The organism is Vibrio sp. GLN_1, assembly GCF_043106015.1.
In the GTDB taxonomy this organism is placed as follows: domain Bacteria; phylum Pseudomonadota; class Gammaproteobacteria; order Enterobacterales; family Vibrionaceae; genus Vibrio; species Vibrio parahaemolyticus.
The window spans coordinates 1-57671 of the sequence record NZ_JBICMD010000007.1; the positions used below are offsets into that span (position 1 = coordinate 1).

The 57671-nt window shown below is 46.3% G+C and carries 44 protein-coding genes and 1 pseudogene; 20 read left to right on the forward strand and 25 right to left on the reverse strand.

The annotated features are described in order from the left end of the window. Positions 1-324, forward strand: a pseudogene (locus tag ACF8OV_RS02715) (hypothetical protein); the annotation flags it as partial. Positions 325-328: 4 nt separating this feature from the next. After that, complete coding sequence (locus tag ACF8OV_RS02720) at positions 329-1975, forward strand: BatD family protein (RefSeq protein ID WP_317676241.1); 1647 nt, start codon at positions 329-331, stop codon at positions 1973-1975. Between the two features lie 70 nt (positions 1976-2045). On the opposite strand, the gene ACF8OV_RS02725 is transcribed toward ACF8OV_RS02720, so the two are convergent. The 5 genes from ACF8OV_RS02725 to ACF8OV_RS02745 form a co-directional block, all read right to left on the reverse strand. After that, complete coding sequence (locus ACF8OV_RS02725) at positions 2046-4124, reverse strand: GGDEF domain-containing protein (protein WP_317676257.1); 2079 nt, start codon at positions 4122-4124, stop codon at positions 2046-2048. Between the two features lie 378 nt (positions 4125-4502). Then, a complete protein-coding gene (gene pstB / locus ACF8OV_RS02730) occupies positions 4503-5252 on the reverse strand; it encodes a phosphate ABC transporter ATP-binding protein PstB (RefSeq protein WP_005462960.1) in 750 nt (249 codons plus the stop codon). A 61-nt stretch (positions 5253-5313) separates the two neighbouring features. Next, positions 5314-6177, reverse strand: coding sequence for a phosphate ABC transporter permease PstA (pstA, locus tag ACF8OV_RS02735; RefSeq protein WP_005478161.1), 864 nt, complete (start codon positions 6175-6177; stop codon positions 5314-5316). 22 nt (positions 6178-6199) lie between these two features. Further along, entirely contained in the window at positions 6200-7132 is a 933-nt protein-coding gene (pstC, locus tag ACF8OV_RS02740) for a phosphate ABC transporter permease subunit PstC (protein ID WP_005462956.1), read from the reverse strand. A gap of 99 nt (positions 7133-7231) precedes the next feature. Further along, positions 7232-8053 (reverse strand): phosphate ABC transporter substrate-binding protein, encoded by an 822-nt coding sequence (locus ACF8OV_RS02745; protein WP_025541912.1) that lies wholly within the window; start codon positions 8051-8053, stop codon positions 7232-7234. Between the two features lie 331 nt (positions 8054-8384). Here ACF8OV_RS02745 and ACF8OV_RS02750 point away from each other — a divergent pair, with 331 nt between their 5' ends. Continuing rightward, the gene (locus ACF8OV_RS02750; RefSeq protein WP_203503385.1) at positions 8385-10028 is read left to right on the forward strand and encodes a methyl-accepting chemotaxis protein; all 1644 of its coding nucleotides are present in this window, start codon (positions 8385-8387) and stop codon (positions 10026-10028) included. 105 nt (positions 10029-10133) lie between these two features. Here ACF8OV_RS02750 and ACF8OV_RS02755 read toward each other — a convergent pair whose 3' ends face one another. The 6 genes from ACF8OV_RS02755 to ACF8OV_RS02780 all read right to left on the reverse strand — a co-directional run bounded on the left by ACF8OV_RS02755 (position 10134) and on the right by ACF8OV_RS02780 (position 20277). Beyond that, the gene (locus tag ACF8OV_RS02755; RefSeq protein WP_005462950.1) at positions 10134-10700 is read right to left on the reverse strand and encodes a DUF1566 domain-containing protein; all 567 of its coding nucleotides are present in this window, start codon (positions 10698-10700) and stop codon (positions 10134-10136) included. 1 nt (position 10701) lies between these two features. Continuing rightward, positions 10702-12144, reverse strand: a complete 1443-nt coding sequence (locus ACF8OV_RS02760; protein WP_015313560.1) for a DUF1566 domain-containing protein — start codon at positions 12142-12144, stop codon at positions 10702-10704. A 5-nt stretch (positions 12145-12149) separates the two neighbouring features. Further along, positions 12150-14456 carry a proprotein convertase P-domain-containing protein gene (locus ACF8OV_RS02765; RefSeq protein ID WP_203503399.1) on the reverse strand — a complete coding sequence of 769 codons (2307 nt, stop codon included), beginning with the start codon at positions 14454-14456 and terminating at the stop codon, positions 12150-12152. Positions 14457-14468: 12 nt separating this feature from the next. Further along, positions 14469-16607, reverse strand: a complete 2139-nt coding sequence (locus ACF8OV_RS02770) for a TonB-dependent hemoglobin/transferrin/lactoferrin family receptor (protein ID WP_203503402.1) — start codon at positions 16605-16607, stop codon at positions 14469-14471. Continuing rightward, complete coding sequence (locus ACF8OV_RS02775; RefSeq protein WP_203503405.1) at positions 16608-18608, reverse strand: prolyl oligopeptidase family serine peptidase; 2001 nt, start codon at positions 18606-18608, stop codon at positions 16608-16610. A 322-nt stretch (positions 18609-18930) separates the two neighbouring features. Continuing rightward, complete coding sequence (locus ACF8OV_RS02780; protein ID WP_005499754.1) at positions 18931-20277, reverse strand: DEAD/DEAH box helicase; 1347 nt, start codon at positions 20275-20277, stop codon at positions 18931-18933. Between the two features lie 552 nt (positions 20278-20829). Between ACF8OV_RS02780 and ACF8OV_RS02785 the strand changes: the two genes are divergently transcribed. After that, positions 20830-21084 carry an Lpp/OprI family alanine-zipper lipoprotein gene (locus ACF8OV_RS02785; protein ID WP_005462467.1) on the forward strand — a complete coding sequence of 85 codons (255 nt, stop codon included), beginning with the start codon at positions 20830-20832 and terminating at the stop codon, positions 21082-21084. Between the two features lie 26 nt (positions 21085-21110). On the opposite strand, the gene ACF8OV_RS02790 is transcribed toward ACF8OV_RS02785, so the two are convergent. The 4 genes from ACF8OV_RS02790 to ACF8OV_RS02805 are packed head-to-tail and all read right to left on the reverse strand — an operon-like array spanning position 21111 to position 25221. Continuing rightward, a complete protein-coding gene (locus ACF8OV_RS02790; protein WP_005462944.1) occupies positions 21111-22037 on the reverse strand; it encodes a L,D-transpeptidase family protein in 927 nt (308 codons plus the stop codon). A 6-nt stretch (positions 22038-22043) separates the two neighbouring features. After that, positions 22044-23459 carry a deoxyribodipyrimidine photo-lyase gene (gene phrB, locus ACF8OV_RS02795; protein ID WP_203503408.1) on the reverse strand — a complete coding sequence of 472 codons (1416 nt, stop codon included), beginning with the start codon at positions 23457-23459 and terminating at the stop codon, positions 22044-22046. 9 nt (positions 23460-23468) lie between these two features. Next, positions 23469-24281 (reverse strand): MerR family transcriptional regulator, encoded by an 813-nt coding sequence (locus ACF8OV_RS02800; protein WP_140258215.1) that lies wholly within the window; start codon positions 24279-24281, stop codon positions 23469-23471. Continuing rightward, positions 24271-25221 (reverse strand): DUF523 and DUF1722 domain-containing protein, encoded by a 951-nt coding sequence (locus ACF8OV_RS02805; RefSeq protein WP_203503412.1) that lies wholly within the window; start codon positions 25219-25221, stop codon positions 24271-24273. Before ACF8OV_RS02805 ends, ACF8OV_RS02800 begins: the two co-directional genes overlap by 11 nt. A 398-nt stretch (positions 25222-25619) precedes the next feature. Between ACF8OV_RS02805 and deoD the strand changes: the two genes are divergently transcribed. The 9 genes from deoD to ACF8OV_RS02850 all read left to right on the forward strand — a co-directional run bounded on the left by deoD (position 25620) and on the right by ACF8OV_RS02850 (position 36308). Continuing rightward, positions 25620-26330, forward strand: coding sequence for a purine-nucleoside phosphorylase (gene deoD / locus ACF8OV_RS02810; RefSeq protein WP_005462930.1), 711 nt, complete (start codon positions 25620-25622; stop codon positions 26328-26330). Between the two features lie 68 nt (positions 26331-26398). Next, a complete protein-coding gene (locus ACF8OV_RS02815) occupies positions 26399-27868 on the forward strand; it encodes a lactate dehydrogenase (RefSeq protein ID WP_023584554.1) in 1470 nt (489 codons plus the stop codon). Positions 27869-28031: 163 nt separating this feature from the next. Next, complete coding sequence (locus tag ACF8OV_RS02820; protein WP_203503415.1) at positions 28032-29516, forward strand: hypothetical protein; 1485 nt, start codon at positions 28032-28034, stop codon at positions 29514-29516. Then, positions 29500-31083, forward strand: a complete 1584-nt coding sequence (locus tag ACF8OV_RS02825) for a GGDEF domain-containing protein (protein WP_005485863.1) — start codon at positions 29500-29502, stop codon at positions 31081-31083. The genes ACF8OV_RS02820 and ACF8OV_RS02825 overlap by 17 nt, the downstream gene beginning before the upstream one ends. A gap of 246 nt (positions 31084-31329) precedes the next feature. Further along, a complete protein-coding gene (locus ACF8OV_RS02830) occupies positions 31330-31710 on the forward strand; it encodes a DUF3302 domain-containing protein (protein ID WP_203503419.1) in 381 nt (126 codons plus the stop codon). Further along, positions 31710-32840, forward strand: a complete 1131-nt coding sequence (locus ACF8OV_RS02835) for an HlyD family secretion protein (RefSeq protein ID WP_005478401.1) — start codon at positions 31710-31712, stop codon at positions 32838-32840. The genes ACF8OV_RS02830 and ACF8OV_RS02835 overlap by 1 nt, the downstream gene beginning before the upstream one ends. A gap of 337 nt (positions 32841-33177) precedes the next feature. Then, positions 33178-33726: an ECF-type riboflavin transporter substrate-binding protein gene (locus ACF8OV_RS02840; RefSeq protein WP_005375133.1), complete on the forward strand. Its 549-nt coding sequence runs from the start codon at positions 33178-33180 to the stop codon at positions 33724-33726. A gap of 6 nt (positions 33727-33732) precedes the next feature. Further along, positions 33733-35472 (forward strand): ABC transporter ATP-binding protein, encoded by a 1740-nt coding sequence (locus ACF8OV_RS02845; RefSeq protein ID WP_203503421.1) that lies wholly within the window; start codon positions 33733-33735, stop codon positions 35470-35472. Then, positions 35469-36308: an energy-coupling factor transporter transmembrane protein EcfT gene (locus tag ACF8OV_RS02850; RefSeq protein WP_005394899.1), complete on the forward strand. Its 840-nt coding sequence runs from the start codon at positions 35469-35471 to the stop codon at positions 36306-36308. Before ACF8OV_RS02845 ends, ACF8OV_RS02850 begins: the two co-directional genes overlap by 4 nt. An 82-nt stretch (positions 36309-36390) precedes the next feature. Here ACF8OV_RS02850 and ACF8OV_RS02855 read toward each other — a convergent pair whose 3' ends face one another. From ACF8OV_RS02855 to napG, 3 genes are all read right to left on the reverse strand, one after another. Beyond that, complete coding sequence (locus ACF8OV_RS02855) at positions 36391-37572, reverse strand: MFS transporter (RefSeq protein WP_005499771.1); 1182 nt, start codon at positions 37570-37572, stop codon at positions 36391-36393. 203 nt (positions 37573-37775) lie between these two features. Further along, positions 37776-38630 (reverse strand): quinol dehydrogenase ferredoxin subunit NapH, encoded by an 855-nt coding sequence (napH, locus tag ACF8OV_RS02860; protein WP_203503432.1) that lies wholly within the window; start codon positions 38628-38630, stop codon positions 37776-37778. Beyond that, entirely contained in the window at positions 38630-39400 is a 771-nt protein-coding gene (gene napG / locus ACF8OV_RS02865; RefSeq protein WP_005462912.1) for a ferredoxin-type protein NapG, read from the reverse strand. Before napG ends, napH begins: the two co-directional genes overlap by 1 nt. 395 nt (positions 39401-39795) lie before the next feature. Here napG and ACF8OV_RS02870 point away from each other — a divergent pair, with 395 nt between their 5' ends. Then, positions 39796-40296: a GNAT family N-acetyltransferase gene (locus tag ACF8OV_RS02870; RefSeq protein ID WP_131169673.1), complete on the forward strand. Its 501-nt coding sequence runs from the start codon at positions 39796-39798 to the stop codon at positions 40294-40296. Positions 40297-40342: 46 nt separating this feature from the next. On the opposite strand, the gene ACF8OV_RS02875 is transcribed toward ACF8OV_RS02870, so the two are convergent. After that, positions 40343-41317: a phosphotransferase gene (locus tag ACF8OV_RS02875; RefSeq protein ID WP_203503440.1), complete on the reverse strand. Its 975-nt coding sequence runs from the start codon at positions 41315-41317 to the stop codon at positions 40343-40345. Positions 41318-41319: 2 nt separating this feature from the next. Then, entirely contained in the window at positions 41320-41595 is a 276-nt protein-coding gene (locus ACF8OV_RS02880) for a GNAT family N-acetyltransferase (protein ID WP_025622352.1), read from the reverse strand. Between the two features lie 150 nt (positions 41596-41745). Between ACF8OV_RS02880 and ACF8OV_RS02885 the strand changes: the two genes are divergently transcribed. Continuing rightward, entirely contained in the window at positions 41746-42480 is a 735-nt protein-coding gene (locus ACF8OV_RS02885; protein ID WP_005478273.1) for a flagellar brake protein, read from the forward strand. A 123-nt stretch (positions 42481-42603) separates the two neighbouring features. Here the strand turns inward: ACF8OV_RS02885 and ACF8OV_RS02890 are convergent, their stop codons facing one another. Next, positions 42604-44232, reverse strand: a complete 1629-nt coding sequence (locus ACF8OV_RS02890) for a methyl-accepting chemotaxis protein (protein WP_005478090.1) — start codon at positions 44230-44232, stop codon at positions 42604-42606. Between the two features lie 234 nt (positions 44233-44466). Next, a complete protein-coding gene (locus tag ACF8OV_RS02895; RefSeq protein ID WP_005462897.1) occupies positions 44467-46827 on the reverse strand; it encodes a Lon protease family protein in 2361 nt (786 codons plus the stop codon). A gap of 187 nt (positions 46828-47014) precedes the next feature. Here ACF8OV_RS02895 and ACF8OV_RS02900 point away from each other — a divergent pair, with 187 nt between their 5' ends. Together ACF8OV_RS02900 and ACF8OV_RS02905 are read left to right on the forward strand one after the other, a co-directional pair. Then, a complete protein-coding gene (locus ACF8OV_RS02900; protein WP_005499782.1) occupies positions 47015-47512 on the forward strand; it encodes a hypothetical protein in 498 nt (165 codons plus the stop codon). 89 nt (positions 47513-47601) lie between these two features. Next, entirely contained in the window at positions 47602-49233 is a 1632-nt protein-coding gene (locus tag ACF8OV_RS02905) for an ABC transporter ATP-binding protein (RefSeq protein WP_203503443.1), read from the forward strand. A gap of 236 nt (positions 49234-49469) precedes the next feature. Here ACF8OV_RS02905 and ACF8OV_RS02910 read toward each other — a convergent pair whose 3' ends face one another. Further along, entirely contained in the window at positions 49470-51503 is a 2034-nt protein-coding gene (locus ACF8OV_RS02910) for a prolyl oligopeptidase family serine peptidase (protein ID WP_317676238.1), read from the reverse strand. Positions 51504-51618: 115 nt separating this feature from the next. Further along, positions 51619-52518, reverse strand: coding sequence for a LysR family transcriptional regulator (locus tag ACF8OV_RS02915; protein WP_005499789.1), 900 nt, complete (start codon positions 52516-52518; stop codon positions 51619-51621). Between the two features lie 162 nt (positions 52519-52680). On the opposite strand from ACF8OV_RS02915, the gene ACF8OV_RS02920 reads away from it, so the two are divergent. Then, on the forward strand, positions 52681-54372 hold the full coding sequence (locus ACF8OV_RS02920; protein WP_203503457.1) for an L-lactate permease: 1692 nt from the start codon (positions 52681-52683) through the stop codon (positions 54370-54372). A 314-nt stretch (positions 54373-54686) separates the two neighbouring features. Next, positions 54687-55826 (forward strand): FMN-dependent L-lactate dehydrogenase LldD, encoded by a 1140-nt coding sequence (gene lldD, locus ACF8OV_RS02925; RefSeq protein WP_203503467.1) that lies wholly within the window; start codon positions 54687-54689, stop codon positions 55824-55826. 93 nt (positions 55827-55919) lie between these two features. Here lldD and ACF8OV_RS02930 read toward each other — a convergent pair whose 3' ends face one another. Further along, positions 55920-56267 carry a helix-turn-helix transcriptional regulator gene (locus tag ACF8OV_RS02930; RefSeq protein ID WP_005462888.1) on the reverse strand — a complete coding sequence of 116 codons (348 nt, stop codon included), beginning with the start codon at positions 56265-56267 and terminating at the stop codon, positions 55920-55922. A 259-nt stretch (positions 56268-56526) separates the two neighbouring features. Between ACF8OV_RS02930 and ACF8OV_RS02935 the strand changes: the two genes are divergently transcribed. Further along, the gene (locus ACF8OV_RS02935) at positions 56527-57624 is read left to right on the forward strand and encodes a mechanosensitive ion channel family protein (protein ID WP_005462887.1); all 1098 of its coding nucleotides are present in this window, start codon (positions 56527-56529) and stop codon (positions 57622-57624) included. The last annotated feature ends 47 nt before the right edge of the window (positions 57625-57671 follow it).

A 57671-nucleotide genomic window follows, 5' to 3' on the forward strand; every position in this document is an offset into this window, starting at 1 on the left:
AAGTCTCAGAATAGTACTAAACAAGATCAAGGACAGCAGTCACAAAATCAGCAAGACGCTGAAAATAAAAAAGAAAAACAAGAATCCGAACACAAAGCTAAGCAGCAAAAGGCCGAGACGGAAGTAGAAAAGCAAGGTGAGCAAAAAAAAGGTGAACCTATGCAAGCGCAAGCCCAACCAGAAAAAACACCTCAGGATGCTCCTGAATTCCGCCGCCTAGAAGCTGTCGAAAGTGCTCGAGATCCAAGCTTTTTGATTCGTGCACAAATGCAGTTGCAAGCTCAACAAAAACAACGTCCACAACAATCTCAGAAGGAGTGGTAAGCCCGTGATGAAAAAAGGCGTACATCTGGTATTTATTCTTGTGGCCAGCCTGTTATCTAGTTTCTCGGTGATGGCACAAAGCCTCCAGGCAAGTGTCAACAAAACTGAAGTGGCTAAAAATGAAGTCATCAACCTACGGATAATGGCAGACTCAGAAGTTGCGTCCGACGCCATCGACTTCAGCGTATTGGAAAAAGACTTCTTCCTAGGACAGCCTCGCTACGGGCGTTCGAGTAACAACATCAATGGTCGAAAATATCAGCGCACAGAATGGAGCATTTCTATAGCGCCAATGAAAGAAGGGATAATTACGATCCCGAGTTTTTCGGCCGATGGCATGAAAACCGAGCCAATTCAGCTAAAAGTCACGGCGAACAAATCGGCACCCGATCTGGATGATTTGTTCAGCTTCAATATGAGTGTCGATAACCATACGCTATATCCGCAGCAATCTGCGAATTTACGCATGCAACTGATCATCAAGGCCGACACTCGCCGTTTAGACAACCCACAAGTTGTGCCACCACGTATTGAAGGCATGAATCTTGAACCTGTTGGTGAAATGCAACAAGGGCAGCGAGTCATTTCTGGGCTTGAAGTGACAGTGGTGGAGCAATCTTTCCGCTTAACCGCAGAACAACCGGGAACATTCACGCTCCTTGGCCCACAACTGACTGGATCTTATATCTATGGCGATAGTCTGACGGGCTCAACCAAGATCATGCCGATCAGCACAAAAGTGGAGCAAATGCCAATAACGGTAAAAGCCATACCTAGTGAGTTTAAAGGCAGTTGGTTACCCGCATCGGCATTGCAAATGACTCAGAGCTGGCAAGACGATCAAGGCAATACGCTATCCGCCAATACGGTAAATAACGTGAAACAAGGTTCGTCTATTACTCGTACCATTCAAATCAAAGCTCGCGGTACACAAGCCGAATACTTACCGCGTATTACTATGGATTACCCAAACTCCTTACGCGTTTACCCTGAACAGCCTCAATTCGACACAGCAAGAGATGGCACGGTAATCATGACGGTAAAACAAGTGCTGATCCCAACAGAAGCTGGCGAATTCACGCTGCCAGGCTACGCACTGAATTGGTGGGACAGTAAAAGCGATGAAGCAAAGCAGGCAAACTTGTCTGAACTGAAACTGAATGTGGAACAAAGCGATGCAGGCTTGATTACCTTACCTGAAACCGCGCTTCCTATACCAACCGTTTCAAATGCAGCTCCCGCCCGACAAAATGGCGTCGATAAACTCTGGCAAACGCTCACTTTTGTTTTTGCAGGCTTGTGGATTCTTACTTCCGCAATTGCATTTGTAATTTGGAAAAAGCGTCCTGTTGCTTCCACAGAACCATTGTCGGCATCAGAAAGACCACTTTGCGTTGAAGCGTTGAAACGCATCATTAATGAAGGCGACGAAGCGAAAATCGAACGCTCAGTAAACGAGTACTTGAGTACCCATCGTGACCGACTAAATCCCGAAGATGTTCAAGCGGTCAAACTCGAACTCGATGCCATGAACAGAGCACGTTTTAGTCCAAATCAACAGCCATGGAGTCACAAAGCCCTGTTGGAGAAAGTGCAAAAACTGGCCAAGGCCAAACGTGACAAATCTAGCCACCAGCTAGAAAAACTATAAATAAGAATGGCAGCGCTCTAAACGCTGCCATTTTTGGTTTCTGATGTTCAGGAAGTACGTAAAAACAAACTCACGCTACAATTTGATCTTTTTGAGGGTCTTTTAACTCATATCGCTTCACGCAATTTCTCCCACTGCTTTTCGCCTGATAGAGCGCCTTGTCGGACAACTGATACAAGTGGTCGAAATTGAAGTCTTTGCCTTTGGTTTTGTAGCAGGAGTACCCCACCGAAACCGTCAGCAATTCACCTTCTGGGTTATGTTGATGCTTGATGCCTTCATCTTCAATGCATTGACGGGTGCATTCCGCTCTCAAACGAACCTCTTCTTGGTTCGAGCCGATCATCAATAACACAAACTCTTCACCCCCAATACGACAAAAGACCTCGTCTTCATCTTTGGTATGGTGTTCAAGAATGTTCCCAATCCGCATCAGTGCAATGTCCCCTTCAAGATGGCCATAGTGATTGTTAAACAAACCAAAATGGTCGATATCAATCAGAATCAGACCAAATGACATCGCCTCTTCGCAATCCAATGCGCAGTATTTTTGCATCACATGCTCCAGCATACGGCGATTGCCAAGGCGCGTAAGTGGATCGAGTTTAGACAGTACTTCGAGCTGGCGATTCGCCTCTTCTAGCTCTTTGGTTCGGTTCTGCACTTCTAACTCAAGGTTTTCATTTAACTCTCGAATCGCCTCTTGAGCTTGAGTGCGTTGCAGCACCTCGGCCAAACTGGAAGAGAACATACGAATCACTTCGCGCAGTTGAGAGGTTAACGGCGCGCGAGTGAGCAGGTTATCGACGGCAATAAAAGCGATGGGGCCACTGCTGTTTGAGGTGAGAACCGTCATTGCCGCCCAACCAAAACCGACGATATTACAGTCGTGGTAAATGGGAACGGATTCTTCGAATGCGACTTCACTCGGTACGGCGCGAGCCAAATTGATCAGAGAAAAGTTTTGCGTCTCACCAAAGAAATAGGACTCATCGACGACATTCCCTTGAATGTCAGTGCCCCAAGTGCCCTGCATGTATGAGCAGTTTTCATCGGTCAAAAATACCGCCATACGATCAATACCGAGGTTTTTAATCGCGAAAGTCACTGCCGATTTACACACATCACTAACGGTTGTACAGCGTGATAGCTCAACCATGCTTGAGTGCAACATACGCACATTTTGCTCTTGGCGCTTACGGATATAAATTTGCGAGAAAAGAGAACCAAACGAGTCCAACATCTGTTTTTGATACGCCGTTATCGGCTTGCGATGAATAAAGTTATCGAGTGCAAACCAACCGAAGGGCTCATTGCCGTCACGCAAGATTAACATCGCGTTCCATCCCTGCCCGACCACTTTGCCCGCCGTGTATATTGGCGCATCTTCGATGATCACTAAATTACTCTCAAGGCTCGACAGCGCAGCGATGTATTCCTCACTCAGTTGATGTAGATCGTATTGCGTGTGGAATTCATCGATCGTAACGCCAGACTCATCTGTGCCGTATGTACCGCTGAAACTGCGCTTTTTCATGTCCAGTAGCATCAGTGTGGTGCGGTCAAAGCCCAATCGTTCACGCAGGGCTTCGACGGCTTTGTAATACAAATCTTTTAAGGAATCAGGGTTGGAGATCTCGAGTGCGACTTGCTGAACTAACTTCATGTTTTCGATAAAACGTTCGCGCTGGCTAATTTCATCGACGTATTGAGCTTCACGGATGTCTCGATGTCGCATCTCTTGTGATGCATTTTTCTCGGCTCGAATGCATTGCCAACGCGCAGCCGCGAGCTGCATTGCGTCGTAGCTTTCTTCGTAAATATTGTGTGCGGTGCGAGCTTGGACAGATTGGATAAGTAAATAGGTGCGTTTTATTGGCGTGTTGTCGAGCATCATTATGTAGCTGTCGCCACCTAAATCTTGGGTGTGATTCCAGTTACAAGTGTTAATCGCCAGAGGAATAATGCTTTCGGATGTATCAAATTGGCAGGCCCAGTCCCAGAAAATCTCAGGGTACTTTTGAATAGGGTAAAGCTCTCCGCGAGAAAAACTCACAGAACAACGAGGATTGGTTAAAGGGTCTTCAAAAATGGCGATCGCGTGGGGGGAAAAGAGGTTCTCTAATTGATCGAATATTGCTTCGGCCAGCAGCCGGTGGTCCCTCGTTGAAGACACTTTTCTCGTAAAACTTTTTAAATTCACCCTACCAACCTAATTTACTTTTTTATCCTCGATAAAAAACTACGCAGGTGGTGATATGCAATCAATATAATCAATTTTGAGCTGTTAAGTAATTCGCAAAATTTTCGGACTAAGTTTCACATTCGAGAACTCTTCAGCACTTTTAGCACCATGTTTCACGAGAATTACATGTTGCATAAAAGTGGCCAATGTCGCTTAATTTTTAATAATTATTTATGCAGATAGATTTTATAAATCAGTATCTTAAAAAGAAAAAGGCCCCTCATAAAGAGGGGCAAAGTTACCATCGCTTATAGTTATCTGGTTATTTCAAAAATGCGGTTATTAACCGAAGTCGCCGTTTACGTAGCCTTGCGTACGGTCGTCTTGAGGGTTGCTGAAGATCACTTGAGTATCGTTGTGCTCAACCAGTTCACCCATTAGGAAGAACGCGGTGCGGTCAGAGATACGACGCGCCTGTTGCATTGAGTGAGTCACGATTACGATGGTGTAGTTCTTCTTCAGTTCTTCCATCAATTCTTCAATTTTGTGGGTTGCAATCGGGTCAAGTGCCGACGTCGGTTCATCCATCAGGATTACGTCCGGTTCCATCGCGATAGTACGCGCGATACACAAACGCTGTTGCTGACCACCAGACAGACCAAAAGCATGCGATTTCAGACGATCTTTCACTTCATCCCAAAGTGCTGCGCCGCGTAGCGAACGCTCTACCACTTCATCAATGGTCTTTTTGTCTTTGATACCTTGAGCGCGCAAGCCGTAAGCCACGTTTTCGTAGATGCTCATTGGGAATGGGTTTGGCTTTTGGAATACCATGCCGACTTTGATGCGAAGGTCCGCAACGTCAATGTTGCCGTAGATGTCTTCGCCATCCATTGCGAGCTTACCCGTAATTTTTACGCCTTCGATAAGGTCATTCATGCGGTTCAAACAGCGTAGAAGCGTTGATTTACCACAACCTGATGGGCCGATAAGAGCCGTCACTTGACGAACAGGAATAGGCAGGTTGATCGATTTCAGTGCTTGGTTTTCACCGTAGAATAGGTCTAGGTTTTCAATATCAAACTTGTTCATTGTCTTAATCTCTTAAATCTTGAATTCGTGTCTTTTAACGTGCGCTTCTGTTTTGGTTTTGTTAGTAAGTTGCTGTGTTAAAACGTCTTGCAATCAGTTTAGTCACCATGTTGATCAAAAGAACAACGACGATCAGCACTGTTGCCGTACCGTAAGCCTGATTCCATTCTTCAATGGTAAACAGCTCGGTAGTCAGTTTGTAAAGGTGAACGGTTAACGTACGGCCTGAATCCAATAGAGAATCCGGAATACGAGCAACCATACCTGCTGTCAGGAATACTGGAGCAGACTCACCAATGACACGACCAATACTTAGAATGACCGAGGTTAAGATACCTGGCATCGCGCTCGGAAGAATCAAACGCCAGATAGTGTAAATTTTTGAAGCGCCAAGGCCGTATGAACCTTCACGATACGTTTGTGGCACTGCCATCAATGCTTCTTCCGTGGTACGGATGATAACTGGCAGGATTAGGATACTTAGCGTCAGTGCACCCGATAGAATCGAGAAACCAAGACCAAGAATTGCCACGAAGAAAGTCATACCAAACAGACCGAAGATGATCGACGGGATACCTGCTAGGGATTCTGTACAGAATCGAATCACTTTCACCAAGCGGCTGCCGACTTTTGCGTATTCAGTCAGGTAAATCGCCGTCATGATACCCAATGGTGCCGCTACCGCGATGGATGCAATAACCATGTAAATGGTCGACACAATCATCGGGAAGATACCGTGCTCATCGCCGGTACGAGTGTAATTGTCAGTAATGAAGTTCCAATCTACGTGTTGTAGACCGTTTGATAGGATGTACCAGATAATCCAGAACAGAAAACCTACCGTTAGTGCAGCCGAAATCCAAACGAAAGCGTTAAAGACGTTATCTTTGAACTGGCGTGCTTTTTTCAGTTTTGCGCGATCCATAATAGTCACCTTTAACGAGCGATTACTTCGCTTTTTCTCGGTTTAGGTAAAGAAGTACAGCGTTCAACGACATGATGAAGACCAGCAGTACCACACCTGTTGCGTACAGTGCGTTCGCGTGAACACCACTTGCGTAAGACATTTCAATCGCGATGTTCGCGGTCAGCGTACGTGCTGAGTCGAGAATGCCTTCTGGCATTGCCGGTGCGTTACCCATCACCATGATGATTGCCATTGTCTCACCCAACGCACGACCGATACCAAGAATCACACCAGTCATGATGCCTGAACGAGCCGCAGGAACGAGCAGTTTGAAGATTGTGTAGATTTTTGAAGCGCCAAGAGCCAAAGAGCCTTCTTTGTAAGCACGAGGAACCGCTCGAATAGACGTTTCAGATACCGTGATTACGGTCGGTAGAATCATCACACCAAGAACAATAATACCCGCCAAGATGGTGTTACCCGCTGGCACATTGAAGATGTCTTGAATCAAAGGAACGATGATAACGAGGCCGAAGAAGCCATACACCACCGAAGGGATACCCGCTAGCAACTCAACCGCAGGACGAATAACATCAGCCAAACGCTTAGGTGCGATTTCAGCGATGAAGATTGCGGTAAGCACACCAACAGGAACGCCAACCATCACCGCACCCGCAGTAGAGACTACAGAAGCGACAATCATTGTTGCTACGCCGTAAAGCGCAGGTGGAAGCCAGTTTTGGCCAAGAACGATGCCCGATACTCCAGCTTCTTGGAAGGCAGGAATACTCTCTCGAACAATAAAGTAAGCAATTACTGCTAACGACACAATGCCGATAACAGCACTGGTTAGGAACAAGCCGTGGAAGATACGCTCTTTCCAGTCTACACGACGTTTCTCGCGTAGGCCTGGCTTGCTGATAGCTTTAGCGTCAGTATTCATAAGCTTTTCACTATTTGTTGCGATGGTCATTTAAAAATCTCACGGTTCTGGGTATTGCCAATGAACGCTATGGATAGAAAAGGCTCAGCCCTAAACGGTGGGCTGAGCAAACTTAAGAGTCCCGATAAATTAGTGAACTGAGATGTAACCGTTTTGGTCAACTAGCTTTTGCGCATCTTCAGTTAGCATCCAATCTAGGAATTTTTGCGTTTCTGCAGATGGCTTGCCTTCTTTGTAAAGCACAAGGAATGGGCGAGCTACTTTGTAAGAACCGTTTTTAACGTTAGCGACTGTTGCATCAACACCGTCGATTGCTAGAGCGTTAACTGTGTTGTCTACTGTACCTAGTGAGATGTAGCCGATTGCGTATGGGTTAGACGCAACCATTGTTTTAAGTGCGCCGTTACCGTTAGCAACTTGAGCACGTTGAGAGATTGCTGAAACTTTCTTGCCAGAAATTTTCATTTTCAGCGCCATGATGTCTTCAAATGCACCACGAGTACCAGAAGCGGTATCACGAGTGATTGCTACGATTGGCTTGTCTTCGCCACCCACTTCTTTCCAGTTTGATACTTCGCCTTTGTAGATTGCTGTCACTTGCTCAGCAGTTAGACCTGCTAGCTTGTTTTGTGGGTTAACAACAACCGCGATACCGTCACGAGCAACCACTTCTTCAACAAGTGTTGGCTCTTTTTCTGATTCCTTCAGGTTACGAGAAGACATACCTAAGTCTGCTGAACCGTTTTTCGCCGCTTTAACGCCAGCTGAAGAGCCAGGGCCTTGAACCTCGATAAATACGTTCGGGTTCGTCTTCATGTATGTTTCAGAGAAAACTTCCATCAGTGGAGTTACGCTGCTAGAACCCACTGCAGAGATAGTTTCTTTAGCAGAAACAGAAGTCACTGCCATTGCGCCTAGAAGTGCGATTGCACCGATTACTGTCTTTTTCATCACAATTTCCTTAAAGTGGCTTTATTGCCGTTGTGTTTCACTTGAACGGTGCCCACTTTAGAATCCGAATATGACAGTTGTGTTTCACTTAGTTGAACCCTCTATGACACGTTGTCATTTCTGTATATTAATTCCGCAACATTTCAGGTTGTGTTATTTCCTCGCCTACTTCCGCGCCTTTCTACTTCTATACAAAATGCCAAGTCCTTCAATTTTGCTACATTTCATAACAATTCGGCATTAGTAAGTAATTGATTTGAAAAATGTATTCATTAGAATTCTTAAGGTTATTAATAATAATGATAATAATCAAAACTATAGAGGGTCAATCATGCGTCAATTTCTTAGTACGCTTTCTATTAAACTTCAGGTCTTTTTACCTGTTCTATTCACCGTTGTATTACTCGTCATTGGATTGAGCGTCGGAATCGGCAAGCTCGATCAAGCATTCAATAAGGTTTCCACTTCCACCAACAAGCTGATCATTCATAAAGAGGAACTCAGCGCCATCGTAGACAACACCTACGCCATGCGCATCAAAGCCATTTACAGTCTATTTAGAGCCGAAGATGTCCAAACTCTCAACCAAGAACTGTCTGATAGACAAAACAAAAACTGCGATTTTCTCAATTCCATCGATAGCCTCCCAGGCGTTCAAACCGAAGTGAATGCCATGCGCAAAGCCATGGATCACTATGTTGATTTCACGCGCGTCACCATGACACCTCTGCTCACCACCAAACACTCTTCTGGCTACACCACATCCGATTTCAATCAAAAGTACGAATCTGCGATGGCAGAATATCGATTGGCTGGCGAAGCAATGATCAACGCCATCGACAACCTGTCTAAGCAATTGAATCAAATCGTCACTGATGAAGTGGAAGCGAATGGCGAACAGCATTCAGCCACGCTCACTTACAGCGCGGTCTCGCTTGCGGTGATCTTGAGTGCCGCTTCGCTTATTAGTTGGATACTAGCCAGCTATATCGTTGCACCGATTCGTAACCTTCAAGGAACCATGCAAGAAGTCGCGAAGGGAAATCTATTGGTTAAAGCCGAAGCCATCGGAAAAAACGAAGTGTCGCAGCTGGCTCAGGATGTAAACCAAACCATCGACAAACTGCGTGAAACAGTGAGTGCATTAGTTCGCATTAGTGAAGATGTGGCATCAGCATCGACCGAGTTAGCGACCGTTATGACTCAAAGCAGCGTCAATTCGGATCAAGAAAAACAAGAAGTTGAGCAAGTGGCTTCGGCGATCAACCAGCTAGAATCTACCGCAGCTGAGGTGTCGACCAATGCACAAGAAGCCGATAGCGCATCAAATCAAGCACGCATGCTGACCTCACAAAGCCTGAGCATGTTTGAAGAAAGCACTCGCGCAAGCGAAAAAATGGCGGAGCAACTCAACGAAGCCGCTGCCGTCGTGACGTCGCTAAAAGATCAATCAGAACATATTGGTCGCGTGATCGAAGTGATTGAAGGCATTTCTGAGCAAACCAATCTGCTTGCACTGAATGCAGCAATCGAGGCTGCACGTGCGGGCGAAAGTGGCCGAGGCTTCGCGGTAGTGGCCGATGAAGTCCGTATGCTAGCGGCGCGAACTCAGGAGTCGACAAAAGAGATCCAGACCATCATTGAAGAGCTTCAACAGCAATCTGGTCACGCGAATGAAAGCATGCACTCTAGCTTAGCCATGCTGTCAGACAACCAAGCTCTGGCACAAGAAGTTAGCCAATCACTTGCTAATATCAGTAACGCTATCGCCGAGCTGAACTCAATCAACACTCAAGTGGCGACCGCATCAGAAGAGCAGAAACAGGTCACGGCTGATATCAATAACAACTTAACAAACATCTATGAGCTGGTGAGCCAGAACGTAACTGGTATTACGCAATCCGCCGCTGCCGCTCAAGAGCTTTCTGGCCTAGCGGAAAACCAGCAGCAACAGTTAAGACAGTTCCAAGTGTAATCACTCATTGTGGTGTAAACACATGCGAAACACTGAATGAAATACGAAAAAAGCTCCGCAAATGCGGAGCTTTTTAACGTCATTGTCTTAACAGCCACTTGTCGATTAATCTTCGTCTGTGACAAGCAACACTGAAAACTGGTTCGCCTCAGGAGAATAGCCAATAACATCTCCATTCACACTTTCGAACGTCATGATTTGCCTAGCGTCGGTGCCGGGCGTGTTGCTCCAGATATAACTACCTAAATCACCAGTTTCAAGCGAGTATGCGCTTTCAAACGCCGTACCATTCATCGAAGGATGGAAACACGCTCGCTCTGTGAGTGTAACTAACTCTTTAATATTCGGTAATCGCCACTGTTTTTTATCTGCAAAATTGTGTAGCACATGGTTGCCCGAGGCATTCCGAATTTGCTCCGCAGTAAGCAGCGCGTTTTGCCATGTTACTTTTTGAGCTTCCCCAGAACACGCTTTTTGAGCCATATCCCATGTCATACCAACTGGGCAGCGCATCCAAGTGAGTCCTGTTTTTAAATCTGTTACAACACCTAGATCAGAGTATAAGTAGCGAGAATTCGGCGCTGACTTCACAAAATCCAAAGAGCATTCCTGAGCGGCCATCGACGCGTAAGAAACAAGTACAAGAGATAATGCGGTAATAAGTTTTTTCATCTTACTCTCCTTTCTCAGCAACTAGACGAATTGGAAATTGGTATGAATCATCAGCTGTTGGATCTTTTTTATCGGAATAAATCTCAATCGAGCTAGATTGTCCACGGTCGGCACCTCGAACCGTTACCAACGGCATTCTTAAGTACTCGGGCGTTTTTACCTTGTCATTTTCAGTAAAGGTAAACGCCTGGAACCAAACCGAACCGTATTCCAAATAAGGACTACCTAACGTTTGCTGTGGGAAGAACTTAACATTCATTCCATAAACGACGCCACTTGCATCTTTCTCTGTTTCACCGAAGTCGAGAACATCATAAAACTCCTGATAATCCGGTAAGCGCCAATTTGTGATACCACACAGTGACTTCTGGTTGATGTGCTCAATGTATTGCTTAGTTGAGCAAATATCATCTCTTGCGTTGACACAACCAACCTGTTCCAAGTCTTTAGAAAATGGCTTAAAGTCTTCTGATTCGTAAACAAACAGACGATCTTTAAACTGAAGCGAATTTTCGTCAGCACTTTTGTTTTCCCAAACCAAACCCGTGCGCTCATCTAATGTACAAGCCCAAGTGGTTGCATCCACCTTTAGCTTCTCGCCCGTTGCACTTAACTTAACAAACTTGAAGCCATTACCTGTCGCCGCCTGCTTCTCTAATTTGTCAAAACCAAATTCAGCATCTTGTCCTGGGAAAAGTTCTTGAGGCGTCGCTGTGTTCGAATGTCCTTTAGCGACCGTATAATACAAAACGGTACCCGTATCATTACCTACCGAGCCAAGCGCAGATAAAGAAGACAACTTAGCCGCTAACTCAGAGACCTCCACATCACTCAACAAGTACGCCGCGAGAGATTTGTCGTTATAGCTGAGTGTTTGCGCCATCGTCGCCATGCCAAGTGTGATGTGTTCTGGCTTCATTTTGCTTAGCAACCCGACCGTGTTTTGCTCGATGTATTCCAACTCAGACGCATTGGGATCCGACATCACGGTGCCAGACAGTTTCACGTTAGCATGTGCAAGCCAATCTTTTAGAACTTGTTCTGCTTGGCTGACGGTTTTACCATCAATAACCAGCGCTGCGATTAATGTGGTAACGCCATTAATGTCGTTACCTTTGCTCAAACCACGTCCCGGCGTCATCATGTTCAGTGTGAGCTCGTCGCCTTGGTCAACCTGAGCCAAAATTGGACTGGTTAAAATGTTCTTGTTTGTCGAGGTAATCGAGAACTCACCTGCGTTATTACTTTTTGTGCTCGGCTCAGTCGCATCACACACAAAGTTCTGGTTGAGGTCGATGCACACTGGTGTATCTAACAACGTACCTTTCGCAGAAATGGTTCCCGCTACGTTGTAACTTGGCGCCGTTGCGTCACCACCACCAGAACCGCCACCACAACCAACAAGGGCCAGTGAGACTGCAATGAGAGAATATTGAAACTTCATAGGTCTTATCTTCTTTTTGATGAATCGTTATTACGAGAGCGAACCACTCTCAACATTGAAAGCACAAGCAAGCCAAAGAGCGCCCAAGGTGAGCCACTCCCACCCGAGCCATTGCCGTTGCTTTTCGAAGTGGTATCAGCACCGCACTGATACTGGTTAAAGTGACTCACACCCCACGCTTTTAGTGCGCCCGAGTTGCCGACCACCCGATCGGAGACTTCTAGTCGCCACGTTCCCCAACTAGGCTCTCCAACCAATGCTTGCAGCTGTGGATCGTGCTGAACCGTGAAATAGCCCGTAAACCCACCCGATTGACTCGGCTGATGGTTAAACAGCACTACAGACTGGCCTTGTGGCGACGTCAACGTGATGTGTAAATCCGCTAAATTCGCGTGTTCGATATCGAGATAAACGGCAAATGAGTCATCAATTTTCTGCGTTTTGTCTGATAGTGTTTGAACAAAAATTTTGTTTCCTTGCACTTCTTGACCGCGCGAGTTAATACTCGCATCGGTGAGCGCATCCTCGATAGTCTTGGGCTTATTCAGAAGTAGAGGAACACCGTTCACTAGCGCCGTCACGTTTTGCCAAGATTGCGCCTTAAGCCCTTCAGCAAACTGATAATCCAACGAAACTTTAGATTCAAACGGTGCACCACACGTCAGCCCCGTTGGTAAGTTGGCACTGAATGAGGCCGTGTTTGCCAGTTCCACATCGACCGCTTTCGATGTGTCATTGTTCAGTGACCAATTGCCCTTTACGCTTGCAGATCGGCCAGTGTGAGAAAGCGTCAACTCGACCATTTCCCCAGCTTTAATGTAACGAGATTGATATCTGGCGTTAAAAGGAACTTTGAGTAAGTTATGTTGTGCGAAGCTGTCTTTCAGAATTTGTGCGTACTCTTTTTCAGGGAAAAGCATTGTCGCGGCAAATACGGTGGACTCCGCCAAATCATGCATTTTTACACCACGACCCACGCCGTACATGCCTTCAAGCACAATCGAGTCAAAGTCACGGAAAACACGATCCGAACCATCTCCATAACGAGCAACGGACGCTTTTAAGGCTTGGAACAAAGGTGTCGACCACAACTCGTCGCCCAATTCACCACCAACGCTTTCATGCGCTCGGTATTCCGCTCCTTCAAAGTAACGAGCACGTTGGTTCCAGAGACTGCGTGTTGCGCGGCGAACGCCAAACATGCCATCCCAGTTGAACACGGTATCAATCTCAAATTCCTGACCACGGCGAGCCGCATCTAAATACTGTGTTCGGAAGCTCGCGCTGCCCGCCCAGTAATCACCGACACCTTCTCCAATCGCGCCAGTGTGGCCATACGCCCAGTCGGGAACGATTTGATAGTGAATCCCGTGTCCTAGCTCGTGCAAAATCACATCTGCATCCGCAGCATCCGGAGATACTCCGCCAACGCCTAACATCAGCGCACGCGAACCTGTGTAGTAAGAAGAGTTGTCTAGCGCTAAACCTCGTCCATCAAAACGAAGCGGCTCTTCAAACAAGTCATAGCTCAAGCTCGATAAGTACTGCAGTGAGTTGTCAAGATGATAAAACGCCATCAACTGCAAAAAGGCATTGTCGCCAAGCTGAGCACTTTGCATCGCTTTTACATCAGCAAAAGATTGAACACCTTCAGGCGGCAAAATACTGCTTGTATCGCGTACGGGCTCCGCACCTACCGAAGGTGTAGGCAGTAATGCAAGTACATCCACCTGTTTAACGCGCTCGTTGGCTAGGTAGAACTTGCCGTCAGACTGCAAAACTTGAATCTGCTTCTCAACATATTGAAGTGGCTGCGGATAATCCTCTAACGAATTCCAAGCGGAATCAGGCGCAGCTTGTTGCTGCATCGTACGTAAATCAGGATCAAACACTGAGACGGGAACCGTCACTAACTCACCGGAGCTCAACGCTGGCGGCTCGGTCACTTCCAATCGAACAGGCAATTCCAGTTCTGCGGCTGGCATCGCCTGACCATTACGAATAACCGTATCTTCAAGGCTTTTGAAAATACGCTCGATTTGGTGGTCTTGGTTAGTCGACAACACAATAGTGCGTTGCGGTTGATACTGACCATCGACCCACACATCAAAGTTATAATGATCTCCAAGCTTAGAACGGGTTTGATAGCGAAACTTAAGTTCGCCAGCGCTAGCGTAATTGGCTTGTAAGTAGCGTAGCGCTTCGGCTTGGTTCGTGACCGTAATAGCCGCGCTAGGGTAATCCCACTGCGCTGCGTTCGTCACTTGAACGCCTGCCAACGCAAGAGAAAGCGCTAAAAGTTTGAGTTTCATGCTGAGCTCCTACTAAAAGATGTACTTCGCGTTAACCGTAAAGTAACGACCTGGTTCCGTTGAGTAGCGTTTGCTCTCATCAGCTATGCCAGCAACGTCTTGGTAACGAATGTATTCTTTGTCGAACAGGTTGATGATGGTCGCACTCAAACGGAAATCTTTGGTGATTTGGTAACTTGCTCCCAAATCGAGCGTGTTCCATGCTTCTGTTTTTGCGCATTCAGTCTTTTGTCCGAGCGACGTTTGGCAACTCGGCACACGATCCATCGAACCAGCCCAATTCCACGTCGCGAACGCATTAAAGTCTTGTTGCTGGTAGTTCAGCCCAACATTGCCCTCAAAAGGCGTGATGCTACGAACGTATTCGCCCTCAGCGTCCTTTCCGTCCACATAACCAAGCTTGGTACTTAGCTTCCAAGACGATGTGAAAGCATACGCGGCAGAAAGCTCCGCGCCGTAGGTTTCAACGCCGTGTAAGTTTTGGTATTGCTTGACGTAGTTGCCGAAGTTATCTTGACCCGTGGTAACAACATCAATGAAGTTTTGGAACTTGTTGTAAAACGCAGAAACGTAAAGTTGCGCGCGGCCATTATCGAATTTGTTACCGATTTCAAACGAGTCCGAAGTTTCAGCCTCTAGATCCATATTTGGTGCAATAACAAAAGGCGTCAGCGGCACAAAGTCGTGGCTTACGAAGCCATACGCCTTATCGTATTCTGGCGCTCGATAGCCGTGATCGTAAGAGAGGTAAACTCGGTTGTTTTCGAACACTTCACGAGAAATCGACAAACTTGGTGAAATTTCAGAACTGTCGATATCTTTCAATGGATATCCACCGATATCATTCTGGCCATCAGGTGAAAGTCGGTGCGCATCGAAACGCAAACCGCCAGTCAATGTCCATTTTTCCAGCTCAATCATGTCACGGAAATAAAGCCCAATGTTGTAAGCACGTGCAGCCGCAAAGGGTTGCTTTTGCGATGCGTTGGAACCCGTCCAATCGAGGACTTTCTGATTATCTTCCCGTTGGTAGTAATCTGATGCTATCTCAACGCCATACGCTAACTTGTGCTCAGCCGATGAGGCGTGAAGCGTCTGTTTGAAATCCGCTCTCAAACCGACGGTGCTATCGGTAAATGTTTTGTGCTCAAGTTCGCGGCGCTTGATCAACAGACCATTGGCGTCGGTAGAGTTCATTAAGCGATTGGTGTCTGTGACCACTTCGGTATGACGCCAATAAACTTTGGTATCCAACTCTTCAAACCATGCTGGATCAAGCGGCGTTAGCTCTGCACCTAAATATGCACTGTATTCTTCTGTCGATTCATCTTCTGCAAAGTCTTCGATATGCCACTTGCCATCTTTTTGTATGGATGACGAACCTTCAAGGCGTTGTTGGTCTTGTCGATAGAGTTCGGCACGCGCTTTGATCATCACTTCATCATTGAAGAAATGATGGATGGCGTATGACGCGCTGTAACCATCCAAATCGCGGTTGTACAAATCTTGGCTGAAGTTACGCGTCTCTTCACCTTGCCAATAAGCCGCGTTGACCAAGCTTTCCGTATCGCCAGAACGAAATGCCAAATTGCTCGCGCCTTTGTATTTATTGCTTATCCCCGTATAAGTGCCCGTGGCGTCAACATAAAAGTCACGATATTCTAAAAACTCGCCCGGCTGTTTGGATTTTAGAATCACAGCACCACCAATGGCACCAGAGCCCAAGACTGAGGAACTTGCCCCTTTCACTACTTCTAATGATTCAAGATTAGATAGATCGAACGTGTCGCGGCCCACTTTGTCATTGTTGTCATTCGCCCCAAAACCGTCTGCAGAGCGAATGCCGTCACGAATGATCATAATGCGATTACCCGTCATGCCCCGAATCGTGATGTTTTGTGGACGACCAGCACCACCCGACACACTTACCCCAGGCTCGTGACGCAGCGCATCATAAAGCTCTGTTTCGCCCTTTTGTTCAATCTCTTCGCTGGTGACAACCGCAACACTGCCTGCTACTTCAGACACAGGTTGTTCAATCCGATTCGCCGTCACCACAACCTCTTCCATAGAGAAAACGTCAGATTTGGCGTGCACTTGGCTGGCAGCTAGTACCGAAAGTACTGCCGCTGACACTGGGGTAAGCTTCATTTACTGCTCCGCTTTAGATGTATTAATCAGTGATAAAAGAAAGGCGTATTCTTTTGCTTGTTGTTCTTGCGCTTGTCGCGGGTCCATTTGGTGACCCGAGTTAAAATCGGTCTGTAACAAGTACGGCCCGGTGTGCTCACTTAGCTCAGAAACCTTGGCGAGATACTTGGCACCTTCCCAGTAAGGCACGCGCTGGTCGATCAAACCGACTTGAACCAGCATCGGTGGGTAAGCGTCTTTGTGAATGTTGAGAATTGGATCGTACGCCTTCATTAGTGCCAGTTGTTCAGGTTTGGTTGGGTTACCCCATTCGCCATACTGCTGTGTGGTCAGCGGAAGTGAGGTATCCGACATGCTGGCTACCACATCAACAAAAGGCACTTTAAGCACGACACCTGAAAACAACTTAGGATCTCGATTAACCGCTCCCGCGACCAACGTGCCACCAGCACTAGAGCCAATGGCGAAAACCTCTCTATTACCGCGTTCAAACGTTTTCAGCGTCTTAGCGGCCGCGACAAAGTCGCCAATAGAATTGGCTTTGCGCACACCACGGCCTTGCTCGTGCCACTCATCACCAAAGTGCCCACCACCACGAACATGGGCGATAGCGTAAATCACGCCTTGGTCGAGCAAGCTTATGACTTGAGGCATAAAGTACGGTTTCATCGTAAAACCGTATGCGCCATAGCCATAAATCATCACGGGTGATTGAGCGTGTAATTTGTCTTTGCGATACGCTAAAGAGACGGGAACAGAAACACCATCGTGCTTAATGAAAATTCGTTTTGAAACGTAATGTTGGCTATCAAAATCTTGGTAAGTATCTTGAGAGTACAAAGATTTAGTCAGCGTTTTTACATCGAACTCTTCCCATTGAGGAGGCGTGGTCATCGACATGCTTCGGATACGAATCTTGTTGGATTCAAAATCGCCTAACGTGCTCAACCAAGCGACATTGCCATCGTGTTCCAATGGCAGTATCACTTTTTCCTGACCTTGATAAGAATACACCGTCAACGTCGACACATTGTTTGGCTTACTAAGTGCCACAACTCCTGCATCATAAAGGTAGAACTGCTCAAGCGGCTCACTAGGGTTGGTAAAGCGTTGCCATGTTGCGCTAAGCGGCGTGAGTTCGGCTTGGTAAAGCGCGAACTTTCCTTCAAGATTACTGTTGAGGTAAACATGCCCTTTCGCGACATCTGCGTAATATTCCACGCCCACTTCTGGCACTCGCAATGAATCGGTGACTGTGCCCGTTTCTAGATCGACAAGCTTCTGCTCTGTTGTTGACTCGTTGTTGCTTTGCAGTACGGCGTAACGACTATCTGCCGCGCGATAAAAAGAGAGTAACCAATCTGATTTGTACTCATTCCATACTACTGTTTTAGCCAAAGACTCCGTGGAAATACGTAGGATCTGATGAGGTCGCTGGGTACGCTTGTCCTTTGCTACAAGGTACGCCATTTTTCCATTTTTTGATAACAGTGCACCACTATCGACGTGTGTTGCCAGTTCCGAAGATTGGCCTGAGAGTAAATCAACGACCACGGCTCGATATTGCTCGCTGCCGTCGATATCCTCAGTAAAAAGCAGTTTATCACCACTCACTTGCCACTGACCAAGTTGATAGTATTGATGCGCCGATTGTCGCTCAGCGAAATCAAAAACCGCGTTTTCTGGTGCATGCTGACTCGCACGTGATAACAACACGTAGCGACCGTCACGACGCGTTAACGTCCACTCTCGTCCATTCACAATCGACCATGGCTGCTCGCCTTTGTCTGCCACCATCGTTTCCCACTGTGCCAGCAGATCTTGTGTCAGTGCCTGATAACTTTTTTGATACTGTTCGGTTTTGCGGTTTTGCTGCGTCAAGTAGGTAAGAACTCGCTCATCTTTACGAGCGTCATCTCGCAGCCAGTTAAAATCATCAGCGGCAGTAGCGCCAAAACTAGAGGTAACTATGAGCCCTAAAAAAACATGAGTAAATTTCATATAGAGAGCGAATTCATTTATAGGATTAATGGAATCCGCGTATTCTGCCCTTAAATAAAAATGATATCAATTATCATTTTCATAATTAAATAATATTTTTATCTAACCTGATTGAAAAAACGTTTGCTTTAACCAGTGTAAACACAATCAACATCTTGCTAAATTAGCAATCTGTGCTGTTTATATGAAATCAGACAAATATAAGCATTGGGAGAAACGGTTAGTAAGAAAAGACAAGGGTTGGCTAAGTGACGGGCATAAAAAATCCGAGTGCGAACACTCGGATTTTATATGCATTAGAATCAGTTTAGAACTGAGGCGATCATGACTCTTCAGAGCTTGGTGCCGCAGGCTTTTTCTTAGGGATGAACACGTCATCACCCACCGATACGTTTTTGTAGAAGCTCTTGTCGCGTTTAGCTGGTTGCTTCGCCACTTTCTTCGCTTGAGGACGCGCTTTTTTCGTCGTCGCTTTCTTATTACGGAAATCTTTCTTAGGTGGTTTCAGACCTTTAAATTTACCTTTCAAATCTTCAAACACTGAGAATGCAAGATCTTGCTGTAGGTAAGTTTCGATACGCTTGAAGCTATCCCAGTCTTTTGGACCAACCAGAGAAATCGCATCACCTTTGTTGCCCGCACGGCCAGTACGACCAACACGGTGCACGTATTCTTCTGTATGCTTTGGCATATCGAAATTGATGACGTGAGTCACTGTTGCAATATCCAAACCACGAGAAGCGACATCAGTCGTTACCAGAATCTTAAACACCGCACGCTCAAACTGGCTCATGATGGTGTTACGTTGCGTCTGGTTCAAGTTACCACTCAGTGCAACGGCCTTCAGTTTTTTCTCGTTCAGCTTCGCGGTTAGACGTTCGGTATCGTCACGCGTTGCCGTAAAGATGATCACTTGACGGTATTCCGCTTCAGAAAGTACGCGTTCCAGAATCGCTTCTTTGTGATCAAGGTGATCACACAAGTAGAATTTTTGCGTGATATCTTTGTGTTCTTCGTTAGATACGCCAACTGCGATACGTTTTGGCGCATTCAGCATTTCAGAAGCAATATCATTCACTTCTGCGTGGTCCAGCGTTGCTGAGAACATCAACGTTTGACGACGACGGTGCTTCGCCGCGTTATGGATACGACGTAGCTCAGGCGCAAAGCCCAAGTCCAACATACGGTCTGCTTCATCAAGAATCAGCGTTTCCAAACCGTCAAGGTACAGAGAGCGGTGCTCTAGGTGGTCAGCCAAACGTCCTGGTGTCGCCACGATGAATTTTGGGTAACGACGCAGTGCTTTTACTTGATCGTTAAAGTTCTCACCACCAAGAATCAACGCTGCATCGTAAGATAGACCAGCCAGCATAGAGCGAAGTTCGCCATACACTTGTTTAGCCAACTCACGCGTTGGAGCCAGAATCACAGCACGAGGATCTTTCGCTGAAAACGATTTTGTCTTCAGTGACTTGTGAAGCATTGGCAATACAAACGCCAAAGTCTTACCTGAACCCGTTTTCGAAGATGCCAATAAATCCTTGCCTGCAATCGCAACAGGAATAGCCTGTTTTTGAATATCAGTCGGTTTTTTAAAATCGTAGTGTTTTAGGTTCTTCAACAATCGGTTGTCTAGGCCTAGATCTTTAAATTGCAAAGTATTCTCCAATAAATCAGTCAGCGTCTGAGCGCTCTGTAATGTCGTTTCCGCTCTAACGCAGCAAAAAAATAAAGCTCGGTATAATACCGCAAATCATAGGAGTATAGATAGAGATCACACAAACTAATTCCCACGGATGAAAACAAAACATCATTTGCAACCCAGTGAAGAAGAAGCGTCGGCTGTAACTGGCGAAAACCTTGGCTAGAATTCGAGAAAAAACACGCCCATAAAAGTGTCGAATTCACTTCGTAGAACTAAGCCGATTGCAGTTATTTAGGGGTAGAAACTTTCATTTGTGTCAATATCGTCTAAATTATTGATATCAGGAACGTGGCAAAAATACCTGCTATGTGGACTGTTGTGGGAGCAATCGAAAGGATGAGTAATTACTTTTGTTAGGCTCAGGTAAAAGTTAACGTCAGGTACTCCATGAAATTCTTGGATTTTTTTGACTTTTGCTACATCATGTACTGATAAAATGTAACCACATTTAACCTCGCTACTGTATAAAAAAAGAGTTATAGGGCGAGACTTTCACTATAAGCAAGGAGTTCTTATATGAACAAAACGTTGATCGCAGCTGCAGCAACTTCAGTACTTCTACTAGCAGGTTGTGCTTCATCTGATGACGCAGCAACAGCAAACGCAGCTAAACTAGATGAACTAAGCAACCAAGTTAGCCAACTAAGCCAAGACGTACAATCTCTTCAATCTGACGTTCAAAAATCAGGTGACGCAGCAATGGCTGCTCAAGAAGAAGCAGCACGTGCTAACGAGCGTATCGATAACATCGCTCAGTCTTACACTAAGTAAGATGTTGTTCCGCGCTTTAACGCCCGTTAAGGCGCGGTTATTTCTACTGGGACCCCATTCTGAGCGGCAATAACGGCTTTCGCTTTCACATTCGTCAGTCCAAATTCATTTAGCCACCAGCCCAATTCTTTCGGAACTTGTAAATGATCTTTCTCGCCATTGCTGCGAGTTAACGGTTCATGCGCTTCCACAAACACACTACGATCCGGCTCTAGTGACACTTTCACTGGCTGATTGATGATGTTTACTTTTTCACCACGACGAACTTTGTCGAACAACCATTCGATATCACTTGGGTCCATACGAATGCAACCAGCACTCACGCGCATTCCGATGCCGAAATCTTTGTTGGTACCGTGAATAAGGTACTCACCATTTCCGTAAGCTAGACGAAGTGCAAACAACCCAAGCGGGTTGTCGGGGCCTGCTGGCACAACCGCAGGTAAATCCACCCCTTTCGCTCTGTATTCTGCACGAATAGACGCAGGTGGCGTCCATGTTGGGTTCGGACGTTTTTGGCTGATGCTGGTTGTCATCACTGGTGTATCTCGCCCAATTCGCCCAATACCAACAGGGAAAACATGCACCACATCTTCGCCCTCTGGGAAGTAGTACAAACGCAGCTCAGCCAAGTTAATCACGATGCCTTGGTGAGGAACTTCAGGAAGAATAAGTTGAGATGGAATAGTAAGCACGCGCCCTTCTTGAGGAAGAAATGGATCAACGCCTTTGTTCGCTGCCATCAACGCTAGCATGCCCACGTCGTAATGCTTGGCGATGTTTGCCATGGTCTCGCCTTCTTGCACGACGTGGTTTTCGAGGCGACCAATCAAACGGCTGCCGTCCTCTGGTAACTCGTACATTTTGGCGAATGACAATCCACTCACTAATGATAACGAGACAGATAACAGGGTTCGTTTTGCAAAACTCATTGATCGCTTTTTGCTAAGCATTTCACTCTATTCCTTGGCACTTTTAAAGAGCCGTAAGGTTATCTCTCTTTCAACCTTGTGATCAACCATCGGCTTGTGATATTCCAGTAAAGAAAATCCCTCCCAAGTCCATGGTTTATGGACGAACTTATTCGGCACACTCTTAATTTCTGGCACCCAATGACGCACGAACTGACCGTCGGAATCGAACTTCTCGCCTTGGCTTATTGGATTGAAGATACGGAAGTATGGTTGGCCATCACATCCAGTCGATGCCGACCACTGCCACCCACCATTATTTGCCGCAAAGTCGCCGTCGACGAGCTTGCTCATAAAGTATTCTTCGCCCCAGCGCCAGTCGATATGTAAATCCTTGGTAAGAAAGCTTGCGACAATCATACGAAGTCGGTTGTGCATCCAGCCAGTTTGATTGAGCTGACGCATTGCCGCATCAACAATTGGATATCCAGTCGTCCCCGTTTTCCAACATTCAAAAGCTTGCTCATCGTAAGACCATTGAATTTTGTCTTCCCAGTCGATGAATCCGCGACCTTTGACAAGTTTAGGTTCAAACACCAATAAGTGCTGGTAGAACTCACGCCAAATGATCTCGCTCAGCCATATTGCTTTGCCTTCTGACAAATCCGGTTGTGGATTCTCAGCATACAACCTCGCGATGCACTGTCTTGGCGACAATGCTCCGATGGCAAGATAAGGCGAGAGCTGACTCGTACCATCGATAGCGGGGAAATCTCGCTTCATCTGGTAACCGTCACTACGCTCGCGTGCAAACGTCCTCAATTGCTTGAGAATGTCGTTGGTCGATGCACACCAAGCTTCGCTCGATTCCCTCGGATAAGAGAACGTAAAATCGTCATCAAAACCGTCTTGTTTTACCGCTTCTAACTGCTCACTAGGCAGTTCATTTTGTCTCTGAGGCTTGGATACCGTTGGCAAGGAAAACTTTTGCAACCATGCTCGTTTGAATGGCGTAAATACTTTGAAATACTCGCCTTGCTTGTTGAGTACGGTCGTTGGCGCATGAACGCATTTGTCGTGAAAGGCGTGAAACTCTACCCCACGATTATCCAGTGCTTGAGATACCTTTCTATCCAACTCAACTTCATTCACTTCATAATTGATGTTGACCATTACCGCCGTTGCGTTGAGCTTATCCGCCCAATCGCAAATGACTTTTGTACAGTCATCAAAACGCGGAACTTCTTTATATAGAAGAGGAATGTTTAACTCTGTGAGCTCTTGATGAACATGCTCAAGACGCCTGGCGATTAAATCCGCCTGCATCGGCGCCATGTGGTGCTCTTGCCACTGTTCTGGCGTTGCAACAAAACAAGCAACAACAGGTTGCCCTGTATCAAGTGCCGCCTTTAACGCCGTGTGGTCTAACGTGCGTAAATCACGCCTAAACCAAACCAGAATCATGTGGTCTCCTTACTGAATCTGTGTTTGTGCAAGATGAAGTTTCTCAATAACTTCCGAACACTGCACTTGCTCAGGATACCGCGCTAACAGCGCTTTGAATGCTTCCACTTGCTTGGCAGGTAGCGCCCTATTCGAGAACACATAAACACGCTGGTAGCGTTCAATCACGTCGTGACCCACCAAGCCAGAAACGTCGTCCACCTTGTCGATTAAGGTGATGTGGTAACCTTGCTCACACAACTTCGCCGCCTGAATCCAGCTTTCCGCATCTCGACTTTGTTCAAAGCTGATCAACAGACATTTCCCCTTAGTAGATGCTTTGTTTTCAGAATCGATCACCAATGCCAAACGCGTGATTAAACAGGTTTGGAACAATCCCATCTGCAAAGAGCGCAGCGAGCCCTTAACCAAATCCAATGCTTCAAACACAGGATTGATAAACTGATCTACGACTAAGTTGAGCGGGTACTCTTTCAATACCGATGACAGGACGCTTTCCGTTTTGCCACGATTGAGTTGCGACAAGGCAGACAGTACGGTTTCCACCTCTTCAAGCGAATGGTTTTCTGCACTGATTTCTACATCCGATTGGCCGAGCAATCCTTTCACTTTGCCGATCGCAATACCTTTGGATAGCCAACCTTGAATTTCACGAATCGTATCGAGATCTTGCTGACAATATAAGCGATGTCCTTTTTCCGTTCTTTGCGGTTGGATTAGGTTATAGCGCCTTTGCCAAGCTCTCAGCGTCACAGGCTTAACGCCCGTAATTTCTGCAACATCTCGAATTGCGTATAGTTTTTCTTCTGAACTACAAACCATAGCGTAATCTCATCTCCTGCGGGTGTGGCTCTAAAAACTTCTGTTTTTGCAGATATTCATCTGGATAAGCATTTAGATAGTGTTTAATTAATGTTAGTGGCGCGAGCAATGGCAGCGTGCCAGTGCGATAGTCTTGAATCACGGTCGCGAGTTCTTCTTTTTCATCTTTGTTTAGAGAGCGTTTGAAATACCCTTGAAGATGCATCAACACATTCGTGTTGTTTTTGCGACTGGCACGGTTCGATAGCGCCGTCATCAGACCTAATCGATATTCTCGGTAAAACTCGTCAATCTCATAGCTGGCAACATCTGCGACTAAGCGCCCCAAAGATCGATACGACTCTGGATGGTGCGCCATAAGCGTTAGCTTATAACGAGAATGGAAATCGATGATCTTACCGCGTGTCGGCTCACCTGCCATCGATTCATAAAAATCGTTGAGACAGTAAATGCGAGTAATGAAGTTCTCTTTAAGAACGGGATCATTTAGGCGTCCATCTTCTTCGACAGGTAACCACGGCATTTTTTCCATCAACGTTTTCGTGTAAAGACCAATCCCTTCTTTTGCAGCGTTGTTTTTGCTGTACACTTTTACGCGTTCCATACCGCATGTTGGCGATTTGGCACAAACGATGTAACCACACAATTGCTCATTTTGAAGCTCGTCCACTTTATTTGCGGAATAAGTCAGCATGTTATCTGTGTGATCATTGTCGGGATTTTTCGTTTCAACCAACGCGATGCGTTCTTCATTACTGATTAAACGAATCGTCGGGCGTGGCACCGGCATGCCGACCCCCACTTCGGGGCATACAGAAACAAAGTCAAAATAACTGCTAAGCTCTTTAGTCACAAAGTTACTGACTTTATGACCAGAGTCGAAACGCACGCGTTCACCTAACACGCAAGAACTGATACCTACTTTGATTGAAGATTCCATAGCAACGTCATCCCTATACAAAAAGTTTAGTTGTATAACTTATAGCAAGCCACCCTAAATTGTACAAGAAAATTAGTTGTACAATTTAATCGTTTTACTTACTCCTCCGCGATTTCGATCAGCTCGATTTAAAAAATATTTATCTTTTTCTTTGGCTATTTTGTGTGCGCAATCAACAAATCGCTCAAAAGCAAATCGATTGCCTTTTTGCTTTCAACAGATTTAGTTATCAATAGCTTGGTTAGTTTCGAAAAGGGTGGTTTTTGTGACTAACCTCTCAAGGGATCACTGTACGTCCCGATATTATTGCCTCAACGAAAACGAACAAGTTCAACAGAATTGGTAATAGCATCCTATAATAGATGCGTTTTATCAGAACAAAACTTTGGAGAGCACTTATGGCAACCCCACACATCAACGCACAACCAGGTGATTTCGCTGAAACAGTTCTAATGCCAGGCGACCCTTTGCGTGCTAAATACATTGCAGAAACTTTCCTTGAAGATGTGAAGCAAGTTTGTGACGTTCGCAACATGTTCGGCTTTACTGGCACTTACAAAGGTAAAAAAGTGTCTGTAATGGGTCACGGTATGGGTATCCCTTCATGCTGTATCTACGTACACGAGCTAATCGCTGAATACGGCGTGAAAAACGTTATCCGTGTAGGTAGCTGTGGCGCGGTACGTGACGACGTTAACCTAATGGACGTTGTTATCGGTATGGGTGCTTCTACAGACTCAAAAGTTAACCGTATCCGTTTCAACAACCACGATTTCGCTGCAATCGCTGACTTCAGCCTTCTAGAAGAAGCGGTTAAGCAAGCTCGCGCTCAAGAAGTGCCAGTGAAAGTAGGTAACGTATTCTCTGCAGACCTGTTCTACACACCAGAAGCAGACATCTTCGAGAAGATGGAAAAACTAGGTATCCTAGGTGTAGACATGGAAGCGGCAGGTATCTACGGCGTAGCTGCAGACCTAGGCGCGAAAGCTCTAACTATCCTAACGGTTTCTGACCACATCATCCGTGGCGAAAAACTAAGCTCAGAAGAGCGCCAAAAGTCGTTCAACGACATGATGAAAGTTGCTCTTGAAACAGCAATCAACATCTAAGAAGTTATTAAGTAATAATTTGCAGCCAGTGCCTGACTGGCTGCCCGAATTATCCCGAGGGGGCGATTGTGTCTAACGGCGAACTGCCAAAAGACGCAGATGGGTTACAACTCAACTTTTGTAAAACATTGGCGTGTGACAACTTTGGATTGAGTGATGCAAAGCGTTACGTTCTGCAACATGCGAACCCTAAGCGTCCGGCGATGGTATGCCGTGAATGTGGAGCTTTCCCCCCCTTACTTAACAACCGCGATGTCGTGAACGAGCTTCATCGCCTCCGACACGTCCACAGTGACGGGTTACCTGCTTGTCGCAACGACGCGTGTGACAACTTCGGACTCTCTGTCCACACTCATAAACACCTCTATCACGCTTTCGGTTACAGTGGCGACCGTCAACGTTACCGTTGTAAAGCGTGCCAAAGCACTTTTGTCGATAAATGGTCTGGCGCCAATAAAAAGCTGCAGTTTCAAGAAAACCTGATGGGCCTTTTGTTCACCGGTTATTCCGTGCGCGAAATTTGCCGCAAACTCAGCATCAACCCAAAAACGTTTTATGATCACGTTGACCACATCGCCAGTCGTTGTCGTCGTAAGCTCGCGACCATTGATGCTCGTTGGGTTAATCACGCCAGTCACTACGAGTTGGCTTCCAGCTACATTGCCTTGCAGCCACACAGCAATAATGGAGTGTACTGGATTGTGTCTGGTGAAGCGCACTCGGGCTACATTCTTTGCCAACACGTGAACTACTCTTCGGATGAAGAACCTATCGCGACGCTGGATCACAACCCGTACGACGAAGTTTCACGTTTTGTCTCTCAAGAGTACACAGCGGAAGCAAGTGAGCCACCAGCGGAACCTTCTAATCACCTTAGAGAGCGTATTGACCAAAAATACCAAACGATTTTGGCTCGTGGTAACGTCGAAGATCCGCTCGGTAACTTATCGGTATTTCATTACCCATCGAAAGGCGCGTTAGTTCGTCCTCCTTACACCTCGTACGCGCACTATTTGCATGTACTTGATATGTGTTGCCCTAACAAGCGGGTTTCGATTTACATGCCACAAGATCCCCTGCTCCGCTCTGCAGCGTTGAGCGTTTGTTTGTCTCGTATTCAAGAGAAAAACGTCGATCTGATGTATGTAGAAGAAGACGCTGGCTGGGACATGACCTCTCCGTTTGGCAAAGTGGATATTGCCTACATGAGTTGGTGGCGCGATCGCTGGGCGATCTCCAGTCAAGGCGAAAGCCACAAAGGCATTTGCTACCTTGCTGGCGATAAAAATGAACCAGAAAAGTGGTTTAACGTTGCAACAACTCGCCATGTGCAGTTCTATCAAAATCGCTTCCAGCTGTTGTTCGAAAGTTTCATTAACGAGCCACGTCGCAAATTGCGACCTGCCGGAATTTTACCTCTTTTAGATATATTCAGAGCTTGGCATAATTTGTGCTATCAGGACAAACAAGGTCTTACTGCCGCACAAAGGCTAGAAGTCACTGACGCACCTCTAACCATTAAGCAGCTCCTATCGTAACTATTTAACTCATTTAGATGTGGTAATTAGGGGCAGTGACGGTATACATTACGGCACCTGATATTTTATGATGTGGCTTTCATGCTGCACTCGTAATGAAGTACGCATCTAACCACTTATTATTTAGGTGTAAATTCCAGTTCGATAGTCATGGATGTGAACGTTGGATAAAACCCAAATTCAGCTAGAAGATGAGCTTAACTCCCTCAAAGGGCAAGTGAAAACGCACCCTGAACGCACTCTTCGCTTCGCCGAGCAGTGCCGCATTCGCGCGGAACAAATACTGTTTATTGACGGAGAAATCAAAGCGTTACTCGTCATGGCACACAGTTGTTGGTGTTTGATGGAATATCGCCAAGGGCTGAAATTCATCAAAGACGCCTACAATAAGCAAATCCAACTGGACACCGACGATCACCTTCCAGAAATTCTGCATATCTTCGCCCTTCAATACTGGGGACAAGCCAAATATTACTCGGCGCAGCAATATTGGATTAATGCCTTGGAGCAATCGGCTTTGGTCGATGACATTGAGATTCAGATTGAATCCCTGATTGGTCTTGGCAATGTTTGGCGCATCACCAACGAACACAAACTTGCCGCATCGACTCATGAGCTTGCAGTTAAAGTGGCAAACAACGTCCGAATTGCATGGTTAGAAGGTAAAGCTCGCATTCTGCTGGCTTGGGACTACTACCTCCTCAACAACTTTATTGAGATGCTAACGGTACTTGATGGCGCAACAGAAGTGCTCAAAGACCATGAAGACAGCACTTGGCAAGCCGAAATTTGGGACTTTAAAGGCCTGGCACTCCTTGGCTTAGAACGCCTAGACGCTGCGGAAGAAGCAACCCAAAAAGCGCACAAGCTGGCCATTGAGCACGATCTAACGTGGATGAAAGCACACTCTTTCATCAGTCGAGCAAGACTAGAGCTACTGCGTAAAAACACGGACAGCGCAGCCGAGTTGTTGCTTGCCGCAGAAGAATCCGCGCTTAATTTCGATAACGGCGAACTGCTAAGTCAGATCTGTTTTCAGCAATCTCGCGTTGCTGAAGAGCAAGGCGATTTCGAAGCGGCATTTAATGCGTTTAAAAAATACCGCAAACATGCACTGAAAATGCTCAAAGAGCAGACCAATCGTGTCAGCATGGATAAAGCACGCGGCTCAAAACGCCAACTCGAACAACGTGCTCGCAAGCTCATCAATCGTATTCGCTCTCAACATGAATACGATCCCGAAAAGCAGTTTTCTAACGTCGTTTCCGAAACGTACTGGTGGGAACAACTGGTTCTATTTAAGACTGAGCTTAAGCGCTCTAACCATGCCGTGATCATGATTCGTCACTCCAATCCTGCGTTTCTCGATGCGTGTACTGAACTGGTTCACTCATTAACGACGCCAAGCGATCTCATTTCACGCCTATCTAGCGATCGACTCGCTATGCTGATTGCCGAAAAAGATCAAGCCGCAGAAGAGCTCTACCGAACCGTGCATGCCATGTTAGACATTTATCCATGGGAACGACGTGGCCTCAAAGGGCCAAAACCGACATTGTATTTACAAGACATCCTGACTTTCCCATTTACTTTAGAGCAGTTGGAAGAAAGCTATATTGAGGTAATGAAGAATGGAACTACTGCTTAGCAAAGTCACTGACGCAGGCATCGATCCTTCTTCTGTTTCTGGGGAAGAAGCCATCACGCTTTGGGAACATATCGGTCGACACATTGCGTCCACCAGCCGTGAAAAAGCACACTGCTTAGTTATCAGCGCAGAATACCGCCGCGAAATCAAACAGCTTTGTGACAGTATCGAAGAGCTTAGACAAGCATTAGAGCTGCTCTCATTACCTGAGGATGTCGAAGATATACTGTCGGTCAAAGCAAGTTTAAGCGAACGGTTGGTTGAAGTTGGTGATTACAACTCTGCCCTCACCGAGTACATCGCCTCCACCAACATCGCAGTGGAATACGGTTTTATCGACGAATACGTTTTAGCGATCATTGGTATGGGCAACTTATGTGATGCTTATGGCGATCACAACCGTGCTCTACGTTACTACCAAAAGATCGACGCGATTGATCACGCCATCAGCAGTCGCTCACTTCGTTTGCGTTACAAACTGTATATGCTCGCCTGTTACATCAGTCTAAAACGCGTGGCCGAAGCCAGCGAATTATTGGGTGAATGTGAAGAGCTCAGCATCCTAGTAAGCGACAAAAACCTCGCCGCTCAAACGCATTTGTATCGCGCTAAATTGCATCGTCTGCAAGAAGAGTATTCCGAAGCGCTGCTTTCCATATCCAGCATTAAGTACACCACCGGAAGTGCGACCACCTATTGGCTCTCAACCATGGTCAAAATTGAAACGGCCTATTGCTTGAATGGTGTTGGCCACACTTCGTTGGCTAATTTGCTGTTGGAGTCCATTGGGAAGCGAATTAAAAAGCATTCTTCGCCCATTCTGGCGAAACGTTTTTACAACGCAATGAGCAAAGTCAGTGCGTCACAAGGGCAGTTTCAGCAAGCTTTAAGCTGTGAGAAACGCGCTTTTCGTATTGAATCAGACTTAATAAAACACATCCCAATCAGCGAATTGGGCGCGGCTCAACTGCGTCGATTGTCTCGCTTTGAATTGCAGTTAAAGCTCATTCTGTCTGAGATTGAAAATAAAGAGCTTAAAGAGACGACCAAACAACACAAAAATACCGTAGCTCAGTTGCAGCAAGACGTATTTACCGATCCCCTTACCTCGTTGCACAACCGCCGCTGGTTAGAGGTAAAACTGAAAGACATGTTGCTGCACGACACTCCATTCGCATTGATGGTCATCGACATCGATCACTTCAAATCCATCAATGACGAACTGAGCCATTTGGTGGGTGACAAAGCGATCAAAAGTGTGTCACAGGAGCTGGCAGCCTACTTCAAATTTAAAGGTGCATCGTGCGTGCGATTTGGTGGTGAAGAGTTCCTTGTAATTCTTGAGAACAGCCAATTGGAACGCGCAGAAATGCACGCTGAAAACTACCGCGAGCGTATTTTTAAATATGCATGGCGAGACATTCTTGGCGAACGCGGCCTAACCGTTTCCATCGGTATTACACTCCATCGCGAAGGGGAAAACACTCAGCGCACCTTCTACCGCGCCGATAAAGCCTTGTATCGTGCCAAAGCCAATGGCCGAAACCAAGTCTGTACCGAACTTTAAGCCACGCCCCAGTTGAAATCTGGGGGCTTTATCATGCTTTTTATCAGCCCTACCCGAATCTATTCACTTTTTGTTTAAATCTGTACTCAATCTCGCCAAACTTGCCTACAACTATCAGTACGTACTGATATCGCATAAACATAATTCGCACATAAAAAGCGCTTGATTCATCTATAGTTAAGACAAATACTTAAACCGTTAATTTACGTAAGTTTTTCCAATTCGCAACAAGCACAGGTAAGTAAGATGTTTCTAGACTATTTTGCACTTGGGTTACTCATCTTCGTTGCTTTAGTTATCTTCTACGGAATCATTGTTATCCATGACATCCCGTATGAAATTGCTAAAGAGCGTGAACACCCGCACCAAGACGCAATTCACTACGCAGGTTGGGTCAGCCTGTTCACACTGCACGCACTTTGGCCATTCCTTTGGATATGGGCAACATTGTGGCGCAAAGAGCGTGGTTGGGGTTTCAAACAACTTGAGCAAGAAACACACGACATTCATCACCGTCTTGAAGAACTCATCGACGAAGTCAACGATCTCAAAAACGAAGTATCGATGTTGAAACAAAAAAAGATTCAGCAAAAGCCTTTGACTGAACAAAGTAAAGAGGACGAATAATGGATTTATTGCTGATTCTGACTTACGCAGCTCTTTGTATCGCCATTTTTAAAATCTTCAATATTCCTCTAAACAAATGGACGGTCCCGACAGCTGTACTTGGTGGCGTAGTGTTGGTGGGCACACTTGTGCTGCTTATGAACTACAACCACCCATTTACTCAGTTAGGTAACCAAGTGTTCCCAACTACGCCTATCGTCTCTGGTGTACGTGGCCGCGTTGTGGAAGTACCAGTTCAAGCGAACCAACCGCTCAAAACCGGCGATATTCTTTTCAAAATCGACCCTGTGCCTTTTGAGGCGGAGGTCGCTCGCCTTGAAGCGAAAGTAAAAGAAGCAAGCCAAGGCGCGTTGGGTTTAGAGTCTGATCTAAGAGAAGCAGAAGCTGCGGTTTTAAAAGCACAAGCTGATAGAGATAAAGCGCAAAGAGAGTTTAGCCGATATCAAAGAGGCTTTGATCGCGGCGCGTTTACTGAACAAGATTTAGATACTCGACGCCAAGCGTATAAAGCGGCAGAAGCCATGCTAGACGTTGCGATTTTGCAACAAGAACAAGCGCAAATCGCTCTGGACTCTGAAATTGGTGGTGAAAACACTCAAGTCGCGCAACTTCTTGCAGAGCTGCGTAAAGCAGAGTTTAACCTAGAACAAACTATCGTTCGTGCGCCAACCGATGGTTACGTTACGCAATTGGCTTTGCGTCCTGGTGTGATGGCTGTGCCGTTACCGCTTGCTCCTGCAATGACCTTCGTGCATACCGAAGACATTACGTACACCGCTGCGTTCAGACAAAACTCGCTACAACGTTTGAAGCCGGGCTTTGAAGCTGAATTTATGTTCCGCGCAATTCCGGGCAAAGTGTTCCGTGGCGAAGTCATTGACGTGATTCCGGCCATTGGTGAAAGTCAAATTCAAGCCAGAGGTGCTCTACTAGGTACCGATGCCTTGCGCACGAGCGGACGTGTATTTGCGAAGCTAAAAATCACGGACGATTTGAGCGAATACCACCTGCCAATGGGTACTGCGGTTGAAGTCGCAGTTTACTCAGACAGCTTTACTCACGTATCAGTAATGCGCAAAGTGCTTATTCGCATGAAGAGCTGGCAGAACTATTTGTACCTAGACCATTAATGAACTGCTAGCTCATTCATTTATCGATGAAAATAGCATCATAAAGTGTAATCGGGGGCTGACAATCAGCCTCCGATTTCACTCTAGCCATCCAGACAGATAGCATTCCCACTTTTATCAATATTCTGTATAATGCGCGCCTTATTTTTAATGCTTGCTAAAAAACAAAGCCAGTCAAAGGGATACGTGAATCAAATCACACATTTCCTGAAGAAAAATAGAGCAAACAATAAGCAGCTTGGTTGTTTTGGATATATGTTACACAATCAAATAACCAATGCTTTCCAACAATATAAATGAACGTTCTTTAAAATCGACAATTGAACTGAGGTTATCTATGAATCTTTCTGCTAAAACCGTTGTGGTTATTGCAATTGGTGCTGCTCTTTACGGCATCGGTGGCTTACCTATGTTTGGCATCCCTGTGTTTGCGAACACAACGCTAAAACCAGCAATGGCAGTATTAGCATTGTTCTCAGTACTATTTGGCCCACTTGTTGGCTTTTTGGTTGGTTTTATTGGCCACTGGGTCACCGACCTATTTGCAGGTTGGGGCGTATGGCTCACTTGGGTACTTGGTTCAGGTATTGTTGGTTTGATTATCGGTCTATTCCCTTCTCTAACGCGCTACCGTTTGGAGAAAGGTGATTTCAATATGAAAGACTTCGCGTTATTCGTGGTACTTGCACTATTAGGCAACGTATTTGGTTACGGTTGCTCTGCATTCCTCGACACGATTTTGTACGCAGAACCGTTCACTAAAGTGTTTACCCAGCTTTCTATTATCGCGATCGGTAACACCATTCTTATTGCTATTGTTGGCTTCTTCATTCTTAAGTCTGTCGCTAAACGTAACAAGCAAAGCCGTAACTTAACAGAGGCTTAATGTCGAATGACAATCGAATTTTCTAACTTCTCTTTTAGATATGAGTCGCTGGACAAACCGACGCTAAAAAATATCAATCTAAGGATAGAGAAAGGAGAGAAAATCGTCATTATTGGTCCAAGTGGTAGTGGTAAATCTACCCTTGGGCAATGTCTTAACGGACTGATCCCACACGCAATTAAAGGGGAAACCAGTGGAACATTGACCATCAATGGTCAAGACACCTCCCCTTTCGACATGCACCAATACACAGAGCAAGTTGGCACCGTACTGCAAGATACGGACAGCCAATTTGTCGGCTTGAGCATTGGCGAAGACATCGCATTTGCGCTGGAAAACCAGCTAACTTCTAACATCGACATGTACCCATTGGTCAAAGCCACGGCCAAAATGGTCGACTTGGAACAGATGTTAGATCGCTCTCCCCACGATTTATCTGGCGGGCAGAAACAGCGTGTTTCTTTGGCAGGCATTCTCGTCGATGACGTCGATATCCTTTTGTTTGATGAACCACTAGCTGCGCTTGACCCTAAAACGGGTAAAAAAACCATCGAGATCATCGATGATCTACACCGCGAAACGGGCAAAAGCATCGTAATCATTGAGCATCGTCTTGAGGACGTTCTGCATCGCTCAGTTGACCGTATTATCTTGATGGAAAGCGGCGAAATCATTGCCGATACGACGCCAGATGAAATTTTAGCGTCGCCTCTGCTAGAAGATTACGGCATCCGCGAACCGCTTTATATTTCGGCTCTGAAAGAAGCAGGCTGCGCGATTGAGGGCGATGCAAAACCTTCTAGCTTAACTACCTTACCGTTGGAGCAATATAAACCAGCAGTACAAGCATGGTTTGATGGTTCAACAGCACAACCACCTAAAACGCTAGCCGAGACTTTGCTCGAAGTCCGTGGCCTCACCTATTCTTACGACGGTGAGAAAAACGCGCTAGAAGACGTGAGTTTTGACATCAAGCGTGGCGAGTTTGTCTCTGTACTTGGCAAAAATGGCTCGGGTAAATCGACCATCACCAAACTGATTATGGGCGTTATTGAAGCGGATAGCGGCTCAATGAGCATGAATGGTCAAGATCTAAACGAACTGACCATCTTCGAGCGCAGCCAGAAAGTGGGCGTGGTGATGCAAAACCCAAATCACATGATTTCCCATCACATGATTTTCGACGAGGTGGCCTTCGGCCTCCGTAATCGTGGCATTAAAGAGAAACAAATCGAAGCTAAAGTACTTGAAGTCCTTGAGCTGTGCGGTTTGAGCAAATACCGTCACTGGCCAATCGAAGCATTGAGCTACGGCCAGAAAAAGCGCGTAACCATTGCGTCAATTTTGGTCTTGGAACCAGAGCTTCTGATCCTTGATGAACCGACGGCAGGTCAGGACTACCGGAACTACACATCTATGCTGAGTTTCATCGAAAAGCTCAATCGCGAGTTGGGCGTAACCGTGATGGTCATCTCTCATGACATGCATTTAGTGCTGGAATACACTACGCGCTCTATCGTGATTGCAGACAGTAAATTAGTCGCGGATGCACCAATGACGCAGGTATTCAGCAGTCCAGAGTTACTAGACCAAGCGAACCTCACCACAACAAGTCTGTTTGAGTTGGCTACGAAAGTTGGCATCGAAGACACCAATGGCTTTATGCAGCATTTTATCAATGTAGAAAAAGCGCACCGCCAACAAAAAAGCAGCGAAGTAAACCAACCAGAGAAAGCAGTGGCATGAAAGACAATAAGATGAAGTTTGGTATCAACTACATCGATACCCAATCGCCACTTCATAAGTTGAATGGCATTACTAAGTTCTTACTTTTCATTGCTTGGGTGACGGTGGTGTTGACCACATTTGACTTGCGAATCATCGCGCTGTTGATCGTGCTTGGTTTAGGCTTATTGAAAATGACCAAAGTGCCATTTCATGTCTACAAACCGCTTTTACTGGGTACAGGCACGGTATTGCTGATCAATGCCCTGTTTATGTTCGCGTTAGCGCCGCAACAAGGTACTGAGTTCATGGGCTCATCAACGGTTTTACTCTCGTTACCCGGTAATTACTCGCTCACTCAAGAGACGTTGTTTTACTTAGTAACAGTGACATTGAAATACTTCAGCATGTTCCCAATCGCGTTGGTGTTTGTATTTACCACTCACCCGACGGAGTTTTCAGCCAGCTTGAACCGCTTAGGTGTGCCTTACAAAATCGCCTATGCCGTGAGCTTAACGCTGCGCTACTTGCCGGAAGTGAAAAAGGACTTTGTTAACATCATGCACGCGCAACAAGCACGCGGAGTAGAACTGAGTAAGAAGGCTCCGTTGTTCACTCGTATGAAGAACGTGGCGAAGATTCTTGGCCCTCTGATTTTCTCTAGTTTGGACAGAGCCGACCAAATCTCCAACGCGATGACGCTACGTGGGTTTGGTCGTCACTCATCTCGCACTTGGTACAGCCTCAAACCACTGACCAAAGCCGATATGATCTGCATGGCGGGGATTGCGGTGATAGTGATTGCTGCGATCAGCAAGCGTGTTATGGACACACAACTGTTCTGGTATCCGTTTTAACGCGAGATAATCATAAAAATGGGATGCCGATGCATCCCATTTTTCTATCCAGATTATGGCTTAGTCTTTTGAGTAGTGAGCACTAACTCCACCTCAACAATCGCGTTTCGTTCCCCTCTTCCGGCTTCGCTGGAATATTGAGTGACAACAACAAGCTAACGGCGGCCATACCCGCTCCGATGTAGAAAACGCTAGAAGGCGACACCAACCAAATCATCCCGAATGTAACGGGAATTACCACCGCTGCGATGTGGTTGATGGTAAACGCAACGCCAGCGGTCGACGCCATATCGGCCGGATCAGCAATCTTCTGGAAGTACGTTTTAATCGCCAAGGCAAGCGCAAAGAACAAGTGGTCGACAACATACAGCGCTGCAGCCCATTCCGCCGTTTGCACCAGACCATATCCCACAAAGACGAAAATCAAACCGACGTATTCAAACGTTAATGCCTTACGCTCACCGACAACACCGATAAAACGGCCAATGCGCTTGGCAAATAAAAAGTTAAACAGGTAGTTGATCAAAAACAGTAAGGTAATGTCTGCGGCAGAGTAGCCAAACTTCTCTACCATCAGGAAGCCCGCAAATACAGTGAAAATCTGTCGACGCGCACCACTCATAAAAGTGAGCGCGTAATACAACCAGTAGCGTTTACGCAGTACGAGTTTCTTATTTTGTGGCACTGCTGTTTTGAACTGAGGAAACGCCAGTGCCATCACGATGATCAACACAAAGCCAACGCCACCCGCCAGCAAATACACGGTTTTGAAATCAAATTTAAGCTGCTCTAGCAAAATCCAAATCGCGCCGTAGGTAAACAGCGAAGCCAGCGCGCCGACCGAGATAAACTTGCCTAGCATTTCTGGCGCTTCTTCTTTCGATAGCCATTGCAAAGACAGGGACTGCTTCAATGTTTCAAAGTAGTGAAAACCAGTGGACATCAACAAGGTCGTAAAAAGTAAACCGTACAAAGTGGGAAAGTAACCTGTTAATGCTGTACCAAGCGTTAGCATCGCTAAAGACACCAACATGAATCGTTGTTCGCGGATAAACAACAACACAAACACGGCGGTAAAGGCTAAAAAGCCCGGTATCTCACGCACGCTTTGTAATAAGCCAATGTCCGCCCCATCAAAGTTCGCTTTTTCAATAACAAAGTTATTCAGCAACGCCATCCAGGTAGAAAAGGCAATGGGCACAATAATCGAGATCAACAGAAGGAAATTTTGCGGCGTTCTCCAGCCGTGAGAAGAGGTATTCATGATGCATCCTTTAGATATGAAGTCATCATCATAGCTTTAAATGTAACAAATTCGCAATATCATTATTATTTATGGTCACATACGCACTGTTGCGATTCTAAGTGCACTGAGGATATGACCAATACAGAAAACATCGCGCCCAATGATGAAAGTGAGCGCGATGTGTAAAAGGCAAGAAAAAGGTTGATGAGTGACTTATCGACTTAGTCGATGTTTTTCACATTAAGGCGATTTTTGAATTCAAACACATGTTCTGGACAAACATCCAAGCAACGGCCACAGCTTATGCAGTTTTTATCCATAACTCGACGATCTCCCTCTTTCAAAGGCTGCCGAAGTACTTCTGGTTCTGGGCAAACGTAAAAGCAATCCATGCATTTCGTGCAATCCTCGCGGCGAACAGCGGTAACGCGCAACAGGCTTTTTCGGCCTATCACGCCATAGGTAGCACCCAGTGGACATAAGTGCCCACACCACCCATGCTCAACTAAGAGTAAATCCAGTACGAACACCAGTGCGATCAGCACCCAACCTGCGCCCATACCAAACACCAATCCGCGATGCAGTGCCGCCACTGGATCTAACCATGTCCAAAGAATCGCGCCAGACAGCGCACTGCCCAACATCAAAACAGGGATCAGCCAATAGCGAATAGCCGGAGACCAACGATAGCTCGCTTTAATGTTGAACTTTCGGCGCAGCCACGCCGCTAAGTCCGTCACGATGTTCAACGGGCATACCCAAGCACAAAATGCGCGCGGTGCTAAAATCGCGTAGAACACCACGACAATCACTACGCCTAACAACACATTAAACTCCGGGATATGCCCTGTCGCCAAAGCTTGAAGCACTATTAACGGGTCACTTAAAGGGACCGTATCGAGCAACATACTCGATGAGAGGTTACCGGTTAGAACCCCTAATGTCGGCCCAGCCATAAACAGCGCAATGATGGTGAGCTGACATAGCCGACGTAAAACCAGAAACCGATGCGCGCGCCACCAACCAAGCTTTTCAATCGCCTCTTTGCCAGCATTTTGAGCTAAGTTCTTTGCCATTACTTACCTCCTTTTAGCGATTCAAGCGCACCTTCCGGTACAGGCGTCTCACTGGGGAGGATATTTTCGAGTGGTTTGTCGATCTCTTTCCAACCAAAATTGTAATGGCTGCCCACTTTGCCTTTCGCCAGATCCGTCGGGACGACTTTAATAGCAGCGACATCCAACACGCACGCTTGTTCGCACTTACCGCACCCAGTACACACTTCGGAGTTCACTGTAGGGATAAGTTTGGCGTGATAGCCAGTTCGGTCGTTATGAACCATCTCTAATGTGATGGCTTCATCAATCAGCGGGCAAACGCGATAGCAAACGTCGCATCGTAGCCCTTGCCAGTTAAGGCAAGTTTCATGGTCAATAAGAACCGCTGTACCCATTCGAGCATCATCAATATCGGTTAACGTCGGATCCAGCGCCCCACTCGGGCAAGCCACCACACAAGGAATGTCTTCGCACATTTCGCAGGGAATATCGCGCGCAGTAAAGTAAGGAGAACCAGTGGCTACAGGAGAAAGTAATGTCGCGAGTTTCAATGTGTCGTAAGGGCATGCTTGAACGCACAAGCCACATCGAATACAGGCTGATTCGAAATCGCCTTCTGGCAAAGCACCGGGTGGGCGAATAGGCACACCTTTGGTTTCTCGAGCTTGGCTTTGCAGCGATTGTAAGCCCAACACACACGCCGCTGCGCCAACGCCTGCCGCAGTTCGGACAGTATCACGCAAAAATCGGCGCCGACTTTGCGATGTTTTAGACTGAGAGGATTTCATGCTATTTCCTCAACGAAACTCCTTTATCAAGTTAAGCATAAATAGCGCTAAACGTACCTCTTCCCCATACCTCATAAGAGGTAACTCCACCCTCAATTGATTCAGGTCAACTGATGTACAGTGCCGCCGTCACAGTTTGAATAATTCCATTTATTTCCTCCAACATGAAATTCACCACGATACTCTGCCGTGCACGCCATTTTCAGTACAATAATTCAACACCTTTGCAATCTATTCGCTAAATTCGAAGATAAATGACTACTAAAATTTAGAAAAACATCCCTATAACAACCTAATTTAAAAGGTGTTTATCTCTCAAACATCAAAAAATACTATCCAAAATAAAGAACTGTGGTTAGATTGAAAATTAATACTAAAAAGCGAAGGAGAGAAGCATGGAAATTATCGTACGTCCAACGACCGTTGAAGACGCAGCGGCACTCGTAGAAATCTATTCACAACCAAAAGCACAACGTGAAACCCTGCAACTCCCAAAACCTTCGCTCGCAATGTGGGTAGAACGATTGTCAAATATGCCCGCTGGCGTTTACAGCTACGTCGCTGAAATCGACGGTAAAGTAGTGGGTAACATTGGCTTTCATCACTCGCAGCGCCCAAGAACGGCGCACACGGCCGCGTTTGGTATTGGCGTTCACGACCAGTTTCACGGCCTAGGCGTGGGAAGTAAGTTGATTGAAACCATCATCGAGTTGGCGGATAACTGGTTGAATGTAAGACGCATTCAGTTAGAAGTGAATGCCGACAACGAGGCCGCGATTGGCCTGTACAAAAAGCATGGTTTTGAAATTGAAGGAGAGGCTATTGATGCCTCATTCCGAGATGGTGAGTTCATCAATACCTATTACATGGCACGTATCAGACCAAGTACAAAATAAAGAAAAGCCTCCTACTAGTTGGAGGCTTTTCTTTTTAAACTTCGACTCACCTTCGTAAGTAAGCCAACGCTCTGTGAGTCAATGCTTCTGTGTAGGGATTGATCTTCCAGTGGTCAGGACTCCAACCTTTCACAAAGCGCTGAAAGTCAGCCCATGCAACCGCAAACAAAGGACGCCATTCACGCTCGACTTCATCGGGGTCGAGATTCGGCTGATAAACCATTAACGCCTGTTGCAACTGAGCGAAATACGTATCCAAGACCCAAACTTCCAGCTCTGCACAACGCTCTGGCTTGACGGCGCTACTCATAAACAGTGCCACATCTTTCATCGCACAGCCATGTCCGACGTATTGAAAGTCGACCGCAGCAACGCTCAATTCATCTTGCGCAAAACAGAAGTTCGCCAATTTGGCATCACCGTGTACAAGCGTCTTGAACTTGGCTTGCGAAAGCGTTTGATCAATCAATTGAGCGGCATTTTTTAGCTCACTGTCTTGCAATGCCTCAAGCTCATCGGGTCTGGTTGCCAAGTGCCAATACGTGCCGGTATGCCACAGCTTATCCGAGCAAACACCGATGTAGCGCGCATGAAAATTCGCCAACCAAGTAAGGCAGGCTCGTAGATGTTCTAGCTTTGCATCGGTGATGATTTTTGGAAACCCCGCCTCGGCGAGATCTTCCATCACAATGAGCCATTCATTCTCCGACTGGAACGTTTTTAAGCCTTGTGGTACCCGACAGTACGAGTCCATGACTCCGGAAAAATGCGCGTACCAACTGACTTCAACCTGATAAGAGTGCAGCTTTCTTTGGTGAGAACGGTCTGTATTCCAGCCTCTAGGGTGTTCAGAAGGTTTAGGCAATTTGACGTGTTTTACAATGACAGAGCGTTTAGCGAATATCAGCCGAACCAATTCTCCGTAACCGCCCCAAAGTGACTGGATTACTTCACTCGACAGCAATGCACCGAGATCAAGATCCTGGCTGATATTTTGATACAAAAGGTGGTGGTCATTCATACTCAAGCAAGAAGATGCAACCAAGCTTGGTTACGGTTGATGTAATGCGCCACATACGGGCAAACCGGTTCTATTTTATAACCCAGAGCTTCAATTTCTGGGAGTACCGCTTCCATCATTACTTTGCCATAACCTTTGCCTCGCAGCTCTTCTGGTACGACCGTCGATGTTATGTGCATCACATCATTTTTCAACTCGTAGACCACTTTTGCTTTGAAGTCTTGCTCTAAATCAACCCAAAAGAGGCCACTTTCAGTGTCGTGAATCACTTTATGCATATCTTCTTCTCTAATTTTGTTACGGATTTATTGAATCAAACTATATCACTGAATAAAATCATTACCACGCAAAGACACCCAGTCGTTTAGTGCTAAATTTCATAGCAGTCACCTCTTCTCAAATCAGGTACGACAATAAGAATGAGAAATATGATAACCAGTGCCAGAGACGGCAATCTACCTCTGCAGAGTAAGAGAGCACCAGAACGTCAGGCCACCACATTAAACAGCACCGATGCAATGGCGATGGTCGAGCACGGTAGTGAAGTCACTCTTAATGTGACCACGCCTGTTGGAACGAAGTTCATCACCACCAGTACGTTTGTCGGCTGCCACTCTAACAATACGGCATTGATCGAAGTTCCGAATATTTCCGATGAAGATTTGAAATTCTATTTTCAAGAAGGCTTTTGGATAAACGTAAAAGCGTATTCTCATCGTGGCGAAGGCGCAGTCATCCCTTTTAGGGCTCAGCTTCAACATCGCTTGGGCGACCCTTATCCCATTTTAGTGCTTAGCCTTCCCAATACAATGCAGGTATTCCAACTTCGTAAAGAAGTGCGTTATGAGGTGAATTTGAAAGCGCGAGTCCGCTTGGATGAATATCGAAGTGAGTGTGAGATCAGAGACCTGTCTCGCAGCGGCTGTCGTTTTGTGACATCGCCAATGAGCCGACCTTTACAAGTTGGCGACCGTATCACTCTAGACCTCACCATGCCGAGTGATGGTCGCATGTTAGCGCCACTGAATGGTCGTATTTGCAACCTTCAAAAATCGACTCACTATGCCCGCTACGGAATGGAGTTTGATGAGGTAGGCAAAACTAACGCCAAGAGTCTGCTGAGCCATCTCAAATTCGACGGCACCAAGCTGAAGTTGAAATAAATTCGAACGGCCTAGAGCCATGAAGTTGCTAGAGCACGTATTCGTTCTTGAAAAACGAGCATTAAAAAGGCACCCGAGGGTGCCTTTTTGCTGAGACCATATTTAAAAACGTAAAGCAAAAGCTTACAGCTTAAAGAAGCTCAACTGTTCTTTTTGCTTTTCAGCCAGTAGTGATAGCTCGCTACTTGCGCTTGCGCTTTGGCTGATGCCCGCTACATTTTGGTTCACAAGTTCAGACATGTTAACCACGTTGCGGTTGATGTCTTGAGTGACTTGAGATTGCTCTTCCGCAGCTGTCGCTACTTGCGTGTTTGAATCGTTGATGTTCGCAACAGATTCCGTAATACCGATCAACGCATCGTTCGCTTGCTGAGTCAGCTCGTTGTTACGAGTTAACATTTCTAGGCTAACCTGCATGCTGTCGTTAGCAAGGCCAGATTGCGCTTGTAGCTCTTCAATGATTGTTGAGATTTCTTGCGTTGAATCTTGAGTACGTGCCGCTAGCATACGAACTTCATCCGCTACTACAGCAAAACCACGACCAGATTCACCAGCACGTGCAGCTTCAATCGCTGCGTTCAACGCCAACAAGTTCGTTTGTTCAGATACACCGCGAATCACTTCGATAACATCGTTGATCTGTACTGATTGCTCTTTTAGACGCAGTACAACTTGCGCGGCATCGTTCAATGCCTGAGACATTTGCGCGCTTGCGTCTGCACTTTCTTGGAAGATAGCCAAACCAGATTGCGCTAGACCGTCCGCTTCGCGTGCTGTCGCATCAGCAGAGGTCGCATTGTCACTTACGTTGTTTGCCGTGCTTGCTAGCTCATTTACCGCAGAAGCAACTTGCTCGATTTCTGCCAATTCTTGTTGTGCGTTCGCTTCTGCTTGCGTCATTACTGCAGCAAGTTCTGTTGATGCAGACGCCACTTCTTCACTGATTCGAGTTAACTGATCAACGATGCTGTAAAGTTGAGACGCGGTTTGGTTAACGTCTTTGCTTAGCTGAGCAATCTCGTTGTCGCCTTCGACATCCGCGCGAACAGAAAGGTTACCAGCCGCCAGTTCACGCATCACACGTTGCAGCTTTTGGATTGGTGTAACAATCATTCCAGATAGGAACCAAGCACCAATTAGAGAGAACACAAATACCGCAAGAACCGTCAGCATCGCATTAGTTTGAACACGCTCGTTTTGTGCGTTACTTTTTGCCGTTGATTCAACCGCTTGATCGTTCACGTGTTTAGACAAAGTGTTGATGCCTTGCACCATTTCGTTACCAACACGGCGGTACTCAGAAATAAATGCACGGTATTCGTTGTCTGATTTAAGACCTTGATCGTATTGGTTGAAAAACGCTACAGAGCGCTGTGAGTACTGCACATACGCTTCAATCGCTTTACGCACTTCAATCGCATCTTCACGAAACAGGTTGCGCGCTTCGATTGCACTTAGATCCGCTTCAACTTGTTTCAAGCCTGCTTTTAGCTCATTTAGGAACGTTTCACGACGAGAAGCATCGTAAATTGCGTAAACCGCGCTGATGCGCAATGGGTAAATTTGATCGTCGATACGCGCCAAAGTGTCTTTATGGAAAACCAAAGACTCTTGGTTAGAAGCAATAACGTCTTGCTCCGCTTGAAGATTGTTTTTAGTAATCCACAGAGCAATAAACAAAACAATAGCGGTAAATAATACCGGAACCAAAATTTGGGTTCGTACTGACAAGTTTTTCAGTGATAGCTGCATGACTGGACCTCAGTTATATGCGTGATGCCTACTTGCTTCCATGCGACGGGATTGTTCCCGGACGAATAAACAAGTGGCGAATATTAGAGGTCGATCACACTTTTGTCTAGTACAAAAAGTCCCCATTTTCAATCTGTTATTGACAATATCCCGACACTAGTGTCGGGATATTGTCGTTATTACAAGTTGTGATTAATTGTGATGATATTTATTCACATCCAGAGCGAATATCGCTTACTTTCTCAGCGAATTGAGCTTCGCTTGAGCAAGGCCAAAAATCGTATCAATCGGGTAAGAACCTTCATCTGTCGGCTCACCTGCCACCTTGCCGGTGAACAATTCAATGGCTTCAGTCACGTGGTCAATTGCCCAAATATGGAACTCCCCTTTTTCTACCGCTTTCACGATGTCAGCTCGTAGCATCAAGTTATGAACATTCGAACGAGGAATGATCACGCCCTGTCCGGAGTGACGACCTTTGATCACACACACATCATAGAAACCTTCGATTTTTTCGTTTACGCCACCAATCGGCTGCGCTTCACCAAATTGGTTCATTGACCCCGTGATCGCGATATCTTGTCGATTTGGTTGTTTAGAAAAAGCCGAAACGACCGCGCAAAACTCCGCCATGCTCGCGCTGTCTCCGTCGACTCCGCCGTATGATTGCTCAAAGGTAATCGTCGTCGTGAGTGGCACTCGCGCGGTTTTGCCGAATACGGAAGACAGATAAGCCGATAGGATCATCACACCTTTTGAGTGGATACTGCCGCCAAGATCGACGCTGCGTTCAATATCGATAACGTCGCCATCGCCGTAGCATGTCGTGGCAGTGATACGGTTAGGCGCACCAAACATATAATCGCTGGTACTCAACACCGACAACGCGTTCACTTGCCCTATCGCCGAACCCTCAGTGAGAATCAACGTAGTGCCGTTTAAGAACGTCTCCATCACGCTGTCTCGCAAACGGCTGACGCGCATCTCCTGATTTTTCATCGCCTCTTCGACGTGGCCAATGCGGATCATGTTTGAGTTTGCTTGGCGAGCCACGTAGTTTGACTCTCGAAGCAAGTTGGCGATATTAGCCGAATGTAGAGATAGCTTGGATTGGTCGCCAGACAAACGTGAGCTGTATTCGATGATTCGAGCAATGGCTTTACGATCGCAATGCAGCATATTGTTGTCATGCACCACGCTAGAGATAAAGCGCGCGTAATGCAGCTCAGACTCCGGCGTACGTTTCATTTCGTCTTCGAAATCTGCCGTCACACGGAACAACTCGCTGAACTCTGGATCGTAATGTTGGAGTAATTGGTAAGTTCGGTAATCACCAAACAAGATGATTTTGATATCAAGCGGAATCGGTTCAGGATCTAATGAAACCGCCCCCGTCAACGTCACCTCTTTTTCTAATGACGTAAAGCTTAGTTGGCGAGAGCGCAGCGCACGTTTTAAGCCATCCCAGACATACGGCTGCTCCAACACTTTTTGCGCGTCCATTAACAGAACGCCGCCGTTGGCTTTGTGCAAACTACCTGCACGGATCAGTGAGAAGTCGGTAAAGACTGTTCCTTTGAATGTCGCAGTTTCAATCGAGCCAAACAGTGAGTGGTAATTTGGGTTCTCTTCCACCACGATTGGGAAATCGCTGTTGTTACGACTCACTAACACGTTCACTTTGTAGCGACGAGGCAACTTTTTATCTAAAGACGCAGCAGCAATCTCACCTTGTTCACCACTTTGGTCGAGGAAAATATCCGCGTTTTCAACGATATCTTTTTGCAGCTCCGTCAAATAGGTTTTGATTTCGGAGTATTCCGAATAATCCACTTTGAGCTTTTTAATGAAGTGAGTAATCACGTCGAGCGTAACTTCATCATTCAACTTTTTGATTTTGTCGCTGTAGGTATCCTCCCACTCGGTCAGTTCACGCACCATGGAACGTAAACTCACCTCTAACGCGTCAATGCTGTCACTGAACTGTTCTTGCTCTTTTTTGCTCAAGGCATCAAAAGATTCTTCTGTGTGCAACTCATCGCCATTCATGGCGACAAATTGATAATCGCCTTGCGATGTGATCGTCAGGCTGATGCCGTGCTCTTTTGCTTCACGACTAATGCGGTCCAATTCATTTTGCTGTTTGTTTGCCAACTGGTTTTTCAAACGATCAGCACGGCTAAAGTACATTTCGTTATCAAAAGCTAATGGCAGCGCGTTAAGCAATTTCCCCATTAAGGCTTCAATATCAACACGCAGTTTGTTACCGATTCCACAAGGGAGCTTTAACACTTTAGGCGTGCGTGTATCTTCAAAATTCGCGACGTAACACCAGTCAAATAACGCATCGGCGTCATGCTGGTGACGATTCAAATAGCGTAGAATCATCGTGCGCTTACCTAGCCCGTTCTGACCGATGGCGTAAATGTTGTACCCTTTTTCCTTAATTGACATCGCAAACTCGACCGCTTTTTGCGCACGCTCTTGTCCCACGATTTCGTCAATAGGAGGCAGTTCCTTGGTCGACTTACATGGCATATTCTCTAGATCCGCTACAGAATACAGCTGTTGAGGTTCCAATCTTAGTATTGCCATATCCGCTTCCTTTTTCTTATTGTCGTAACTTGAGTGTAGAGATTATTTGTTTAATTTTAAGTGATTTAGCTTACACCATGGTTTAATCGCACACTTTATGACCATAAAAATGAAAACAATACGCACTTGCAATTGATAATCAATTTCATTTAATATCTTCAGCAAATCAACTTTTGTGGAGATGGACATGAATATTGAGCAATGCTGGATGCGCTATTTGAAAGCGGAGCAATTGATGGAGCAAGGCCATTGGCCAGAAGCTCATCGCTTATACGAAGATGTGCTCAATCACTTGCCTAGCCATATCCATAAGGCGCTAGAGAATGACCTTACCAAGCCTTGCCAATTTGTGTGTCTGGTCAGCGGATTACGCGATGCGAGCGTGGCGCAATCGGAGATCCTCAACAAACTGGGATTACAGCGCGACGCATTTTCGGCTCTCAACCAAACTTATGCGTTGTTCCAATTTTTGCAGCTTGAAAGCCATGAGCTGATTGAGCGTGTTGGCCACCTACTCGGTCAGCAAAGTGAGGACTTACTTGCACACATGGCCGCATTTTGCTCTGCGCAGCGCAATGCTCAATGGATGATAGAGCTGGACCATGTCACTCGCGCCCATGAACAGTTTTTGCATTTACAGGCGATGAGCTCAGCAGAAGCTGTGGCTTCCCACCTCTACAACTAATGAGTACCAGAGCAATGGAAAGCAGCAGGATTTAAGCGCCATCACCATTGCTCTAGGTTTATTTGCTATATCAAACACAAGGATACGTGATGTCTTCTCAAACCATTCTTTCGGTGAACAACTTGTCTGTCAGCTTTACGACAAACGATGGGATCGTCGATGCAGTAAAGAATGTTAGCTTCGAGCTACAAGCGGGTGAAACGCTGTCTATCGTCGGCGAATCTGGTTCCGGCAAATCAGTTTCCACCAACGCTTTAATGAAGCTGCTACCAGACAACGCCATTGTCCATCCAGACTCGTCGATCATGTTTGAAGGCGAATCCATTCTGGACAAAACTGAGCGACAAATGCAGCGCATTCGCGGCGATCGCATCGGGATGATATTCCAAGAGCCGATGACTTCACTGAATCCGTACATGCGGGTCGGTATTCAAGTGGCGGAAGCCATGATGTGTCATCGCTCCGTCAATCAGCGCAAAGCCAAAGAACGTGTGCTTGAACTGTTTGATTTGGTTCATTTGCCAAACCCGCAACAAGCCTATGATAAGTATCCACATGAGTTTTCTGGTGGTCAGTTACAACGCATCATGATTGCCATGGCACTGATCAACGAACCAGACATCTTAATTGCCGATGAGCCGACAACCGCGCTTGACGTTACCGTTCAGGCGGAAGTGCTACTGCTGATTAAAGAGATTCAAGAAAAAATGGGGATGGCTATTTTATTTATCACCCATGACCTAGGCGTGGTGAAACACTTTGCCGATCGTGTGTTGGTGATGTGCAAAGGTGAGGTCATTGAAGAAGGCATCACTAAGCACTTGTTTTCTGAACCTCAGCATGAATACACCAAAATGCTGATTAACTCTATTCCGAAAGGAAGCAAAACCCCCGTTGATGAGAAAGCGTCGGAATTGCTCAACGCTGAAGACATTCGTGTGAAGTTTTTGGTGAAGCCTCACTTTATCGCAAGCAAAAACGAGTACTTCGAAGCGGTAAAAGGCATTTCGTTACAACTGAAACAGGGCGAAACACTAGGCATTGTTGGTGAATCCGGTTCGGGTAAATCCACGTTAGGGCGCGCGTTGATCGGTTTGCTACCGTCTACCGGAAAAATTGAGTTTAAAGGTCAAAACATGGCCTCACTCAGTGATAAAGAGCGGTTCGATCTGAAAAAAGACGTACAAATGGTGTTCCAAGATCCATACGGTTCGCTTTCACCACGTATGACCATCGGGGAAATCATCACTGAAGGGTTAACCGTCCACCGGCCATATTTAAACAAGAAAGAACGCATGCAAAAAGCGCGTGATGTTCTGCGCGAAGTACGTTTGGATCCCGCATCTATAAACCGCTATCCGCACGAATTTTCCGGTGGGCAACGTCAACGTATTGCGATTGCACGAGCCTTGATTTTGGAACCGTCGTTTATCTTGCTTGATGAGCCGACCTCGGCCTTAGATCGCTCAGTGCAACTCACTGTCATCGATCTTCTCAAAGACTTGCAGAAAAAACACAATATCGGTTATTTGTTCATAAGCCATGATTTATCAGTGGTTAAGGCGCTTTCTGATCGCGTATTAGTGATGCAAAAAGGAGAAGTGATGGAGCAAGGAAGCGCACAAGAGATTTTCCATCACCCAAAAAGTGAGTACACTAGAAAACTGATTGATGCCTCATTTGATCTTGAAAACAATGAAAATCAAAATGATGCTGCTTAGATTCATCACAGTTTCATATTAATGAACTAGGATTAAGTAAAGATGATTATTTCATCTTTACTTGAGAATGGCGTAGCTGCCTTTCGGTTTGGCCGCCGAGACTGGTTGGTTCATCGAGTCAGACTTAGTCAACCTGACTCAACAATACTGAAAAACAGTATTACTTGAGTTCCCCCAACCATGAAAAATGCCGCGATTCTGTCGCGGCATTTTTTATTCTCTAAAGCTCAAAATCGTTAAATCGACTCGATACCCATGTTGTATAGCGTAAATGCGTACACATCGGTCGTGAGATCGATTTGCTTGCTGAGCGGCATACCGGCACCATGACCGGCATTCACATCAATACGAATCAACACCGGATTTTCGCCTTGCTGTTTGTCTTGCAGTTCAGCAATAAACTTATACGAGTGAGCAGGCACAACTCGGTCGTCATGATCAGCGGTTGTCACCAAGGTAGCAGGGTATTGCACGCCTTCTTTTACATTGTGAACAGGTGAATACCCAAGTAAGTATCGGAACATCGCTTCACTTTGTTCTGACGTGCCGTAGTCGTACTTCCAGCCTTCACCAGACGTAAATGTGTGGTAACGCAGCATATCAAGCACACCAACCGCAGGCAGCGCAACTTTGAATAGTTCAGGACGTTGCGTCATACACGCTCCAACTAACAAACCTCCGTTAGAGCCACCACGAATCGCTAGGCGCTCCGAGCTGGTGTAGTCGTTTTCAATTAGGTATTCCGCCGCCGCAATAAAGTCATCAAACACGTTTTGCTTTTGCTGCTGAGTGCCCGCATTGTGCCAAGCTTTACCATATTCACCGCCGCCTCGCATGTTGGCGACAGCGTAAATGCCACCCAATTCTAGCCAGTTGGCCACATTGCCAGAAAACATCGGAGTGAGGCTGATGTTAAAACCGCCATAACCATACAGCATGGTTGGCGCACTGCCATCAAGCAAGATGCCCTTCTTGTATGAGATGATCATTGGAACTTGCGTGCCATCTTTTGAGGTGTAGAACACCTGTTTTGACTCATACTCATTGCGATCGAACGGCGCTTTTGATTCTTGATAAAGCGTCGATGCACCAGATTCGACATCAAATGAGAAGATCGTCGGTGGTGTCACGTAGTTAGTAAAGGTGTAATACAGCGTGGTTTCTTCTTTTTTACCCGCTAGACCATAAGCCGTGCCCTCTCCCGGCAGTTCTACATCTCGAATCCACTCTCCTTGGTAGGTAAACTGCTGCACTTTAGAAAGCACATCCACCATATAAGTCGCAAACAGATAACCGCCACCTTTGCTGATTTCTAGCGGCTGTTCTTGTTCAGCAATCACGTCAGCCCATTGTTCTGTCTGAGTGTTGTAGCTGACAACTTTGCCGTTCGGCGCATCTAGGTTGGTGTAAAGCAGCAAGGTTTCGTCTTGGCTATCAATCAAGTAGGTGTCGCCTTGCGTCGTATCGCGCAGTGTCACAATCACTTGGGAGTCAGACTGTAAGTCGATATAAAACAGACGATTACCCGATGTGGATTCTGCGCCAGAAATAATGAGGAAGCGATCATCTGTCGTCGTCGTACCAGACACATAGCGATGAATCTGAGCGTCCAGCCCACCAAAAATCACTTTGTCTTCAGATTGAGGGGTACCAAATTCATGATAATAAAGCTTGTGATGCTCAGTTCGAGCAGACAACTCACTGCCTTGCGGCTTGTCGTAACTTGAGTAATAGAAGCCTTTGCTGCCCAGCCAAGAAATCGACGTAAACTTCGCATCAACGATCTCTGGCTCTAGCTGTTCTTTAGTTTCCGTATCAATGACAAAGATCTTACGCCAGTCACTACCTCCTTCCGAGATGGAATATGCCACCAAACGATAGTCTTTCGAGAAGCTGACTTCGCCAAGAGAGGTCGTGCCCTCTTCGGAGAAAGTATTTGGGTCAAGGAAGACCTCGGTTTCTCCCTCGCCTTTACGGCGATACAATACGCTTTGGTTTTGCAAACCGTCGTTTTTGTAGAAGTAGGTGTAGTCACCACGTACAAATGGCTGGGAATATTTTTCGTAGTTTTGGCTGTTCGCGACTAAGTCACGGATCTGTTGGCGGTACGGGATCTGACCAAGAAAATCAAAGGTCACTGAGTTTTGACCCGAAACCCATTGTGCGGTTTCTTCACTGCGATCATCTTCTAACCAGCGATAAGGGTCGGCAATGTCGTGACCAAAATAAGTGTCCACGACAGAATCTTTACGTGTTTTTGGGTAATGCATAACGTCCGTGTTACTCCGTTTGAAGTGTTTTGTTTTTATTGAGATTTATTCTCAATAGCTAGATTAGGGCTCAAGTGGCGAAATTCAACCAAAAAATACAAACAATATGAAGCACCTAGAAGTAATGAGAAATGGTGAGGTAGCGTTCGCGAATGTGCTCGATAAGCAGCTTAACCTTATTCGGCGGCTGACGCGTAAACGGATATACCGCATAAATGCCCAGCTTTTTGCCGACCAGTTCGGGGAAAATATCCACCAGCTGGCCATTACGAATATCGTGGTACACCAAACAGCGAGGCACATACGCAATGCCGTGTCCGCCTAATGCTGCTTTGCGCAGAGCAGTGGCATTGTCGGTTGAAAAGCTTCCAGAGACTCGAACAATATAATTGCCTTCGTCACTCTTAAATTCCCACTCCGATGCACCGGTGGTTTGATAAGCGTATTGCAAACAGTTGTGCGAAGTCAGATCGATAGGTTCGATAGGTTTGCCGTTTTTAGCAATATAAGAAGGCGATGCGCATACCACCCATTGAGAGTCGAGTATGTGCCGAGCAATTAAACTGGAGTCTTCCAAGTAACCGGTTCGGATGACCAAATCGTAACCATCGGCGACAAGATCAACAAAGCGATTATCGAGCGACATATCGACAGTGAGCCCCGGATGAAGGTTACAAAACTCCGCCACCGCGTCGGCAAGAATCAAGTCACCGGAGATAGTCGGCACCGACATCTTGATATGACCGCTCACATTCTCTCCAAAGCCTGCAACAGCGTCCATAGCCTCCTGAGTGGCTTGCTTCACATTTTTAGCACTGTGTAACAACACCTTCCCAGCTTCGGTCAGGGTCAATTTGCGCGTAGTTCGATATAATAGTTGTGCACCTATCTCTTCTTCTAGTCGCGCCATTCTTTTGCTAACTACCGAATTTGTAAGGTTATTTGCCTCTGCAACCTTACTAAAACTGCCTAATTCGATGACCTGAGAAAACAGGATTAAGTCGTCTGCTCGCATACAATTATGTCACTTTTGGAATTAATTATTTTCATTATTTCCCTATATCAATAAAAAATAAAGGAGTAAATTCACGCCAAATTAACAAAACCATTACAACAAAAAGTCGCCTCTACAGCGGATTGACACCGTTCGAGAAGTCAGCGTACGAAGGATGTACAAATGAGTGAAACCCTACTAGCCCTAGTGGCCTTTTCGCCAATTGTTGTTGCCGCCATTTTATTGGTTGGTCTCAACTGGCCTGCTAAAAAAGCGATGCCTGTTGCGTTCGGTTTAACCGTCGCTATCGCCCTAATGTTTTGGGATATGTCAGCTACTCGCGTACTGGCATCAGTATTCCAAGGTTTAGGAATTACTGTCTCTGTTCTTTGGATCGTGTTTGGTGCCATCTTCTTGCTCAACACTTTAAAACACACTGGAGCGATCACCACTATCCGTAACGGATTTACCGATATATCTGCCGATCGTCGAGTTCAAGCCATCATTATTGCTTGGTGCTTTGGCTCATTCATCGAAGGTGCATCGGGCTTTGGTACACCAGCAGCGATCGCCGCACCACTATTGGTTGCGATCGGTTTCCCTGCCCTAGCGGCGGTACTAATGGGCATGATGATTCAATCAACACCAGTATCGTTTGGTGCAGTGGGTACGCCGATTATAGTGGGTGTAAACAAAGGTTTGGATACGCACAACATCAGTGAAGCGTTGGCAGCTCAAGGCTCAACATGGGAAGCATACCTACAGCACATCACGGCTAACGTTGCCGTAATTCATGCCGTGGTTGGTACGATGATTCCTGTATTGATGGCGATGATGTTAACACGTTTCTTCGGCAAGAACAGAAGCTGGAGCGAAGGTCTGGATATTCTACCGTTTGCGCTATTCGCAGGTGTGTCATTTACCGTTCCTTACGCATTAACTGGCGTGTTCTTGGGCGCTGAGTTTCCATCGCTGATTGGTGGTTTGGTTGGTCTTTCTATCGTCGTAACTGCTGCGAAAAAAGGCTTCCTAGTTCCTAAAACAAAATGGGATTTTGAAAGCGAAGACAAATGGCCAACAGAGTGGCTAGGCTCTTTGAAAGTGGATCTGCACGACAATCCTGGTAAGCCAATGAGCTTGGTAAAAGCGTGGATTCCTTATGTAATGCTGGCCGTTATTTTGGTAGCAAGCCGCGTAAGCTCGGAGTTTAAAGGTCTACTTCAAAGCATCAGCGTGTCGTTTAGCAACATTCTAGGCGAGACAGGCGTTAGCGCTGCCATTCAGCCGCTTTACCTTCCTGGTGGTGTACTGGTGTTCGTTGCTCTGCTTGCTGCTGTATTGCAAAGCGGTAGCGCAAAACCTTTGCGTGAAGCATTCGGCGAGTCAAGCAAAACGCTAATCGGTGCAGGCTTCGTATTGGTGTTCACTATCCCGATGGTACGTATCTTCATCAACTCAGGAGTGAACGGTGCTGACCTAGCAAGTATGCCTGTAACAACCGCGAACTTTGCCTCAGACCTCGTTGGCTCTGCATTCCCAGCACTGAGTGCAACGGTTGGTGCACTAGGTGCATTCATCGCGGGTTCGAATACCGTATCGAACATGATGTTCAGCCAGTTCCAATTCGAAGTCGCGCAGACATTATCTATCTCAAGCGTGGTTGTAGTGTCACTGCAAGCCGTTGGCGCGGCTGCGGGTAACATGATTGCCATTCACAACGTGGTGGCGGCATCCGCAACCGTCGGTCTACTAGGTCGTGAAGGCGCAACCTTGCGTAAGACGATCATCCCAACGTTCTACTACCTAGTAATGACAGGCATCATCGGTTTGGTTCTGATTTACGGATTCCAACTCACCGACGTCTTGATGAAGTAATACGAATGCAGGGCTCACTGCCCTGCCCGATTTGACACAGCTGTCAGCACTACTACCCCGACATGTTGATTTAGCTTGCTACATCAATTCCCCCGGCAGCTGTGTCACCTTTCCAATTTGCATAACTGACTGAGCGATTAAATCAAGATTGTTCAACCAATTATGTAAGTGGGTTACCTAAATCACCGATTCAAAAGTAAGTGATGCAAAGGTAACTATACTCATTTTGATGCTTTTAGCGCTTAGTGCGATGAAAGCTCACTTAAGAGCAAATGCTCCACAACTTTGCTTAGAATAACCGCTAGGACACAATTATGATTATCTCAGCTTCTACCGATTACCGCGCTGCCGCGAAAGCCAAGCTACCTCCGTTTCTATTCCATTATATTGATGGCGGCTCTTACGACGAACGCACTCTGAAGCGTAATACTGACGATTTAGGCGATGTTGCACTACGCCAGCGCGTCCTACGCGATATGACAGACTTGAGTCTGGAGACCGAGATTTTCGGTGAGAAACTTGCGATGCCAATCGCACTGGCACCTGTTGGTCTAACTGGCATGTACGCTCGCCGTGGTGAAGTACAAGCAGCAAAAGCGGCAGAGAAAAAAGGCATTCCTTTTACCATGTCGACTGTGTCGGTTTGTCCGATTGAAGAAGTGGCACCAGCCATTAAGCGTCCAATGTGGTTCCAGCTATACGTGCTAAAAGACCGCGGCTTTATGAAAAACGTTCTTGAGCGTGCAAAAGCAGCAGGCGTTACTACATTAGTGTTCACGGTAGACATGCCAGTTCCAGGTGCGCGTTACCGTGACATGCACTCTGGTATGAGTGGCCCTAACGCAGCAATGCGCCGCGTATTCCAAGCCATGCGTCACCCAAGCTGGGCGGTGGATGTTGGCTTGCTAGGTAAGCCACACGATCTTGGTAACATCTCAACGTATCGTGGTGAACCAACGAAACTAGAAGACTACATCGGCTGGTTGGGCGCGAACTTCGACCCATCGATCTCTTGGAAAGATCTTGAGTGGATTCGTGATTTTTGGGATGGCCCAATGGTCATCAAAGGTATTCTGGATGAAGAAGACGCGAAAGATGCGGTACGTTTCGGTGCAGATGGCATTGTGGTATCAAACCACGGTGGTCGTCAGCTCGATGGTGTACTATCAACAGCGAAAGCTCTGCCAAGCATTGCGGACGCCGTAAAAGGCGATCTGAAGATCTTCGTAGACTCTGGTATTCGTACTGGTTTGGATGTTGTTCGTATGCTTGCACTTGGCGCAGACTGTACGCTGCTTGGTCGTTCATTCGTTTACGCGCTTGCTGCACAAGGTGGCGCTGGCGTAGAAAACCTACTCGACCTATACGACAAAGAAATGCGCGTGGCTATGACGCTGACTGGCGCAAAAACCATTGCTGACCTATCTCGCGATTCGTTGGTGAAAATCCCATAATCTTTACGAATACGCAGAAAGCAGAAACGAAAAAACGAGCCTCAATTGGCTCGTTTTTTTATTGCTCTTCAACCCGATAATTTGACGAGCAAGCTAGCTAACTTGGTGAACGTACTCAATGACGACTTGGTTGCCTTCAATGAACACATTGCGGATGTCACCATCCACTGTCACTCGGTTTTGCAAATGAACCGATCCCGCCGCCGACAGTTCTCTCTCAGTCAATGATGGAATCACTTGCCCAGGACGCACATGCAGCTGTTCACAAAGTTGTTTGATAAAACCTAGCGTCAGTGGCGAATTACCACGTAACAAGCCAGAAAACTCATGTAGGCTCAAACCTAGGCGTTTTGCCATTTCCATTTGAGTGATGTGCATTTTGGCTTTTTGTGACATCCAGATGTCGTAGAGCGCATTTCTATCCAGCTCTGTAAATTCCATATCTGCCTCCGATAATTCAAGTGCCAATACACTCTCACACTTGCTTGAGATAAATGTTAGCGATAAGTCAGAGAACTTATAATTGATCGTTCGAATATTTGCGCTCAGCAAAGGTATGGCAAGGCTTGCACGCGTCCGCTTTCGATTCAAAATTCATCAGATAATAGTGATAAATGGATGAAATCCCGGAAATTACTGGGGTGATACTTCAATATCTGCTACCTTTCCCACCATGGTTCATCAGAAATAAAAGTTACTTATGTCACAGTGGTTTACCGATTTACAAAACTATGTACAAGCGCATAGTCAGGATTGGAGCGGAAGTGTTCTTTTTATCACGTTAGCCAGTTTTATCGCATGGATTGCTTGGCGAGTGATCCGTTCCCGTCTTGCAATTCTTGTCGAGAAAACCCCTTTTCATTGGGATAACATGTTGCTTGATGCGCTCAAAGCGCCAGTGAGCACACTCATTTGGTGTTGGCCTGCTACGGTGTCACTCGGCATCATTTTAGAAAGCGAACTGAATGACAAGATCAACTGGCTGAGCACGCTCAAGCTGATTCTTATTATCAGCGTCTTCGTATGGACCGTCATGCGGCTGATCACCAATATCGAAGATTTCGTTCTGGAACAGAAAAACCGAGACGAAACCACCGTTCAAGCCATCGCAAAAGTTGGGCGATTATTCATCATCACTATCGGCGTATTAACCATCATGCAGGCATTTGGCTTGTCTCTGTCTGGTCTGCTGACGTTTGGTGGTGTGGGTGGCTTAATCGTAGGTCTTGCTGCAAAAGATTTGCTGTCGAACTTCTTCGGTGGTTTGATGATTTACTTCGATCGTCCATTCAAAGTAGGCGATTGGATTCGCTCTCCAGATCGTCAAATCGAAGGCACCGTAGAGCGCATTGGTTGGCGCATGACCAGCATCCGCACGTTTGATAAACGCCCACTTTATGTGCCGAACTCCGTGTTTAGCAACATCGTGGTTGAAAACCCTTCCCGAATGCTAAACCGTCGAATCTACGAAGTGGTGGGCTTACGTTACGATGATGCCGACAAAGTGCCAGAAATCATCACCGCAGTGCGCGAAATGTTAAAGAATCACAAAGACATCGATACGCGCCAAACCTTGATTGTGAACTTTGATACCTTTGGCCCATCATCGTTGAACTTCTTTATCTACACCTTCACGAAAACCGTGAACTGGGTGAGATACCACGAAGTGAAACAAGACGTCTTATTGAAAGTCGTCGGCATCATTAAAGAGCACAACGCAGATATAGCGTTCCCAACTCAAACACTGAAGCTCGACCCGATTCAAATGGCGAAAAATCAAGAAGACAGCGGTTTTTAATTCGCTCTTAAACACACAAAGCCCACTCAACATTGAGTGGGCTTTGT

Excerpts from the sequence above, each read along its gene's own strand:
- ACF8OV_RS02800 (WP_140258215.1), bottom strand. The coding sequence starts at position 24,281 with ATGGTTTGTAGTTCAGAAGAAAAACTATACGCAATTCGAGATGTTGCA.
- ACF8OV_RS02825 (WP_005485863.1), top strand. The coding sequence starts at position 29,500 with ATGGAACTACTGCTTAGCAAAGTCACTGACGCAGGCATCGATCCTTCT.
- ACF8OV_RS02930 (WP_005462888.1), bottom strand. The coding sequence starts at position 56,267 with ATGGAATTTACAGAGCTGGATAGAAATGCGCTCTACGACATCTGGATG.
- deoD (WP_005462930.1), top strand. The coding sequence starts at position 25,620 with ATGGCAACCCCACACATCAACGCACAACCAGGTGATTTCGCTGAAACA.
- ACF8OV_RS02840 (WP_005375133.1), top strand. The coding sequence starts at position 33,178 with ATGAATCTTTCTGCTAAAACCGTTGTGGTTATTGCAATTGGTGCTGCT.
- ACF8OV_RS02805 (WP_203503412.1), bottom strand. The coding sequence starts at position 25,221 with ATGGAATCTTCAATCAAAGTAGGTATCAGTTCTTGCGTGTTAGGTGAA.
- ACF8OV_RS02915 (WP_005499789.1), bottom strand. The coding sequence starts at position 52,518 with ATGCGAGCAGACGACTTAATCCTGTTTTCTCAGGTCATCGAATTAGGC.
- ACF8OV_RS02880 (WP_025622352.1), bottom strand. The coding sequence starts at position 41,595 with ATGCATAAAGTGATTCACGACACTGAAAGTGGCCTCTTTTGGGTTGAT.
- ACF8OV_RS02785 (WP_005462467.1), top strand. The coding sequence starts at position 20,830 with ATGAACAAAACGTTGATCGCAGCTGCAGCAACTTCAGTACTTCTACTA.
- phrB (WP_203503408.1), bottom strand. The coding sequence starts at position 23,459 with ATGATTCTGGTTTGGTTTAGGCGTGATTTACGCACGTTAGACCACACG.
- ACF8OV_RS02890 (WP_005478090.1), bottom strand. The coding sequence starts at position 44,232 with ATGCAGCTATCACTGAAAAACTTGTCAGTACGAACCCAAATTTTGGTT.
- ACF8OV_RS02895 (WP_005462897.1), bottom strand. The coding sequence starts at position 46,827 with ATGGCAATACTAAGATTGGAACCTCAACAGCTGTATTCTGTAGCGGAT.
- ACF8OV_RS02875 (WP_203503440.1), bottom strand. The coding sequence starts at position 41,317 with ATGAATGACCACCACCTTTTGTATCAAAATATCAGCCAGGATCTTGAT.
- napG (WP_005462912.1), bottom strand. The coding sequence starts at position 39,400 with ATGAAATCCTCTCAGTCTAAAACATCGCAAAGTCGGCGCCGATTTTTG.
- ACF8OV_RS02775 (WP_203503405.1), bottom strand. The coding sequence starts at position 18,608 with ATGAAATTTACTCATGTTTTTTTAGGGCTCATAGTTACCTCTAGTTTT.
- ACF8OV_RS02760 (WP_015313560.1), bottom strand. The coding sequence starts at position 12,144 with ATGAAGTTTCAATATTCTCTCATTGCAGTCTCACTGGCCCTTGTTGGT.
- ACF8OV_RS02885 (WP_005478273.1), top strand. The coding sequence starts at position 41,746 with ATGATAACCAGTGCCAGAGACGGCAATCTACCTCTGCAGAGTAAGAGA.
- napH (WP_203503432.1), bottom strand. The coding sequence starts at position 38,630 with ATGGCAAAGAACTTAGCTCAAAATGCTGGCAAAGAGGCGATTGAAAAG.
- pstB (WP_005462960.1), bottom strand. The coding sequence starts at position 5,252 with ATGAACAAGTTTGATATTGAAAACCTAGACCTATTCTACGGTGAAAAC.
- ACF8OV_RS02920 (WP_203503457.1), top strand. The coding sequence starts at position 52,681 with ATGAGTGAAACCCTACTAGCCCTAGTGGCCTTTTCGCCAATTGTTGTT.
- lldD (WP_203503467.1), top strand. The coding sequence starts at position 54,687 with ATGATTATCTCAGCTTCTACCGATTACCGCGCTGCCGCGAAAGCCAAG.
- ACF8OV_RS02750 (WP_203503385.1), top strand. The coding sequence starts at position 8,385 with ATGCGTCAATTTCTTAGTACGCTTTCTATTAAACTTCAGGTCTTTTTA.
- ACF8OV_RS02935 (WP_005462887.1), top strand. The coding sequence starts at position 56,527 with ATGTCACAGTGGTTTACCGATTTACAAAACTATGTACAAGCGCATAGT.
- pstA (WP_005478161.1), bottom strand. The coding sequence starts at position 6,177 with ATGGATCGCGCAAAACTGAAAAAAGCACGCCAGTTCAAAGATAACGTC.
- ACF8OV_RS02790 (WP_005462944.1), bottom strand. The coding sequence starts at position 22,037 with ATGCTTAGCAAAAAGCGATCAATGAGTTTTGCAAAACGAACCCTGTTA.
- ACF8OV_RS02905 (WP_203503443.1), top strand. The coding sequence starts at position 47,602 with ATGTCTTCTCAAACCATTCTTTCGGTGAACAACTTGTCTGTCAGCTTT.
- ACF8OV_RS02900 (WP_005499782.1), top strand. The coding sequence starts at position 47,015 with ATGAATATTGAGCAATGCTGGATGCGCTATTTGAAAGCGGAGCAATTG.
- ACF8OV_RS02745 (WP_025541912.1), bottom strand. The coding sequence starts at position 8,053 with ATGAAAAAGACAGTAATCGGTGCAATCGCACTTCTAGGCGCAATGGCA.
- ACF8OV_RS02845 (WP_203503421.1), top strand. The coding sequence starts at position 33,733 with ATGACAATCGAATTTTCTAACTTCTCTTTTAGATATGAGTCGCTGGAC.
- ACF8OV_RS02835 (WP_005478401.1), top strand. The coding sequence starts at position 31,710 with ATGGATTTATTGCTGATTCTGACTTACGCAGCTCTTTGTATCGCCATT.
- pstC (WP_005462956.1), bottom strand. The coding sequence starts at position 7,132 with ATGACCATCGCAACAAATAGTGAAAAGCTTATGAATACTGACGCTAAA.
- ACF8OV_RS02755 (WP_005462950.1), bottom strand. The coding sequence starts at position 10,700 with ATGAAAAAACTTATTACCGCATTATCTCTTGTACTTGTTTCTTACGCG.
- ACF8OV_RS02830 (WP_203503419.1), top strand. The coding sequence starts at position 31,330 with ATGTTTCTAGACTATTTTGCACTTGGGTTACTCATCTTCGTTGCTTTA.
- ACF8OV_RS02910 (WP_317676238.1), bottom strand. The coding sequence starts at position 51,503 with ATGCATTACCCAAAAACACGTAAAGATTCTGTCGTGGACACTTATTTT.
- ACF8OV_RS02770 (WP_203503402.1), bottom strand. The coding sequence starts at position 16,607 with ATGAAGCTTACCCCAGTGTCAGCGGCAGTACTTTCGGTACTAGCTGCC.
- ACF8OV_RS02870 (WP_131169673.1), top strand. The coding sequence starts at position 39,796 with ATGGAAATTATCGTACGTCCAACGACCGTTGAAGACGCAGCGGCACTC.
- ACF8OV_RS02765 (WP_203503399.1), bottom strand. The coding sequence starts at position 14,456 with ATGAAACTCAAACTTTTAGCGCTTTCTCTTGCGTTGGCAGGCGTTCAA.
- ACF8OV_RS02850 (WP_005394899.1), top strand. The coding sequence starts at position 35,469 with ATGAAAGACAATAAGATGAAGTTTGGTATCAACTACATCGATACCCAA.
- ACF8OV_RS02855 (WP_005499771.1), bottom strand. The coding sequence starts at position 37,572 with ATGAATACCTCTTCTCACGGCTGGAGAACGCCGCAAAATTTCCTTCTG.